Genomic DNA, 56019 nt, shown 5'->3' with positions numbered 1-56019 from the left:
CACGAACCCGGCCGCGCTGAGCTGGCCGACCAGGCGGCGCCCGGAGTAGGGGTTGGCACCGTTGAGTGCGGTCGCGGTCAACGCGCCCACGACCACCGGGTCACCGGGGTGCAGGAGGGTGGTCCCCCAGTCGGTGTCCAGCAACGCCACCCGGCCGCCGGGACGCAGCACCCTGGCCATCTCGGCGACGGCCCGCTCGGGGTCGGAGATGTGCTGGAGCACCCGCTCGCACCACACGAGGTCCATCGAGCCGTCGGGCACCGGCAGCGCGGCCGCCTCGCCGTGGACGAAACGAGCCCGGCTGCCGGCGGACCGCTCCTCGGCGACCGCCCGCAGACTCGGGTTGGGCTCGACGCCGATCGCGACACCGTCCGGGCCGACGGCGGCGGCCAGCGCCCGGGCCTGCGAGCCGGTTCCGGAGCCGACGTCGAGGACTCGCTGACCGGGCCGTACCGCCAGCGCCTCCTCGGCCCAGGCGCGCAGCCGTCGTACACCCGGATTGGCGTCCTGGGAGTCCAGGGCGCCCACCAGCGGTGCGACGCGGTCGGGGTCGATGTGCCGCTTCTGGAAGCCCGTTCCGGGCTGGGTCTGCGCCATGGCGGGCACTCTACTGGCGCACGTGATCGCCGTGGGACGGTCTCACACCGGGCGGAAGTTGGGCGCATAACCATGCGACAGCCGGTTACTCCTCTTGATCGAGGGGCATGCTGGAGCCCACGCGTTCGTCTGCCTGCGCCGCCCGGCTGGCGCAACGGCGTCGGGCACGGTGGGATCGAAGTGGTGCGAAGCAAGCGTTCCAGGGGCTGCGCACGGCGTGACCCGACCCCAGGAGCAGCGGAAAGGGATGGACACCGTGACACGACCCAGGATCCTGGTGGTGGGCGCAGGCTTCGCCGGAGTGGGGTGCGTCCGCCGCCTGGAACGGAAACTCGGCCCCGACGAGGCCGACGTCACCCTGGTGGCGCCCTTCGCCTACCAGCTCTACCTGCCCCTGCTGCCACAGGTCGCCTCGGGCGTGCTGACACCCCAGTCGATCGCCGTCTCGCTGCGCCGGAGCAAGAAGTACCGCACCCGCATCATCCCCGGCGGCGCGATCGGCGTGGACGTGAAGTCCAAGGTGTGCGTCGTCCGCACCATCACCGACCGGCTCGTGAACGAGCGGTACGACTACATCGTGCTGGCCCCGGGCAGCGTCACCCGCACCTTCGACATCCCGGGTCTGACCGAGTACGCCTTCGGCATGAAGACCCTGGCCGAGGCCGCCTACATCCGCGACCACGTCATCTCCCAGCTCGACCTGGCCGACGCCAGTGACGACCCGGTCGAGCGGGCGGCGCGGCTGCAGTTCGTGGTGGTCGGCGGCGGATACGCGGGCACCGAGACCGCGGCCTGTCTGCAGCGGCTCACGCACGCGGCGCTGCAGCGCTACCCGAACCTGGACCCGAAGCTGATCAGGTGGCATCTGATCGACATCGCCCCCAGGCTGATGCCGGAGCTGGGCGACAAACTCGGCCGCAGCGCCCAGGAGATCCTGGCCCGCCGTGGCGTCGACGTCTCCCTCGGGGTGTCGATCGACAAGGCGGGCCCCGAGGAGGTCACCTTCACCGACGGCCGGGTGGTGCCCACCCACACGCTGATCTGGACGGCCGGTGTCGTCGCCAGCCCGCTGATCGCCACCCTGGGCACGGAGACGGTCCGGGGGCGGCTCGCGGTCACCGCCGAGATGACCCTTCCGGGCCACGACGGGGTGTTCGCGCTCGGCGACGCGGCCGCCGTACCGGACGAGGCGAAGGGCGAGGCGGGCGCGGTCTGTCCGCCGACCGCGCAGCACGCCATGCGGCAGGGCAAGGTGGTCGCCGACAACGTCATCGCGACCCTGCGCAACCAGCCGCTCCAGCCGTATGTGCACAAGGACCTCGGGCTCGTGGTGGATCTCGGCGGCAAGGACGCAGTCTCGAAGCCGCTGGGCATCGAACTGCGCGGGCTGCCCGCCCAGGCAGTGGCCCGCGGCTACCACTGGTCGGCGCTGCGCACCAACGTGGCCAAGACCCGGGTCGCGACCAACTGGCTGCTGAACGCGGTGGCAGGCGACGATTTCGTCCGTACCGGCTTCCAGGCCCGCAAGGCCGCCCGGCTCAAGGACTTCGAGTACACGGACTCGTATCTGACACCGGAGCAGGTCCGGGCCCGCATCGAGGGCTCCGGCGAAGCCACGGCCTGACGCAGAGCGCGGCGGAGTGAGAGCGGCGGGACGGTCGGTGTGGGCGGAGGTGCGGGGGCGGCTCGCGGCGGCCGACCCCGGGCTCCTCCGCTTCACCTCCGGCCTGCGTACGGTCACGGCCATCGCGCTCACGCTCGCCGTCCTGGCGGTACTGCGGCTCGACGTGACCCATCTGGTGGCGGGGGCCATCACGGCGATGGCCGCCACCTTCGCGATCCGTGAGAAGAGGCGGTCCCAGCAGGCCGTCACGCTCGCCCTGGGCCTGCTGGTGGCGCTGGCCTCGATGACCCTGGGCACGCTGCTCAACCAGCAGGTCGTGATCGGTGACCTGTTCTTCGTGGCGCTCATCTTCTGCGCGGTCTACGGCCGCCGCTTCGGCGACCGGGGCACGGCGCTGGGGCTGATCGGCTTTCAGATCTACTTCGCCTCGCTGTTCGTGCACGCGACGGTGGCCGCGCTGCCGGGCCTGTACCTCGCGATCGCGGTCGCGTTCGGCTGCGCGGCCCTGGCGCGCTTCGTGCTCGTACGGCAGACACCGGCGGGCGTCCTCGACCGGCTGCGGCAGGCCTTCCGGGTCCGGTTCGCCCAACTGGTGGACGCGCAGATCGAGTTGCTGGACGCCGGGCCGGACGAGCTGGACAAGGCGGTGGAGGAGGTCCGGATCAGGACCGCCCGGCTGCACGAGACGGCGCTGCTGATCCAGGGGCGGCTCGCGGACGGCACCTCCGATGAGGCGGTGGCCCGGCTGGTGCAGCGCCGGATCGCGGAGGCGGAGATCGCCGCCGAGCGGCTCGGGCTGATGCTGCTCACCGCGCGCAGCGCACAGCGGGCGGACACACTCACCCTGCATCTGCCGGGTGCCCACCTGCCCTCGGCGGCCCCGCCGCCGGCCCGGGACGAGGCGCTGGAGCAGCTGCGCCGGGACCTGGAGGCACTGCGGCTGCTGGTGCTGCAGCCGGCCGGCCCGGAGTCGGGGACGGCGCTGGCCCAGGTGCGCAACCGGCTGCTCGGCTACCGCGAGGAGGAGAACCTGCCGCCCGCCCCACCCGCCGTGCAGGACGTCTTCCGGGGGATCGGCGAGGCCGCGCGGGCGGTGCTGGGACTGCGGATCGCGCTGGACGGGCCGCAGGACGAGTCGGACGACACCCCGGCCACCGCCCGGTCCCGTGAGGAACTGCACGCCGAGGACGCGGCCATCGAGGTCGCCGAGAAGGACGAACCGGCGTCCGAGGAGCCGACCGGGCTGCGCCGGCCCACCACGCGCGCGGCGGTGCAGGTGGCGGCCGGCTCGGCGCTGGCCATCGTGGCCGGGGAGTTCCTGTCCCCCCAGCGCTGGTACTGGGCGGTGCTGACCTGCTGGATCGTGTTCATCAACACCGCCTCCACCGGCGAGATCCTGGTGAAGAGCTACCGGCGGCTGCTGGGCACGGTCCTCGGCGTGGTGGCCGGCATGGGGCTGGCGGTGCTGGTCGGGCACCACACCTGGACGGCGTTCGGGCTGGTGCTGCTGTTCGTCTTCGCGATGTACTACTCGGCTCCGCTGTCGTACACCCTGATGTCGTTCTTCGTGACGGCGATGCTGGGCCTGCTGTACACGCTGCTCAACTCCTACAGCCTGGACATTCTGGTACTGCGGGTGGAGGAGACGGCGCTCGGCGCGGTGTGCGGGGTGATCGCGGCCGCGGTGGTGCTGCCGGTGCACACCGACCGCCGTACCGACGAGCTGCTCGTCAAGACGCTGGACCGGCTGGCCGACGTCACCCGGGCCGCCGTGGACCAGTTGAGCGGGGCGCCGCCGGTCGACCTGGTGGAGAAGGCCCGGGACCTGGACCAGGCGCTGGCCGATCTGCGGGCGGCGGTCCAGCCGCTGACGCATCCCATCACCCCGCTGCGGTCCCGCCGGGACGCCGCGCGCCATGTGGTGGCGCTCCTCGAGACGTGCGCCTATCACGCGCGGTCCCTCGCGGCGACGGCTGAGCTGCTGCCCACCCATCCGGCGATCGCGGCGGACCCCCGGCTGCGCGCGGCGGGGCAGCGGATCGTGCACAACATCGAGGCGATCGCCGCCCATATCGACACCCGGCGGCCCCCCGCCGAGATCGAGACCGGCCCCAGCATCGCGGCGATGCTGGAGCCGGGCACCCTGCGCGCCCCGCGCTACGACCGGGTGACCGACCGCGTGCTGCGGCATCTGCAACGCCTCGACGAGGCGGTGGCGGGCCTGGCCCGGCCCCTGAAGGTGCCGGTCCGGCCGCGCACCACCTGACGGCGAGTCACTGACCGAGGGCCTCGTCCCGGACGCGGGCGCAGCTGCGGCTGATGAGGCGGGAGACATGCATCTGGGAGATGCCCAGGCGGTCTGCGATCCGGCTCTGCGTCATGTCCTCGAAGAAGCGCATGTACAGGATGGCGCGCTCCCGCTCGGGCAGCCGGCGCAGCCCCTCCTTGGCCGCCTCCCGGTCGATGACGACGTCATAGGAGCCGTCGGAGCCCCCGAGGGTGTCGGCGAGGCTGTAACCGTCCTCGCCGGCGGAGAGTTCGGCGTCCAGGGACAGGGTGCTGAAGCTCTCCAGGGCCTCCAGGCCCGCGGTGACCTCCTCCTCGGTCAGGCCGGTATGGGCGGCGAGTTCGGTGACGGTGGGTTCGGCGGAGCCGGGATTCTGGGTGAGCTCGCGGCGGGCCACCCGCACCCGGTTGCGCAGTTCCTGCACCCGGCGGGGCACGCGCAGCGCCCACATCCGGTCGCGGAAGTGCCGCTTGACCTCGCCGGTGATGGTGGGCACCGCGTAGCTCTCGAAGGCGCCGCGTGAGGGGTCGTAACGGTCGACGGCCTTGACCAGGCCGAGCGCGGCGACCTGGCGCAGGTCCTCGACGGACTCACCACGGTCACGGAAGCGGCCGGCGATACGGTGGGCCATGGGCAGCCAGGCGGCCACCAGTTCGTCGCGCAGGGCGTCCCGCTCGGGTCCGTCGCCGAGGGCGGCGAGACGGGCGAAGAGGGCCGCCGTGTCGGGGGCGTCGTCGTGAGAACGCCGAGGCGGGGCGTGCGTGGTGTCGTCGGGCGTGGAGGGGCGGCTGTTCGACAAATCGGTGAGCATGCGGAATCGCTCCTGAACTGTGGGTTCCAGGGCGTCACCGGAACGTGGTTCCGGGACTCGACCCGAACTGCGGTGTCAGAGTCGCCGCGGGAGCACCGCCCGGACCGCTCTGCGGGCCCGGGGCAGATATGACTGCTCCCACTGGCGCGCGCCTCCGGTCCGAAGCACGACACTCCGCCTGCCCCTTCGCTTCCGGCGCAAACACCGCCGGGCGAAGTTCGGCCCGCGGCTCAGGTCAGGGAGACGACCGCGGTGATCCGCTTGCCCCCGCGGGGCAGTCCGGCGACCTCCACGTCCCGGGCCAGCCGGCAGACGATGGGCCAGCCCCGGCCGCCGGGCCTTCCGCGGTCGCGCCCGTCCGGGGCCTGCTCGGCCACCGGTACCGCGTCACTGCGGTCGCTGACCGACACGCGCACCGCGCATCCGTCGACGTCCACGTCGAAGCCGGTGATCCCGCCGCCGTGCAGGATCGCGTTGGTGGTGAGTTCCGAGGTGACGAGGAGGGCGTCGTCGAGGGCCTCGGCAGCGCACGGCACAGTCTGTCGGGCGACCGCCCCACGGACCGCTCTGCGGGCGTCGGCCGGTCGAAGCGACGGCCGACGGGAGTCGGCTGGTATCACTACTGAGTCGGTCCGGTGCTTCTCGCGCATCCCATTCGCTCCCTGAGTGGTGGACTCGCTCCCTGAGTGGTGGTCCGGTGGGTCTGACTGGCCCGTCCGCACGGGCCTCTCCTTGTTCGGCTCACCTGTCGGGGCTCGGCCAAACACGTCCGGGGGCAGCGAAGGCTTCCGAAGTGAAACAGGTCACGTAGCCTGTTCCCAGGTACCCGAAGTGGCCCTGGATGGTTTATCGTTCACTCATACGTGGTCCGGGGAGTCGACGTCAGGTCCTCCCGCACCACCGCTGACGGCCCTGGCTGGTCTCCCCCGTCCAGCCAGGGCTTTTTCACGCCCGGACGGCTTCCGGGCGGCGATTCTCAGGTGCTTCGAGGTGCCCGGCGCGGCGGCAGCGGCTGAAATGGGCGTAGGCAAAGCCCCCGTACCGTCGCCGGCGAGGAGCCCCGCGCCATGACCAAAGCCATCAAACTGCTGACCGCCCTCCCGCAGGCGCAGCGCGAGCGCCTCATGGAACTGGCTCAGGAGGTCTCCTTCCCCGAGGACACCCGCATCTTCCAGGCCGGCGGCACCGCGGACCGCTTCTGGGTGATCCGCTCGGGAGCGGTCAACCTGGACCAGGAGGTGACGTCCCACAAGCGGGTCACCGTCGCCAGCCTGGGCGCCGGCGACCTGCTCGGCTGGTCATGGCTGTTCCCGCCGTACACCTGGGACTTCGGGGCGGTGGCCTTCAGCCGGGTGCGGGCCTACGAGTACGACGCCTCGGCCGTGCTCGCGCTGTGCGTGGAGGATCCGCTGCTCGGGCTGTCGCTGGTGCGGACCGTGGCCGAGATCCTCGCCAGCCGACTGGAGGTCACCCGGGGCAAGCTGCTGGAGGCCTACGCGGGACGGCGTCCCGCCTAGGGCCTGTCCGGCGGATCAAGTCGCACGAACTCAGCGGTGACTCATCGACGCTGGTGAGCGGGGTGTGGTGCGTGCAGCCGCAAGGCGGAGGAGGCGTAGACAATCAGCCGCTTCCGCGGCGGGCGACGCGGCGGGGGCACCCCCGGCCGAAGGCTGGGGGACGTCGGCGACCGACGACAACGCCGCTGGGGGCACCCCCTCTGGGGGAGGGCGTGCCACACCCCGTGTCCGCGGCATATCCGCCCCAAGGCCTTCAGATGCGGTAGCGGCGCAGGGCGGGTACGGCGGCGGCCAGGGCCAGCATCACGGCTACGACCAGCAGGCCGCCGCCCGCGACGGCCGCGCGCGGGCCGAAAGCGGACCCCATGGTGCCGTGCAGGACGTCGGCCAGCCGCGGGCCGCCCGCGACCACCACGGTGAACACTCCCTGCATCCGGCCGCGCATCTCGTCGGTCGCGGCGGACAGCAGGATCGCGCCCCGGAAGACCATCGAGACCATGTCGGCCACCCCGGCGGCGGCGAGGAAGGCGACCGCCACCCAGAGATTGCGGCTGAGCCCGAACCCGGCGACGGCGGCTCCCCAGCCGACGACCGCGCCGATCACCATCCAGCCGTGCCGGCGCGCCCGCGAGAACGTGCCGGAGAGGAGCCCGCCGAGCACCGCGCCGACGGGGATCGCCGCGAACAGCAGGCCGAGCGCCAACCCTTCGCCGTAGGACCCGTACGTCTGCGCGGCCAGCTGCGGGAACAGGGCGCGGGGCATGCCGAGGACCATCGCGATGATGTCGGCCAGGAACGACAACAGCAGCATCTTGTGCAGGGAGATGTAGCGGAACCCCGCCGCGATCTCCCGCAGCCCGGCCCGGCGGGTCGTCGCGCCCGCCAGCGGCGGCAGTGCGGGCAGCCGGTACACCGCCCACACCGTCACACACAGCGCCAGTGCGTCGACCAGATACAGCTCGGGCAGACCGATGACGGGAATCAGCGCACCGGCCAGCAGCGGGCCGATCACCTGCCCGGTCTGCATGACCGTCGAGCCGAGGGCGTTGGCCGCGGGCAGCTGTCCCTCGGGGACGAGCCGGGCTATGGAGGCGGTACGGGCCGGGGCGTTCAGCCCCCAGAACGCCTGCTGCACGGCGAGCAGGACCATCAGCGCGGCCACGGACTCCAGACCGGTGACCGCCTGGAGCCAGAACAGCAGCGAGGTCAGGGCGATACCGCAGTTGGTGATCAGCAGCAGCTTGCGGCGGTCCATGGCGTCGGCGACCGCACCGCCCCACAGCGCGAACACGATGAGCGGCAGCAGTCCGGCGAGGCTCGCGGCGCCGACCCAGGCCGAGGACCCGGTGATGTCGTAGATCTGCTTGGGCACGGCCACCGCGGTGAGCTGGCTGCCGACCGATGTGACGATCGTCGAGGTCCACAGCCGGCGATAGCCGGGGATGCCCAGCGGGCGGGTGTCCATCGCCCAGCGGCGCCAGCCCCGCCGGGACGGGACTGCCGTGATGTCGTCGGGGGTCTGTACGCCGGGCTGGGTGCCGCTCTCGCTGGTGTCCACGGAGTTCCTGGTGTCCTGGTCTTCTTGGTGCTCGCTACATCTTTCTGTTGCGGGCCCCACTATCCCAGCAACTTCTGTGACAGCCGAGCCGGTTGTGTCAGGATGCGGCCCCTCCAGGGTTTGGGGCGTCAGGATCCCGCCACCAGCATCAGGCCGAGCCCGATCATGGTCAGGGCCACCATGGCGTCCAGCACCCGCCAGGCCGCCGGCTTGCCGAGGTACCGGCCGAGCAGCCGGGCGCCGAAGCCGAGGGCGGCGAACCAGCACAGGCCGGCCAGCGCGGTGGGTTGACGTGCCGTTGTACTGGCAGCAGTGGAAGCTGGATTCGCCGGCTTTGGGGGCGGTTGCGGAGGCGGTGGCAAGTACGGCGGCGGAGGCGTTGCGCCAGCCGTAGGGAGCCGCAGGCAGTCGCGCGGGTGCGACCGTTGTCAGGCCGTGGTGTGGCAGACGGCCCTCACCCCGGTCGTCGCCCTCGAACTCCTGGCCAGCGGGGCGTGGTCGGGCCCGGGCGTCCCCGGCCCGGAGGCGTTCCCGGCCCGCCCGTTCCTCGACCCGCGGACCGAGTACGGCTCGCCCGGGGCCCGCGCGAGCGGTGACCGCCCGCGATTTCCTGGGACTTGGCCGTTTCGGCCGCGCCCGCTCCGGTGACCCGGTCCGGAGCACACACACGAAACCGCAGAGTCGACTTGGATCGCAGGTGACTTCGATGGACGACTGGCGAGACCACGCCGAGTGCCGCGAGGAGGACCCCGACCTCTTCTTCCCGGTCGGCACCACCGGCCCGTCGCTGCACCAGACACGGCGCGCGAAGGCCGTCTGCGAGCGCTGTCCGGTCCAGGAGCCGTGTCTGAGCTGGGCGATGAAGACCGGGCAGGCCATCGGCATCTGGGGCGGTGCGACCGAGGCGGAGCGCCGGCTGCTGGCCCGGCGCAGGCAGACGGCCGCGCGCCGGTTCAGCTGACGTCGGCCGGTGCCTCGGCCGCCGGCAGTCTCAGGGTGAACTCGGCGCCCCTGCCGGGTTCGCTCGCCGCCTCGACGGTCCCGTCGTGGGCGGCGACCAGGTGACGCACGATCGGCAGACCGAGGCCGCTGCCCCCGGTGCGGCGGCTGCGGGACTTCTCCGCACGCCAGAACCGTTCGAAGACGCGCGCCAGATCGTCGGGGGCGATGCCCTTGCCGCTGTCGGTGACGGTGAGCACGACGTGGTCGCCGTCCGGGCGGGCGGCCAGGGTCACCGTTCCGTCGGCGGGGGTGTGCCGGATCGCGTTGGACACCAGGTTGCCCAGCGCCTGCCGCATCCGCACCGGGTCGGCGTCGAGCCAGACCGTGCCGTCGGCATCGGTCAGCAGGCTGACCCCGGCCCCGTCGGCGGCCACCCGGTGGGCGGCGGCGACCTGCTCGAACAGGTCGGCCGCGCGGACCGGTTCGCGGTGGATACGCAGGGTGCCGGCGTCGGCGGCCGCGAGGTCCTGGAGGTCGTCGATGATCCGCTGGAGGACCAGGGCCTCCTCGTGCAGCGAGGCCAGCAGCGCCCGGTCGGGGGCGACCACGCCGTCCCGGGTGACCTCCAGCCAGCCCCGGATGTTGGTGAGCGGACTGCGCAGTTCGTGGGCGATGTCGCTGACCATCGCCTTGCGCTGCTCCTCAAGGCGTTCCCGCCGCTCGGTGAGGTCGTTGAACGCCTCGGCCAGCAGCCCGGTCTCGTCCCGGGTCCGCACCGGCGCCCGCGCATGCAGCTCGGGCGGCTGCTGGGCGGCGGCGGTGAGCGCGCGCAGCGGTCGTACCAGACGAGTGGCGACGACCGCGGTGACGGCGACCGTGACGGCGAGGACCAGACCGGCCACGCCGACGATCCTGGCCTTGTTGGCCGGGGACATGTCGAAGCGGGGTGCGGTCTGGTCGCCGAGGCCGAGGAAGAGTTCGGCGGCCGGGGCGACATACGGTTCGAGCTGGGTGCGCCGGGCATCGGTGACGCAGTTCTTCGCCGTCTGGTCCGTCTCCCGCTTGACGCCCCTCTTGGTGACGAGGAAGCCGCCGGAGACCGGGGTGCGTCCCGTGGGGTCGTAGGTGAGGGAGAGCGGGCCGCCGAGATCCATGTCCCTGGCCTTGAGGCAGGGGCGGGCCAGGTCCGTCAGCGCGGTGAGGGCCCTGGTCTCGGTGGGGGTCGGGAAGTCGAGCGCGTCGCGCGTCCCACTGGTGGGCGTGGCGAAGACGTTGCCGCACCCGGCCTTGAGGTACAGGACGGCGTCCGTCCCGTCGTCGACCAAGACATGGGGCCGGCCGCTCGGGGTGTGCCGGACAGTGGTCCGGGCGCCGACGCGGTCGAAGCACTCCTGCTCGTTCCTCGCGACCGCGTCCAGCTTCTCGCGCTCGATCGCGGGCAGCCGGAACGGACCGACCGCGCGCGGGTCGATGCCGCTGAGCTGGGCGCCGAACTCGGTGTAGGTGTCGGTGTGCAGGGGGTCCACGGCGGCCGCGGGCCGGGGTGGCAGCGGGCTGTCGTGGGGCGCCGAGTCGGCGATCAGGGTGCGGTCGGCGGTGGTCAGTGCGACCCGGCGGCCGGTCGTCGCGGCCAGCGCCCGGACCGTGTGCTGGACCCCGCTCCAGTCGGCGTGGTCAGCCGCGTACCCGCTGAGCTGGGCGAGGATCTTGTTGTCGGCCGCGAGATCCCGCCCCTGCTCCTGCTCCAGCGCGCTGGTGGTGGTTGTCACCGCGAGCCAGGCGGTGGCGGCCACCGAGCACACGGCGATCAGCACGGAGGCGAACAGCAGCCGGACGAGCAGCCGTTTGCGCCACGGTATGCGGGCCCTCACGGACGCCCGCCGCTCAGCTTGTAGCCGACGCCGAACACGGTCAGCAGCCGCACCGGCCGCCGGGGATCGGCCTCGATCTTCCGGCGCAGGTTCATGACGTGGACGTCGACGGCCCGTTCGGTGGAGGCCCGGTCGAAGCCGCGGGTGCACTGGAGCAGCTGCCGCCGGGTGAACACCCGGTCCGGCTCCCCGGCCATGGCGAGCAGGATCTGGAACTCGGCCGGGGTCACCTCCACCGGCAGCCCGTCGCAGCGCACCTCGTGCCGCTCGGAATCCACGCTGATCCCGGCGGCGATCGCGGCAGGCTCCCCGCGTACCGCGGCGGCCCGCCCGCTCCGCCGCAGAATCGTCCGGATCCGGGCCATCAGCTCACGGGGACTGTACGGCTTGGTCATGTAGTCGTCGGCGCCGAGCTCCAGGCCGAGCAGCACGTCGTCCTCGTCGGACCGGGCCGTGAGCATCAGCACCGGGATCTCGGGATCGCCGCCGCGCAGCACCCGGCACACGCCGAAGCCGTCGATCACCGGGAGCATCAGGTCGAGGACGACCAGGTCCGGCCCGAGCCGGCGCGCCGCGTCCAGCGCGGCCGCCCCGTCGTGGACCACGGTCGCGGTATGGCCCTCGGCCAGCAGGGAGCGCCGGATCAGCTCGGCCTGCATCTCGTCGTCCTCGGCGACCAGCACATGTGCGCACACAGGTTCGGATCCTAAGCGGAGTTCCGGCGGCCCTACTGGGCGAGCCAGTCGGGGTACCCCATGACGACGACCGGATGCCGGTCCGGGTCGAGTGTGCGCAGCAACTCCTTCATATGCGCCTTGGCGACACTGACACAGGCGTGCGTCGGACCGCCGTGGTCGACGTGCAGCCAGATTCCGCCGCCGCGCTGCGCACCGAGGGGGCGGGTCCAGTCGAGGGGCGAAGTGCCCGGCCGGCGGTTGTAGTTGATGGCGATGACGTAGTCGAAGGAGCCTTCCAGCGGCTCGCCCTCGAAGCCGGTGCCGGGCGAGTGGAAGCCGTACGACTGGTGGTACGGCAGCTCGCTCCCGGGGTCGGCGAGCAGACCGCCGGCGTCGGTCAGCCCGTAGACGCCCAGGGGCGAGCGCAGGTCACCGACCACATGGTGGTCGCTCCAGCCGTCCTTGCCGTTGTGCGCGGGCCAACTGGCTCGGGGCTGCCATACGTTGTCGTCGCGCTCGTAGAGGACGACGGTGCAGACGGACGAGTCCTTGCCCCGCCCGCCGGCGACGACGACCTGTTCCGCCCGCTCGGGTATCGCGGCCGTGGTCCTGGGCCCCAGCCCCGGTATCTCTGGGGGCTGCGGGCTGCTGCTCTCGGGTGTGGGGGAAGCCGTCTTCCGCGCCGGCCGGGCGTCGTCCGACCGGCTCGGCGCGGCCTCGGCGTCACCCCCGCAACCGGAGAGCAGGAGGGGGGAGGCGAGGAGGGCGACAGCCGTTCTGCGATGGATCATGAGACCGACTCTGGCCGACGGCTGTGAGGAACTCGTCAGCTTTCAAAGCACGTTGGCCTCAGCCCTCCCGGTGAGGGGCGCGGGCACCCAAACCCCTACGGCTTGCCCTTCTTGTACAGCCACGTCTGGAACAGCGACCCGAGGTCCTTCCCCGACTGCCCCTCAGCCAGCTTCACCAACTGCGCCGTCGTCCCGTGCCCGTTCCGGTGCTCGGCGGCCCAGGACCGCAGAATCCGGAAGAACACCCGGTCCCCCACGGCCTTCCGCAGTTCGTGCAACGCCATCGCACCCCGCTCGTACACAGGCGTGCCGAAGATGTTCGCCCCGCTCCCCGGGTCCCCGGGCGGGTACGCCCACAACCCGTCGCTCGCCGGTTTGGCGTACAGCGCGTCGAAGGTCTGCTGCGCGCTGTCGCCCCCGTGCTGCTCGCTGTAGAGCCACTCGGCGTACGTCGCGAACCCCTCGTTGAGCCAGATGTCCTTCCAGGCGGTGAGGGAGACGGAGTCGCCGAACCACTGGTGGGCGCTCTCGTGCACCAGCGTGCTGAGGCCGGGCGCGGAGTCGTAGACCGGCCGGCTCTGCGTCTCCAGGGCGTATCCGACGTCCGGCGCGTGGTCGACGATCGCCCCGGCCGCGCGGTACGGGTACGGCCCGAACAGCTTGCTCTCCCACTCCAGGACCGACGGCAGTTTCCTCAGCACGGCCGCGGACCCGCCGGCCTCGCGCGGGTCGACCGCGTTGTACACCCTGATCCCGTCCCGGGTGGTGTACTGCTCGACCTTGAACGTGCCGACCGTGGCGGTGGCCAGGTACGCGGCCATCGGCTCGCTCTGCCGCCAGCGGAAGGTGGTGCGGTCGCCGGAGGTGTGCTGCGCGAGGAGGACGCCGTTGGCGACGGCGGTGCGTCCCTTGGGGACGGTGATCGTGAAGTCGTACGACGATTTGTCCTTGGGGTGGCTGTTCGCCGGGAACCACGTCATCGCGCCCTGCGGCTCACCGGCGACGAACGCGCCGTCGTCGGTGCGGATCCAGCCGTCGGCCGAACCGTCGGGGTCGGTGACCGCCTTCGGGGTGCCGTTGTAGGTGACGGCGACCCGGAACTCCCGGCCCTTCGCGAGCGCGTGCGCCGGCGTGACGACGAGTTCCTGACCGTTGCGGCCGACGCGGGCGGTCCGGCCGTCGACCGTCACCCGGGTGACCTTGAGGCCGCTGAGGTCGAGGTCGAAGCGGGTGAGCTTCTGGGTGGCACGGGCGGTGAGGACGGCCTTGCCGTCGAGGTGGCGGGAGGAGGTGTCGTAGCGGAGTGTCAGATCGTAGTGGCCGACGTGGTAGCCGCCGTTGCCGCTGAGCGGGAAGTACGGATCGCCGGCGCCCGCGGCGCCTATCGTGCTCGCCGAGGCCGGTCCGGCGGCCGCGAGCAGGGCCGCCACGGCGACCGGGACGGTGGCGAGGACGGCCTCGCGGCGGAGAACTGCGGTACGTCTGCTTGCACCCTGCACGTGCGCTCCTTCGGGGGTGGCCGATGATCAGTGGCCCACAGACTAGGCGCGCGGGGATCCGCGTTTCCCTCTCATTTGGTCAAGCTGCGCCGCGTCGGCAGCCGGCGGTGCGGGCCCGCCGCATACGCTCGCGGCACTGACACCGAGCCGGGAGGTGCCCGACCGTGAGCGTGCGCGTCCGCAGGATCTACGAATCGCCCGAGCCTGAGGACGGTGTGCGTGTCCTCGTGGACCGGCTGTGGCCGCGCGGGGTGTCGAAGGAGGACGCCCGGGTGGACAAGTGGCCGAAGGAGCTGACGCCGTCGGACGAGCTGCGCCGTTGGTATCACGCGGGCGAGGGGTCGTACGACGAGTTCGCGGACCGTTACGAGGCGGAGCTGGCCGCTCCCGAGGCCGCCGAACTCGTCGACGGCCTGCGGGAATCGGCCCGGAGGGGCCAGGTGACCCTGGTCACCGCGTCCAGGAGCCCGCAGGAGAGCCACGCCGCCGTGCTGGCGCGGTTTCTCACGACCTCGGCCTAAGTTGTCTGCTTCGCCGCCGCGCGCCCTGCCGCCCGGCCCGAGAACAGGCAGCCGCCGAGGAACGTTCCCTCCAGCGCGTTGTAGCCGTGCACACCGCCGCCGCCGAAGCCGGCCACCTCGCCGGCCGCGTAGAGCCCGTCGATCGGCTGCCCGTCGGCGCCGAGGGCTCGGGAGTCCAGGTCGGTCTGGATGCCGCCGAGGGTCTTGCGGGTGAGGACGTGCAGCTTGACGCCGATCAGCGGCCCGGCGGCCGGGTCGAGGATGCGGTGCGGGGCGGCGACCCGGCCGAGGCGGTCGCCGATGTAGCGGCGGGCGTTGTGAATTCCCTGGACCTGGGAGTCCTTGCTGTAGGAGTTGCGGATCTGCAGGTCGCGGACGACGATCTGGCGGCGTACCTCGGCCGCGTCCAGGAGCGCCTTGTCGGTGAGCCCGTTCATCTTCTCGACGAGCTGCTCCAGGGAGTTCGCGGTCACGAAGTCCGCGCCCTTGTCGAGGAAGGCCTGTACCGGGCCGGGCGCGCCCTTGCCGAGCAGCCGGTCGCGCAGCACCGCCCTGCGGTCCTTGGCGGTGATGTCGGGGTTCTGCTCGGAGCCGGAGAGCGCGAACTCCTTCTCGATTATCTTGCGGGTGAGGACGAACCAGGAGTGGTCGTGCCCGGCGAGGTCCTCGGTGGTGCGCAGGTACTTGAGGGTGCTGAGGGTGTCGTAGCCCGGCAGGCAGGGGTCGGGCAGGCGACGGCCGAGGGCGTCCAGCCAGATCGAGGACGGGCCGGGCAGGATGCGGATGCCGTGGCCGGGCCAGATGGAGTTCCAGTTCTGGATGCCTTCGGTGTAGTGCCACATGCGGTCGCGGTTGACCAGGCGTACGCCCGCCTCGGCGCTGATGTCGAGCATGCGGCCGTCCACGTAGGCGGGGACGCCGGTGATCATCTCGGCGGGGGGTGTGCCGAGGCGTTCGGGCCAGTGGCGGCGGACGATGTCGTGGTTGGCGCCGATGCCTCCGCTGGTGACGACGACGGCCTGGGCGGTGAGTTCGAAGTCGCCGGTGCGGTCGCGGTTGGAGGCGACTCCGCGCGGCGAGTCGTCGGGGGCGAGGACCGTGCCGCGTACGCCGCGTACCGCGCCGTCCTCGATGACGAGTTCGTCGACCTGGTGGCGGTGGTGGAAGGTGAGCAGTCCGTCGCGGGAGGCCTGCTTGGCGTACCGGGCGAAGGGTTCGACGACGCCGGTGCCGGTGCCCCAGGCGATATGGAAGCGGGGGACGGAGTTTCCGTGCCCGGTCGCCCGCAGGTCGCCGCGTTCGGCCCAGCCGACGGTCGGCAGCAGGCCGATGCCATGGCTCTGCAGCCAGGACCGTTTCTCCCCCGCCGCGAACTCGACGTAGGCCCGTGCCCAGCGCACCGCCCAGGAGTCCTCGTCGTCCTTGCGGTCGAACTGGGCGCTGCCCTGCCAGTCGTTCCAGGCCAGGTCGAAGGAGTCCTTGATGCCGAGACGGCGCTGCTCGGGCGAGTCGACGAGGAAGAGCCCGCCGAAGGACCAGAACGCCTGGCCGCCGAGGTTGGCGGCGTTCTCCTGGTCGACCAGGGCGACCCGTCGGCCCCTGCTGGTGAGTTCGTGCGCCGCGACCAGGCCGGCGAGGCCCGCTCCGACGACGATGACGTCCGCGTCCATGGCGACCGTTGCCTTTCTCATTCGGATCTCATTCGGATCTCATTCGGAGGATGCGCTTGAGGGTTCGCTTGCCGTGCCGGAGTCGGTCAGCAGCGCGGTGAGCAGTTGCTTGAGCCAGGCGCGGGCCCGGTCGACGTCCTTGTCGAGCAGCAGTTGGGTGGTGACGCCGTCGTACGCGGCGACCACGGCGTGGGCGGCGCCGTCGACGCCGCCGAGCACGTCGGGGATCGGGGCGTGGCCGCGAGCACGGAAGAGCCGGTCGGCGACGGCCTCCCGCAGCCGGGCGCGGTGGTCGAGGAGAACCTCGGCGACGGCCGGGTCCCGGGCGGCGTGCACCAGGAAGTCGGTCTTCACCATCAGCCAGTCCACGTCGAGGAGCAGCACGTCGGCGACCCGGTCCACGGAGGCCGGTACGTCCAGGCCGGGGCCGTCCAGGGCGAGGGCGTCGGCGACCTGCCGGGCGATGAGGTCGGCGCGGTCCCGGTAGAGGGCGAAGAACAGCTCGTCGAGGGTGGCGAAGTTGGAGTAGAAGGCGCCCCGGCTGAACCCGGCGGCCTCGCAGACCTCCTCGATGGAGACCCGTCCGAAGCCCTTGGCGGCGAACACGGTGAACGCGGCGTCGAGCAGCCGGGCACGGGTCTGCACCCGGCGCCGGGTGACCCGCTGCGTCACTCCCCCCACCGCCATGTCCCCACCCCCGGTCGATACGCGAATGTATCGGATACACCAATGCATCGAAAGGCCTCGATGCGAGGTCGCCATGATCAAATGGGAACACGCATTCGATTAAGGAGTACGCTGGCCCCATGGCCACGCACCTCCAGGGCTCCCTCTTCGACCAGACCGACGAACTGCGGCTCGGCTCCCTCGACGGCATCGGGCGGACAGAGCTGGGCTCCGGCGCCTGGATAGACGTGCTGCCCGGCTGGCTGAGCGGCGCCGACGCACTGTTCGAACAGCTGGCGGAGGACGTCCCCTGGCACGCCGAGCGTCGCACGATGTACGACAACGTCGTCGACGTACCACGTCTGCTCGCCTTCTACGGCGCCGACGACCCGGTGCCGCACCCGGTCCTCGCCGAGGCCCGGTGCGCGCTCACCCGGCACTACGCCGACGAGCTGGGCGAGCCGTTCACCACGGCGGGACTCTGCTACTACCGGGACGGCCGTGACAGCGTCGCCTGGCACGGCGACCGGATCGGCCGGGGCGCGCGGCAGGACACCATGGTCGCGATCCTCTCCGTGGGCGCACCCCGTGATCTGATGCTGCGCCCGCTGCGCGGCGGCCCCTCCATGCGGCGCCCGCTCGGGCACGGCGACCTGATCGTGATGGGCGGCTCCTGCCAGCGGACCTGGGAGCACTGCGTACCGAAGACGGCACGCGCCACCGGGCCGCGCATCAGCATCCAGTTCCGGCCGCACGGGGTGCGGTGACCCGGATCCCCGTGGACGGGTGCCCCGCGCCATCTGGTTGGCTGTCTTCCGGTTCGGTCGGCACGCTGCGGGAACGTCGGAGAGATCATGCGCGCAGAGGTACACGAAGTCGCCAAGGGCACCTACCTGGTGCACGGACACCACACCAACTGGGTGATCCTCAAGGACGGTGACGCCGTCACTCTGGTGGACACCGGCTACCCCGGGGACCGGCAGGGACTGCTCGACTCCCTCGCGGAGGTGGGCGGTTCACCGGAGGCGGTCACCGCCGTCCTGATCACCCACGCGCACAACGACCACCTCGGCTCGGCCGAGTATCTGCGTGACACCCATGGCATCCCGGTCTATCTGCACGAGGCCGAAGTACCGCACGCCCGGCGGGAGTTCCTCCAGCAGGTCTCCGTCGGCGCGGTGCTGAAGAACGCCTGGCGGCCGGGTGTGCTGCCCTGGCTGGTGCACGTCCTGCGGGTCGGCGGCACCGAGCAGCACCCGGTCGGCGCGCCCGAGGCGTTCCCGGTCGCCGCCGGGCCGCTCGACCTGCCGGGCCGGCCCGTCCCGGTGCACACCCCCGGCCACACCGACGGGCACACCGTCTACCACCTGCCCGACGCCGGCATCGTGATCTCCGGCGACGCCCTCGTCAGCGGGCACCCGACCTCGCGCGTCACCGGCCCGCAGCTGCTGCCCGACATGTTCCACCACGAGCGCGCCCGCGCGGTGGCCTCACTTGATCTCATCGAGGAACTCGACGCCGACGTGCTGCTGCCCGGACACGGCCCCCTGCACCGGGGATCCGTCAAGGCGGCCGCCCGGCGGGCCCGCGAACGCGCCCTCTAGGGTCGGGCCATGGCATTGCAGATCAGCGCCACCAACCCGGAGCACCCCGCCCTCCTGCTCGAACTGCCATGGGACCTCCCCCTGGAGGAGTGGCCCGCGGACTACCTCGTACCGCTCCCCCGCGGTATCTCCCGGCACGTGGTGCGCTACGCCCGGGCCGGCAGCGAGGTCATCGCGGTCAAGGAGCTCGCGGAGCGCCCTGCGCTGCGCGAGTACGAGCTGCTGCGCGACCTGGACCGCCTCGCCATCCCCGCGGTGGACCCGCTCGCGGTGATCACCGGCCGCACCGACGCGGCGGGCGAGCCGCTGGAGTCGGTGCTGGTCACCCGGCACCTGGGCGGTTCGATGCCGTACCGCTCGATGTTCGAGACGACCATGCGCCCGGCCACCATGCACCGCCTCATGGACGCCCTCGCCGTGCTGCTCGTGCGACTGCACCTGGCCGGGTTCGCGTGGGGCGACTGCTCGCTGTCCAACACGCTGTTCCGGCGGGACGCCGGCGCGTACGCGGCGTACCTGGTGGACGCCGAGACCGGCGACCTGCATCCGCAGCTCAGCAACGGGCAGCGGGATTACGACCTCGATCTGGCCCGGGTCAACATCAGCGGCGAGCTGCTCGATCTTGAGGCGTCGGGGGCGCTGCACCCGTCGCTGGACCCGATCGAGTTCGGGTTCGAGATCTGCACCCGGTACGGCGAGCTGTGGGAGGAGCTGACCCGTACCTCGGTGTATCCGGCGGGCAAGTACCACTTCATCGAGCGCCGGATCCGACGGCTCAACGAGCTCGGTTTCGACGTGGCCGAGATGCAGATCGAGCACTCCTCCAACGGCGACGCCGTCACCTTCGTGCCGAAGGTCGTCGACGCCGGACACCACCAGCGCCAACTGCTCCGGCTGACCGGGCTGGACGCCGAGGAGAACCAGGCACGGCGGCTGCTGAACGACCTGGAGAGCTGGATGGCCACCCAGGACGACTACGCCCCCGGCGACCCGCTCGCCGCCCGGCCCGAGGTGCTGGCGCACCGGTGGGTGCGGGACGTCTTCCGCCCCACCGTGCGGGCCGTGCCACTGGACCTGCGCGGCTCCATGGACCCGGCCGAGATCTACCACGAGCTGCTCGAACACCGCTGGTACCTGTCCGAGCGGGCGCAGCACGACATTGGCCTGGACAAGGCGGTCGAGGACTACATCGAGAACGTACTGCCCAAGGCGCGGGAGACTCTCGAGCCGGTCACCCCGGAGTGAGCGGGCCGCGGCTCTTGCGGCGTGTCACCGGTGGGGCACCACGGCCACCGGGCAGTCGGCGTGGTGCAGCACGCCGTGCGCGACCGAGCCGATGCGCGCGCCGACCGCCGTGCGGTGGGCGCGCCGTCCGACGACCATCAGCTGGGCCCGTCCGGCCACCGACAGCAGCACCTGACCGGCGCTGCCCATCTCCACATGCTCGGCCACCGGCACATCCGGGAACCGCTCCCGCAGCGGCCCTACCGCCTCGGACAGGGCCTTCTTCTCGTAGGGCTCCAGGCCTCCGGTCTCGTCCAGCAGCCTCAGCGAGCCCGGGCTGTAGGCGAAGACCGGCGGCAGGGTCCAGGCCCGGACGACCCGGACCGTCGCGCCACGGGCCGCCGCCGTCTCGAACGCGAACTCCAGCGCGGCCACGCTGTCCTCCTCCCCGCCCTGCTGGCCCACGACCACCTCCCGTCCGGCGGCCTCCGCCGTGGGCCGGTCCCCGGCGCGCACCAAAACGACGGGCCGGATGGCCTCGGCGATCACCTGCTGGCCGACGGAGCCGAGCAGGAACCCGACGACCGGGCCGTGCCCGCGCGAGCCCAGCGCCAGCAGTTCGGCCCCGGCCGCCGCGTCGACCAGCACCTCGACCGGGCCGCCTTCCACGATGTCGATGCTCACCACGAGGTCCGGATACCGCCCGGTGACGGTGCGCACCGACTCGCCCACCCCGTCGGACACCCATCCCTGCTGGGTCTCCCGGTCACCGCCGAGCGCCCCGAGCTCCTCGTACCGCCAGGCGTGCACCACCCGCAGCGGCAGACCGCGGCGCACCGCCTCACGTGCCGCCCAGTCCAGAGCCGCGAGGCTCTCCTCCGTACCGTCGACCCCTGCCGTGATCGGGCGTGTCATGCACCGGCCTCCTCGTCGGTTCCGCGTGTCGCGATCAGTCTCGCGCACTCACGGGTGCCCCCTGTGCACCCACGTACAAGAGCGGAGGCAGGCGATCGAACATACGATGGGCGGGTGCGGTGGCCGCGCTCCTTCCGGAGGGCCAGCCGTACCGAGGAACCAACGGCTCGGGGTGGGAGACGTATGGCACAGGCTGCCGACGCAGCGCGGACCGTCATCATGACCGTGGACGACGACCCGGGAGTCTCCCGTGCCGTCGCCCGGGATCTGCGGCGCCGCTACGGCGCGTCGTACCGGATCGTGCGCGCGGAGTCCGGGGAGTCGGCGCTGGACGCGCTGCGGGAGCTGAAGCTTCGGGGCGACCTTGTGGCGGTGATCCTGGCCGACTACCGGATGCCGCAGATGAACGGCATCGAGTTCCTGGAACAGGCCCTGGACGTGTACCCGGGCGCCCGGCGCGTGCTGCTGACCGCGTACGCGGACACCAACGCGGCTATCGACGCGATCAACGTCGTCGATCTGGACCACTATCTGCTCAAGCCGTGGGATCCGCCCGAGGAGAAGCTGTACCCGGTCCTCGACGACCTGCTGGACGCGTGGCGGAGCAGTGACTACAGGCCGGTGCCGGCCACCAAGGTCGTCGGGCACCGCTGGTCGGCCCGGTCCTCGGACGTGCGGGAGTTCCTCGCCCGCAACCAGGTGCCCTATCGCTGGTACTCGGTCGAGGAGCCGGAGGGACAGCGGCTGCTGGCGGCCGCCGGGGCCGACGGGCAGCGGTTGCCGCTGGTGATCACCCCGGACGGTACGCCCCTGGTCGAACCGGAGGCGCCCGAGCTGGCCGCGCGGGTCGGGCTCGCGACCACGCCCACGGCGGACTTCTACGACCTGGTGGTCATCGGCGGCGGCCCGGCCGGGCTCGGCGCGGCGGTGTACGGGGCGTCGGAGGGGCTGCGGACCGTGCTCGTGGAGCGCGCGGCGACCGGCGGCCAGGCCGGGCAGAGCTCCCGGATCGAGAACTACCTCGGCTTCCCGGACGGGGTGTCGGGGGCTCAGCTCACCGACCGGGCACGGCGGCAGGCCGCCAAGTTCGGCGCGGAGGTCCTGACCGCCCGTGAGGTCACGGCACTTGAGGTCAGTGGGGCCGCGCGGGTGGTGCGGTTCGCGGACGGCTCGGCGATCGCGGCGCACAGTGTGATCCTGGCGACCGGTGTGCAGTACCGGCAGTTGGAGGCCGAGGGCTGCAGCGACCTGACCGGCTGCGGGGTGTTCTACGGCTCCGCGCTGACCGAGGCCAGCTCCTGCCAGGGGCACGACGTGTACATCGTCGGCGGCGCCAACTCGGCGGGCCAGGCGGCCATGTACCTGTCCCGGTTCGCCAAGTCGGTGACGCTGCTGGTGCGCGGCACCGACCTGTCGGCCTCGATGTCGTACTACCTGATCCAGCAGATCAACGAGGCCCCCAACATCTCGGTGCGCAGTCATACGGTGGTCGACTCCGCGCACGGGTCCGACCGGCTGGAGCGGCTGATGCTCCGTCACTCGGTGAGTGGCGAGACCGAGTCGGTCGAGGCGCAGTGGATGTTCGTGTTCATCGGCGCGGCCCCGCTGACCGACTGGCTCGGCGACACCGTGCTGCGCGACGGGCGCGGGTTCATCCTGGCCGGGCCCGATCTGACGGTCGACGGACGGCCGCCGACGGCCTGGGAGCTGGACCGGCCGCCGTACCACCTGGAGACCAGCGTGCCCGGAGTGTTCGTGGCGGGCGACGCGCGTGCCGAGTCCGCCAAGCGTGTCGCCTCCGCCGTCGGAGAAGGAGCCATGGCAGTGATGCTCGTCCACCGTTATCTGGAGCAGTCATGAGCGGGCAGTTGATGCCGTGCAGCCCGAAGGAGGTCGGCGCGCTGTTCCTCTTCGAGAAGCTGGACCCGGAGCAGCTGGGACGGCTGTGCGCCGCGGGCCGGGTGGAGCTGTTCGAGCCCGGACCGGTCTACACCGAGGGTGAGCCGGCCACCTGTTTCTACGTGATGATCGAGGGCACGGTGGTGCTCTCCCGCCGGGTCGCCGGCGACGACATCGAGGTGACCCGGACCTCGCAGGCCGGGGTGTACGCGGGTGCCATGCAGGCGTATCTCGGGGACCGGGTTCGGCAGGCGTACAACAACTCGATGCGGGTGACCGAGCCGACGCGGTTCTTCGTGCTGCCGGCGGACACCTTCGCGGAGATCATGCGCGAGTGGTTCCCGATGGCCGTCCACCTGCTGGAGGGCCTGTTCTTCGGTTCCAAGAGCACCCAGGCGGCGGTCGGGCAGCGCGAACGGCTGCTGGCGCTCGGATCGTTGTCCGCCGGGCTCACCCACGAGCTCAACAACCCGGCGGCGGCGGCCGTGCGGGCCACGTCCACGCTGCGCGAGCGGGTGGCGAAGATGCGGCACAAGCTCGCCGTGATCGCGGGAGGGCCGTTCTCGCGGGAGCAGCTGGCCGGTCTGATCGAGCTCCAGGAGCGCACCGCCGAACGGGTCGCCAAGGCCCCGGCGCTGAGTCCGCTGGAGGCCACCGACCGCGAGGACACGCTCACGGACTGGCTGGACGACCACGGCATCGACTACGGATGGCAGCTCGCGCCGATCTTCGTGCAGGCCGGGCTCGACATCGACTGGCTGGAGCAGGTCGCGGCTGCCGTGGACGAGGAGATCCTCCCGAACGCGGTGGGCTGGCTCAACTACACCATCGAGACCGAGCTGTTGATGAACGAGATCGACGACTCCACCACCCGGATCTCGCATCTCGTCGACGCGGCCAAGCAGTACAGCCAGCTGGACCGGGCGCCGTACCGGGTCGTGGACGTGCACGAACTCCTCGACAGCACACTGCTGATGCTGTCCGCGAAGATCGGGCAGGACATCGAGGTGGTCAAGGAGTACGACCGTACGGTGCCGCCCGTCCCCGCCTATCCCGCGGAGCTCAACCAGGTGTGGACCAACCTCATCGACAACGCGGTCAGCGCGATGAAGGACGGCGACGGCGGCGGGCACGGCACGCTGACCGTGCGGACCGCGCTCGACCACGAGCAGCTGCTGGTCGAGTTCCGGGACACCGGGACCGGGATCGCGCCGGAGATCAAGGACCGGATCTTCGACCCCTTCTTCACGACGAAGCCCGTGGGGCAGGGCACGGGTCTCGGTCTGGACATCTCGTGGCGGATCGTCGTGAACAAGCATCACGGCACCATGCGGGTGGAGTCGGTGCCCGGGGACACCAGGTTCCAGGTGCTGCTTCCCCTGACCGCCGAAGCGCCCGAGGCAGAGGCGCCCGAGCCATCCGAGGAGACGGTATGAGCGGCGACACCGCGATCGACCCGAACGTTCCGCCGAGCGGTGCCGGGTGTGTGGAGTGCGACAACGAGGGGGGCTGGTGGTTCCATCTGCGGCGGTGTACGCAGTGCGGGCACATCGGGTGCTGCGACGACTCGCCCGCGAAGCACGCGACGGCGCACTTTCATGACACGGGGCATCCGATCATTCGTAGTTACGAGCCGGGCGAGGGATGGTTCTGGAACTACGAGTCGGACGAAGTGTTCGCGGCGGGGCCGGAGTTGGCGCCGCCGGTGAGCCATCCCGCGGATCAGTCCGTGCCGGGCCCCGCGGAGCGGGTACCGGAGGACTGGGCCCGGGTGCTGCGGGGTTGAGCGCCTGAGGGGCTGGTGCCGGCTCAGAGATCGTTCAACACTCCTTTGATCGGCCGGGACGACGAACTGACCGGGCTTGCGGGGGTACTGGAGCGTGCCCGGAACGGCGGTGGGCAGGCCGTGCTGGTCGCCGGGGACGCCGGGGTGGGCAAGACGCGGCTTCTGGACGAGGTGGCCGCCCGGGCGGCCGGGGACGGAACGACCGTCGTCACCGGGGCCCGTCCTGTACGTGGCACTGGCCCGGGGCGAGCGGGATGTCGTCGAGCGGGCCCGGGCGCTGCTCGGGGAGCGCTTCGACTGGATGGGCCGGCTCGTCGGCGGCATCGTGTTCACCGACGCGGCCGCACTGCGCGGCGACCCGGAGGAGGCGGTGGCGCGAATGCGGGACTCGGTCACGGCGCTGAGCGACGGGTCGGGGCGGCTGCCGGACGTGACGGTCCGGCTGGCGGCGGTCGCGGACCGGGCGGCCGGACTGCGCGGCACCGGGGGTGAGGACCGCTGGACGGACCTCGCCGGCGAGTTGGTGGAGTCGGCCCGGGGCTCGGCCGTGCGGCACGGCCCGGAGGGGCAGGCCTGGCTGGCGCGCGCGGAGGCCGAGTGGACCCGTGCGGTGTCCGGGCCGGACGCGGCGGCCTGGGAGAAGAAGGTGGCCGCGTTCGCGAACGGCGATGTCTACGAACTGGCTCGCGTCCGACTCGGTTACGCCGAGGCTCTGTCGGCCGACGGCAGGCCGTGCGGAGGCCCGGGAGCAGGCGCAGGCGGCGCGGGAGACGGCCGTGGCCCTGCGTGCCGCGCCCTTGCTGGAGCGGCTGGACACGCTGCTGACCCGGTCCGCGGAGGCCCGGGTGACCCCGCTCTCCGCCCGTGAGCGGGAGGTGCTGCGGCTGCTGGCGCTCGGCCGCAGCAACCGGCAGACGGCGAGGAGCTGTTCATCACGGGCAAGACGGCGAGCGTCCATGTCTCCAACATCCTCGCCAAGCTGGGCGAGCCGTAGGGAGGCGGTGGCGATCGCCTACCGCGAGGGCCTGATCACCCCGGGGCCGACGGCCCAGGGGTGATCGTGCGCGCACCCGGGTTCAGCGGTGGCAGTCGAGGCTGCCGAGGTCGACGGCGTCGGCCATGGCCTGCATTCCCTTGTCGTTGGGGTGGATGTGGTCGCCGCCGTCGAGGAACGGCAGCATCCGCGCCTGGTCGTAGGGGCTGCGCAGGATCCGGTCGAAGTCGGTGACCGCGTCGAACTCCCCACCGGTGCGGATGAACTGGTTGACCTCCTGGCGTACGGCCTCGCCCGCCGGGTCCCACTCCGGCCAGCCCTCGAACGGCCCGACGGTCGAGGCGGCCACGCACTTCCCGGCCGCGTGCGCCCGCCGGACGACCTCGCGGTACCCGGCGATCAGGTCGGCCGCGGTGACCCCGGTGTGGGCCTTGATGTCATTGACCCCCTCGAACAGGAAGACGGTACGGACGCCGGGCTGGCTGAGGACGTCGCGGTCCAGGCGGTTGAGGGCGGCCTGCCCGGCGCCGTCCGCGAGCACCTTGTTGCCGGAGATCCCCTCGTTGGCCACGCCCTTGACCTCGGTGTCCGCCTTCTGGAGCCGGCGGGCGAGATAGTCCGGCCAGCGGCGGTCGAGGTCGCTGGTGGACGCCCAGCCGTCGGTGATGGAGTCGCCGAGCGCCACCACGGCCCCGGTGGCCGCGTTCGACGGCCGTACGGAGACCGCGTCCAGGTACCACCACGAACCGGTGGCCTGCGTCCAGTTGGCGGCGCTCTCCTCGGCGGTGTGGTCGCCCTGGGTGGCGTAGGAGGTCTGCATGGCCATCCAGTGGCCGGTGGCCGGACCCGCCGCGTCCGGGCTGTGCAGGCTGACGACCAGGTCGCTGCCGGCGGGCAGGCTGCCGGGCAGCGGGTCGCTCCACACGGTGGCACCGGCCGGCACGGTGACCGTGCGGGCGCCGCTGAAGGTCAGCCGCTTGTTGCTGCCCGGTTTGAGGGCGGCGCCCTGGCTCTGAAGGCCTGCGTAGACGCTGTCCAGGGTCAGGGGCCGGTCGCCGAAGGCGTTGGACAGGCGTACCCGCAGTCCGCTTCCGGCGGCACTGGTGTGCACGACCAGCCGGTAGCCGCGGTCGGCGGTGCCCTCTCCCATCCGGTCGGCGCTGGCCGCCCAGGTGACCACGTCGTGCCGGGCGGAAGCGGCCGGCGCGGAGACCCCCTGCGCGGGGGGCTGCCCGATGGGTGCCGCCTGGGCGGGCCCGGTCTGGCAGGCGACCGCCGTGAGCACTACGGCGGCGATGCCGAGAACCCGCGCGAACCCGCCGGTCACCGTGCGAAGTCCTTCAGCGTGACGGACGCGCCCGGCGTCAGCGTGACCGTCCGTGACGTCCCGCCGTACGCGACCGTCGTCGTACGGCCGCCCACGCTGCGGATCCGGGCCTCGGTCGGCCTGCCGTCCCGCCAGCTCAGGTCGACGACGAAGCCACCGCGCGCGCCCGCCCCGGTGACCTTGCCGGAGGCGGCCCAGGCGGCGGGGAGGGCGGGCAGGAGTTCCAGGTGGCCGGGGCGGGAGTACAGCAGCATCTCCAGGATCGCGGCCGGGGTGCCGAAGTTGGCCTCGATCTGGAAGATGCCCCGGCCCTTCTCGACCTCGTAGATGTCGAAGAGGTTGGGTGACGTGCCGTTGCTGCCGTTGCTGGACGGGCGGAGGTTCCGGACGACGAGCTGGTAGGCCTTGTCGGCGTCCTTCAGCCGCGCCCAGCACAGCGAGCGCCAGGCGTTGGCCCAGCCGAAGCTGTCCATGCCGCGTGCGGTGAGCAGGGCCGTGGCGCCCTTGACGATGTCGGCGGGCGTGGAGCCGTCGGGGCGGATACGGTCGCCGGGGAAGAGGTTGATCAGCGGCGAGAGGTGGCGGTGGGTGGTCTCGCCGAGGTTGTCCGGGGACATCCACTCCTCCAGCCAGCCGGTCTTAGGGCTCACCACCGGCAGGTAGAGGCGCTCGCGGAGCCCACCGACAGTGTCCGCGTATCCAGCATCCCTCTTCAGCTCGGCCGCCGCAGTGCGGAAGTTGCCGAACAGGGTCCACACCTGTTCCTGGGTGTAGGTGTTGCCCTTGGCGTCCTGCGGTCCGTGCTCGGGCGACCAGTCGCTGTCGTCGATCAGCACCTGCTTCCCGTTGTCCAGGGTGGTGGTGAGCAGGCGCGCCTCCCAGAACTGGCAGGCGCCCTTGAGCAGCGGGTAGATCTTCTCCAGGTGGGAGCGGGAGAGGGTGAACTCGTAGTGCTCCCAGAGGCTGTTGCACAGCCAGGCGTTGCCCGCCGGGTGCCACCACCAGCCGAGTCCGCCGTACGGGTTGGTGGAGAAGGCGACGGTCCAGCCGGCGACCTTCCCGCTCGAGTTGCGGTAGCGGTTGCGGGAGTCCTGGAACAGCCGCTCGGTGAGGTCCGTCCAGGACGGGAGTTGGTCGACGCAGTAGTCGGTGAAGGCGTCGAAGCACTGGGACAGGCCCAGCCGGTCCGACATCCAGTAGTTCATCTGGATGTTGATGTCGGTGTGGTAGTCGCCCATCCAGTCCGGGTCGTTGCCGTCCAGCCAGACGCCCTGGAGACCCATCGGCAGACTGTCACGCGACCCGGCGATCATCAGGTAGCGGCCGAACTGGGCGTAGGACGCCTCGAGTTCCGGGTCGGGGTCGCCGGTGTCGGCGCGGGCCTGGAGGCGCGCCCAGGTGTCGAGGCCGCGCTGGTCGGCCGTGGAGGTGCCGAGCGACAGGTCGAACTGCCCGAACAGCTCCCGGTGGTCGGCCGCGTGGGTGCGCAGCAGCGCGTCCGCCGAGTGCCGGGCGGCAGCCTTGACCTTGGTGCGGGCGAGCGCCCGTGGGTCGAGGGACGGGTCGCGGTAGCCGGCGGCGGCGTCGGGTGCGTAGTCAGTGCCGCCGCTCAGTACGACGGTCAGCTCCCGGCAGTCGGCGAAGTCGATGTGGGAGCCGTTCACGCGGACGCTGCCGCCGCTGCCGTAGGCGTTGACGGCGGCCGCGTACTTCAGCCCGTTGGGGAAGGCCCCGGCGAACGACTCGGCCGTGCCGCCGGTCTCCCCGTGGGTGCCTCCGAGGGTGACGGTTCCGGTGTACCGGCCGCCGCCGTCCTGGCTGAAGTGCAGCACGATCACGTCGTCCGGGCGGCTGGCGAACACCTGCCGCCGGTAGGTCACTCCGGAACGGACGTACGACGCACTCACCACGCCGTTGTCGAGGTCGAGGGTACGGCGGTAGCCGGAGACGGCGCCCAGGTCATGGTCGGGGATCTCGACGGTGAGCCGGGCGAGCAGGGTGAGCGATCCGAAGTCGGCGCGGCCGTAGGGGAACTGACCGTCCGAGTCGAGGGTGTCGTTGAGACCGCCGGTCCACAGGGTGGCGTCGGTGATCAGGAGGAGTTCACGGCCGGAGTCGTTGCTGGCGAGGGCGCCGAGCCGACCGTTGCCCACGGGCAGACCCTGCTCGATCATCGACCCGTCGTCGGCGGGGGCCTGCCACCAGAGTTGGTGACGGGAGGGGGCGAGCGGCTCGGAGGACCGCTGCGGAGCGGCGCTCGCGGTGAAGGAGGGGAGCCCGGCGAGGGCTCCGGTGGCGGCGGCGAGGGCGAGGAAGCTGCGTCTGCTGGGGTGGTTGTCCATGGGGTTCCAATCCGACGTCCGTGAGGGGGGCACGCCCCGCAAGGGGCGCGGGGAACTGCGGACCAGCCCCCACCGGCCCGCAGTTCCCGACCACGCACTTACCGAGGTGAGTTGGGAACGTCGATCCGGTCGACGTCCGGCGCGTACCCCGAAGCGCTGTCGAACGAAACGGTGTTGGCACCAGCCTTGAGCACCACCGGCACGCTCACCGTCGAAACGGTCCCCCAGTCCCCCGTCGACGGGAACTTGTGGCTGGTCCCGCCCCCGGAGTTGGCCGAGATCGTGGCCGACCGCGAGTCACCGCTGACATACGCCACCTTCACCAGATACGTACCGGCCTTGTCGACCACGACGTTGTTGAAGGTCAGCTTGCCGCCGAGGTACAGGTTTCCGACCTTCTTCGCGCCGGAGCACGCATCGCACCCGGCGACGGAGGCGTTGCCGCTCAGAGTGTTGGCGCTCGCCTCGGCCTCATAGCCGGTGGCGGTCAGGGCACTGCCCTTCGGGGTCACGGTGAACAGGCGCGAGCCGTGCGCGGGCAGAGCCTGGGTGATCTTGCTGGTGTACGTACCGAGGTTCTCGTGGTTCCACAGATCCCGCACCGACGCCTTGCCTGTGAAGCCGAGCGCCGTCCAGTCGGCGGTGACGGCCGAAGGCGAGTTCGCGAGGTTGAAGAGGGCGACCGTGTACGTGCCGTCGGCGTTCTTCGCGGCCCAGACCTGCTGCGGGTCGGACGGGGTGACGGGGCGGGCCGGCGGGTTGGCGCTCTGGTCGACGGCGATGACCTCGCGGTTGGTCAGCAGGGAGACGCCGTAGCCGTCGAGCTTGGTGATGTCGTCGCCGGTGAACAGGGGCGACTTGGCGATGGCCCAGAGCGTGGCGTAGCTCTGCCGTTCGGCCTTGGTGAGGCCGTCCATGGCGCCGTTGCCGACGTCCAGGGAGTCGAGGTCGTTCCAGCCGCCGGGGCCCGCCTTGCCGGTCCAGGCCGGGGCGTCGTCCCAGCGGTCGTTGACGGAGTTCTCCCAGCTGACCAGGGTGTTGCAGTAGCACTCGACGTCGGTGTCGATGCGCCAGCCGTTGGTGTACTTCTTCCAGTCGGCGGCGTGCCCGAAGTCCAGGGACCAGGAGGTCTCCAGGTGGATCGGGCGGCCGGTGGCGGTGATCGCCTTGTTCCAGGCGGCCACGTCGGCGACGTTGTTGTACTGGTCGCCGCTCTTGCCGGAGCCGGGGCCGACGCCGTCGAGCTTGAGGAAGTCGTAGCCCCAGCCGGCGATCATCTGGGCCTGGGAGTCTATGTACTTCTGCGCGCACGGCTTGTCGAAGTCGATCTTGTACGCGCTGTCCCAGCCGTTGGTGGTGCGCAGGTCGTCGTAGACGACGTCGGCGGTGGTGCAGCCGTCGGCGTTCCAGACGGGCGTCTTGCCGTCGCCGTAGGCGCCCTTCTCCAGGCCGGCCGGGAGGTAGATGCCTGCCTTGAGGCCCTTGGCGTGGATACGGTCGGCGACGGCCTTCATACCGCTGGGGAAGCGGGCGGAGTCGGCCTTCTGGCGGCCGTATTGGTCGTAGCCGGACTTCCAGTTCCAGTCCATCCACCAGCCGGCGTCGATGTTGATGTACTCGTAGCCGTACGCCTTCAGCTTGCTCGCCATGGCGTCGGTCTGCTTGAGGATGTTCGCCTCGGTGAGGTAGCTGTAGTCGCCCTGGTCGTTCAGCCCGGGGTACTTGGACGACTGCATGCTCCAGCTGGACCAGCCCATGTACGGCTTGGCGGCGATCGGGGCGGGCGTTTCGGCCTGGGCGGCCGGCACGGCGGACGCGAAGGCCGCGGTGAGTGCCAGCACGAGGACGGTTCTCAGCCCGCGCGCGGGCAGGACGGTGTACGAAGGTGACCGCATGGGCCCTCCTGGGTTCGGGGTCTTGGGCGGCTCAGCCCTTGCCCGTTGGGGTGGGAGACGAGGTGATGAAGGACTGGATCGCGGCGGCCGCGGCCCCGCGCGCCCACTCCTCGAACGGGAGGGGGCGGGTCTGTACGTCGCACTGCGCGGCGGAGCCGAAGGCGGCCGCGGTGAACGAGTCGAGGATCTGCTCGGCGAAGAGGTCGTAGGCGGCGAGTCCCTCGCCGGAGATGATCACGCGTTCGGGGCCGAAGAGGTTGGCCACGGTGGCGATGCCCCGCCCGATGGCCTCACCGGCGTGGGCGTACACCTCCCGCGCTCCGGCCACACCTTCGTGAGCAAGCGCCACCGCCTCGGCGGAGTCGGTCACTTGACGACCCGTCACCTCACGCAAGCGGGTGACGATCGCGGCGTCCCCGGCGATCGCCTCCACGCAGCCGCGGTTGCCGCAGTGGCACAGGGGCCCGGCCGGGTCGATGGCCACGTGCCCGATCTCCCCCGCCACCCCGTGCGCGCCGGCCACCAACCGGCCGTGGATCACCAGCCCGCAGCCGATGCCGGCGCCGACGGTGACCACGGCGAAGTCGGAGAGCCCGACCCCGGCGCCGAACCACTGCTCGGCGACGGTCAGGGCACGCACGTCGTTGTCGACCACGACCGGCAACCCCGTGGTCATGGCGGCGACTTCGGCGAGGGCCACGTCCCGCCAGTCGAGGAAGGGCGAGAAGCGCACGATCCCTTCGGCGCGGTCCACGTCGCCGGAGACGGCGATACCGAGGCCGAGGACGGGGGCGCCGAAGTCCTCGGCCTCGGTGCGCAGTTCGTGGGTCAGATCGGCGATGGAGGTCAGGACGGCCTTGGCGGCGCGGTCCGTGACCGGCAGCCGGCGGGCCAGGCGGATCCGGCAGCAAAGGTCGGTGAGGACGGCGATGACCTCGTCGCCGGTCACCTTGACCCCGATGAACAGCGCCCGCCCGCCGTCGACCCGCACCAGGTTGGCGGGGCGCCCGAGGGCGGAGCGGGCCTCGCCGTCGGCGTCCTCCGCCAGATACCCGGCCGCCAGCAACGGCCGGACGGCCTTGGTCACGGCCGCCGCCGACAGGCCGGCCCGGCGGGCCGCCTCCAGCCGGGTGAGGGGGCCGTGGGACAGGACCGTGGTGAAGATCTGCGAGGCGGCCGGCGTGTGGGCCGGGAACGTCTCGGCACGGGAGGTGGAGCGCATGGCCGGGAACTTAGGTGGCTTATTTTCTGCTGTCAATAAAAGAAACAGGAATCACCTGAAGGTTGACTGTGAGGCGGTCGTGGCCTTCAAATGGCGGCTGAGGCGAGGACGTTGACTCGCGTTCCACCGGCGTGATCCGAGTGCCCGGCCCCCTACAGGGCACCCGGATCAGCGGTGTGGCGTGCCCGTCAGCGGCGGGCCTCGCCTACCAGGTGGCGGTCGACGGCCCGGACGGCTCCCGTACGGTCGTCGTCGACGCCCGCACCGGCACGGTGCGCAGCAACACGCCGGACAACGACGAGTTTCTCTCGCCCAAGGTGCTGTAGACCCTCCGCAAGCACAGCGAGACCCTCGACCCGGCCACCGGTACCGGCGCCCACGCCGACGCCTTCGCCGACGCGTCCGGCTCCGCCGCCCGCTACCCGCTACCCGGCGACCGCGCACGGCTCCGCCAAGTCCCTGGCCGAGGCACCGCCGCGGGCGTCCACCACGAGTGCGGCGGTGCCGGCGTCCCCGTCGGCGGCCGAGGCGGCCTTCTGTTCGGCCTGCCGGGCCGTCAGCTTCGCCTCGGTGGTGGCGGGCTCGGCGGTGTGGTCTGCCGCTCGGGTGACGCCGGTGTAAGCCAACCGACGGGAAAGATGGACGACGAGATCACCGCCGAGCACCGGCATGCCCCGGTGAGTGCGGACGAAGCGGACATGGCGCGCTCCCTCGGGGTCGGTCATCACGTCCTGCGCCTGGAGTTCGTCGCCGGCGCCGACACCGGTCGCCGAGGCGTGGGCGTTGGCCGCGGGCCGTGCCGCCGTCACCACCTGCGCGGCCGTCGTGGCGGCGGCCCCGGCCGTCTGCTCCACCCCCGCGGTGGGACCGGCGAAGGCCGTACCGGTCAGGCCCGTGACGGCCGTCGTCACGGCGACGGCGACCGCCACGCTGCGTATGTGCGCGCTACGCACTGATCAGGGTTCCTTACGTTCGAAGACGGCCGGGGTCGTCACCGACCGCCTTGCGGCACCGCGCCGTTGGGCGCCAAGGGACTGGTCGGACCCCGGGCCGCAACCCTTCCGGACGAGTCATGTCCATGTAAAGCACAGTTCGTCGCTTTTCTTGCGTTCCGTGGCAATAATTTGCAAATCCGCGGCGCGTGGTGATCGCAAAGTGACCAACTGTGCGTCGACTGTGGAGATGTGACGGGATGCGAGAGGGTTCCCTGAAGCGAATGTGACCCATCTCGCATCGGGAACAGACAGAGAGGAGCAGGATTCGGATGGTCTCGGCAAAGGTGAGCAGAAGCGCGGTGCTCGGAGCGGTGGCGTTGTCGCTGCTCGCGGTACCGGCCCAGGCGGCGCCCATGAAGGCGGGAGCGGAGCCACCTCCGGCCGCCGCCCTGCCGGCGCCCGACACCGCGGGCATGGCCGCGGTGCTGAGCTCGGTCGTGGCAAAGGGGGCGCCCGGCGCGATGGCCCGGATCGACGACGGCACGAAGGTCTACAAGACGACGCGGGGCGTCGCCGACCGCACCACCAAGCGCGCCATCACCACCAACGACCGCTTCCGCGTCGGCAGTGTCACCAAGACGTTCTCAGCGGTCGTCCTGCTGCAGCTGGTGGACGAGCGCAAGCTCTCCCTGGACACACCGGTCAACCGCTATCTGCCGGGGCTGCTGCCCGACGACCGCATCACCGTGCGGCACGTGCTCAGCCACCGCAGCGGTCTCTATGACTACACCAACGACATGTTCGCCAGCAGCGTGTCGGGCTTCGAGGCGGTACGGAACAAGGTCTTCACCTACCGCCAGCTGTTGAACCTCTCCCTGACGAAGCCGCGCACCAACGCGCCGGGCGCCGCCTACTCGTACTCCAACACCAACTTCGTGGTCGCCGGTCTGCTGATCGAGAAGCTCACCGGGCACAGCGTGAGGACCGAGTTCGAGAACCGCATCTTCAAGCCACTGATGCTGCGCGACACCTTCTATGTGCACCCCGACACGAAGATTCCCGGGCAGCACGCCAACGGCTATCTCACCGCGGACAAGGCGGGCGCCAAGCCGGTCGACGCGACGGACCAGACGGTGTCCTGGGCACAGAGCGCCGGAGCCATCATCTCCACCGCCCACGACCTCGACACCTTCTACTCGGCGGTGGTCCGCGGGAAGCTGACGTCGGCCGCGCGCCTGGCGGAGATGCAGCGCTTCACCCGCGTCAACACCACCACCTCCTACGGCCTGGGGCTGCGCCGCCGCGACCTGTCGTGCGGGATCTCGGTGTACGGCCACACGGGCGCCGTCCAGGGCTACTACACGTACGCCTTCACCACCAAGGACGGCAAGCGCAGCCTGACCGCGCTGGCCAACGCCTCCAACAACTCGGCAGTGCTCAACACGCTTGCGGGCGCGCTCGAGCCGGCGTTCTGCGGCAAGCGCGCGGCGACGCGCAGCGCCGGGGTGCCGCTCGAGCGTGAGGACATCGCACCGGCCGCGCCACGAGAGCAGTAGCCGCAGCGCCTCGCCTCGCCGCTGGACCAGTGGTACCTTTCTCCGCCGCACAAGCAGCAACCGCAGCACTCGCAGCACCTCGCCTCGCCGAGGGAACCTCGCGCCCGGGCCGGTCGTTCTACCGGCAACTCCCCCACCGGGCGCGATGTTCGGCCCCTGACCTCGCAGAGGCGGCGCGATGAGCGAGCTGGTCCCCGGGGGCAACCTGCCCCTTCCGGACGGCGCGCTGACCCTGCGGGTGCCCGGTCCCTTCGACGTCTCCGCGCTGATCACCGACGAGAGCGGCAAGGTCGGCGGCGACACCGACTTCGTCTTCTACAACCAGCCGGACGCACCCGGCGTCCGGCTGCGCGGCGACACGCTGACCGTCGAGCCCGCCCTGCTGCGGACCGGCGCCCGGCGCGTCACCCTCACGGTGACCCCCGCCGAGCCGGGCACCCCGCTCGGCCGGCTGCCCGCCTCCACGCTGCACGTCACCGACCGCCTCGGCCGGACGGTGGCCCGCTTCGCCCCGCCACGCCCGCAGACGGAGACCCTCCTGCTGCTCGCCGAGATGTACCGCCGGGGCACCGGCTGGAAGCTGCGCGCGGTCGGGCAGGGCTACGCGGACGGACTGGCGGGGCTGGCCCGGGACTTCGGGGTCGATGTCGTCGAGGAGCGGCAACCGGCCCCGGGGTCGCGCGCCACGATCCCCGCACAGCGCACGGCGACCGCGCCGCCCCGGCCCTCGGCGGCGGCGCTCCCGGACGCGGACGGCCTGCTTGGCCTGGTCAACTCCGCCCGCGCCCGGGCCGGCCGCCCACCCGTGGCCCCGGACGCCCGGCTGGCCTCCGCCGCCCTCGCCCACGCCACCGCGATGGCCGACGCCGGCCGCCTCGCCACCGAGAGCCACGACGGCATCTCGCTCCACCAGCGGATCAGCCACACCGGATTCGCGTATGTCACGGTCGGCGAGCACCTTGTCTCCGGCCCACGCACCCCGGCCGAGTTCGTCGACTACTGCCTGCGCACCGAGGGCGCCCGGCGCACCCTGCTCGACCCGGCCTTCACCCACGCCGGTCTTGCCCACGTCCCTGGCCCGAGGGACAGCGACACCTACTGGACCGCGCTGTGGGCAAGACCCCTCACCCCGGCCGAACTGACCCGCAGCCGCGCCGAGGTCGTCGACCTCACCAACCGGGAGCGCGCCCGGGCCGGGCTGCGGCCGCTCGCGGTGGATCCGCAGCTGGCCACGGCCGCGCAGGCGTACAGCACGGACATGGCGACCCGCGACTTCTATTCGCACACCTCCCCCGAGGGCACCCAGCCCTGGGACCGGGCCGCCGCCGCGGGTTCCCGGCGGCGCACCATCGGCGAGAACATCGCGTGCGGCCAGCGCTCGGCCGCCGAGGTGGTGGAGGGCTGGATGAACAGCCCCGGCCACCGGGCCAACATCCTCAAACCGGACTTCACCCACATCGGCATCGGCTTCGCGGGCGGCGGCCGGGCGGGCACGTACTGGACCCAGCTGTTCGGTGCCTGAACCGATACGTTCCGTGATCTTGGCGGAACGGGTCCGTCCGGGACACCATGCCCGGCATGAAGGGTGATCTCTTTTCCAGTCAGCACATGGTGGCGCCGGCCGTCGAGCCCGGCATGACGATCGAGAACGCGAAGTGCGTCAGGTACGCCGTGAGCGGCGAGATGTTCGCGCGCCAGGGCGCGATGATCGCGCACCGCGGCAATCTGAGGTTCGAGCGCAAGGGCCAGGGCGTGGGCGGGATGCTCAAACGCGCGGTCACCGGCGAGGGCCTGCCCCTGATGTCCGTGCAGGGCCAGGGCGAGGCCTGGTTCGCGCACGAGGCACAGAACTGTTTCATCGTCGAGGTCGAGCCGGGCGACCAGTTCACGGTCAACGGCCGCAACGTCCTCTGCTTCGACGCCTCGCTGTCGTACGAGATCAAGACCGTGAAGGGGTCCGGCATCGCCGGTGGCGGTCTGTTCAACAGCGTGTTCACCGGACACGGCAGGCTGGGGCTGATCTGCGACGGCAACCCGCTGGTCATCCCGGTCTCGCCGCAGGCGCCGGTGTACGTCGACACGGACGCCGTGGTGGGCTGGACCGCACACCTGCAGACCTCGCTGCACCGCTCGCAGTCCATCGGCTCGATGCTGCGCGGCGGTTCGGGTGAAGCGGTCCAGCTGACGCTCCAGGGCGAGGGATACGTCGTGGTGCGTCCGAGCGAGGTGACCCCGCAGAAGGCACAGCAGCACTGACACCCCGCGCGGTGATCCACACCACGCAGGCAACCCCGGCGGCCGTGCCGCCGTCCTGATGTACGACAGCGAGGCCCTGGCCCCTGTGGCCAGGGCAGAATTCCGGTGCACAGTACACATCACATCGCAGCGCCGAAAGGGTGCACCGCCTTGATCCGCATCTCGGACATCGAAGCCGCCGCACAGCTCATCGCAGGACACGTCGTACGGACCCCCACCGTGCCCAGCCCTGGCCTGTCCGAACTGCTCGGCGCCCCGGTCATCACGAAGCTCGAACTCCTCCAGCGCACCGGCTCGTTCAAGGCGCGTGGCGCCACGGCGAAGCTGCTGTCGCTGAGCGAGGCCGAGCGGGCGGCGGGTGTGGTGACCGTCAGCGGCGGCAATCACGGCATCGCCCTCGCGGTGATGGCGGCGGCCCTCCATGTGAAGGCGACGGTGGTGATGCCCCGTACGGCGCCCGCCCGATCGATCGAGCTGGTCGAGGCGGCCAGGGCCTCGGTGCGGCTGACCGACGGCATGGGAACGGCGTTTGAGCTGGTGACACGGCTGCGGGACGAGGGGCTCACCCTGGTCCACCCGTTCGACGACCCGATCGTGATCGCTGGACAGGGCACAGTGGGCCTGGAGTTGGCCGAGGACGCGGACGACGTCACCGACGTGATCGTCAGTATCGGCGGCGGGGGCCTGATCGCCGGTGTTGCGGCGGCTCTGCGCGCCCGGCGCCCGGGCGTGCGGGTGTGGGGGGTGGAGACGGAGGGTGCGCAGGCCATGTCCGAGGCGCTCAAGGAGGACGGGCCGCTGCCGGTCGCGGTGTCCTCGATCGTGACGACGCTGAGCGCGCCGTCCGTGTCCCGGCTGACGTACGACCATGCGTCGGCGCTGGTGGAGGAGGTTCTGGTGGTGCCGGACCGGGAGGCCGTGCGGGGCAGTCTGGAGTTCGCCGAGTACGCCAAGGTGTGGACAGAGCCGGCCGCCGGATGTCTGCTGCCCGCGGCCCGACAGGTGCTGGAGCGGGTGGACGGGGCGCGGATCGGGCTCGTGGTGTGCGGGGGGAATGTGACACACCGGGAAATCGCCGAGTGGACCGAGCGCTTCGGGCTGGGCTGACCAGCGGACCGCAGCCGGGCTTTTACCGTCGGTTACCGCAGATGGGGCCCGGTCATAGGCCGTTGTCCTCAAGTCCCAGGTGGGTGCGGCCGATTGAATAAAAGGCAAGAACCGTGCCGGAGTTGCAGATTCTTTGAACAAACCGGGGCGTGTCCCGCGTACCACTGCTCAAGACGAGGCAGGGGTTTCAGCGAGGGATGACGATGGTCAAGGCACATGTCTCCGCACAACAGTTGGTCGCCGGAAGGTACCGGCTCCTTGAGGTCGCCGACCGCGAGCCGAACCGCATCAGCTGGTACGCGGTGGACGTGCGGGCCGAGCGACCGCGCCTGGTGACCCAGACCGTGCTCCCCGGCACCTCCACCGAGGACGTCGTACGGAGAACCACCTCCCGCATCCTGCGCGCCTCCGAGGTCATGGGCGCGCTGCGGCCCGGCCGGGTCGCCATGGTGATCGACGCCTTCGAGGAGGCGGGCACGCTGTGGACGGTCACGGAGCTGATCGACGGCACGCCGCTCAGTGAACTCCTCGCCCAGCAGGCCACGTTCGACTTCGTGCGGGCCGCCCGGATCGGCCTGGAGGTGCTCGACGTGCTGGAGGCCGCGCACGGCGAGGGCCATACGCACGGGGAACTCAGCCCAGGTCAGGTCTTCGTCCGTGACAAGGGGCCGGCCGTGGTCACCGGGTTCGGCCTGGCGGGCGCGACCCTGGCCCCCCGGGTCACCGCACCGTCGTACGCCTCGCCGGAGCAGGCCAGGGACGAGCGCATCGGCCCGGCCGCCGACCTGTGGGCCCTCGGCGCGATCCTCTACGCGATGCTCGAGGGCCGGCCGCCGTTCCGCGACCGCGGCCGGGCCGACGCCACCCTGAAGGGCGTGGACCGGCTGCCGCTGCGCACTCCGCTGCGGGCCGGTCCGCTGACCCAGGTCGTACAGGGGCTGCTGCGCAAGGACTCCCGGGAACGCCTGGGCCGGCCGGCGGTCCGTCAGGCACTATCACGTGTCCTGGACGAGGACCCCGACGCGATCGGACACCCCGCCCCCGCAACCCGGCTGCGCGGCGCCTATGTGGCGGCCCGGGCCTCGGGGTGGAGGAGGACCACCATGATCGGGGGGACCGCGCTGGCCGTGGTGACCGTGTCGGTCGCGGTGCTCGCCGCCACCCTGGGGCTGCCGGGCAGCGGCTCCTCGGCCGGCCCGGCGCCGGCCGTCTCCGCGACGGCCGCCGAGCCGGGCAACCGCACGGACGGCAACGCGCCCACGGCCTCCCCCTCCCCTTCCTCCCCTTCCTCCCCTTCCTCGAAGACGTCGCCCACCGAGTGGCCCTCCCCGTCGGCCACGGCCGGCACCCTCCCCGCGGGGTACCACCGCTACACCGCCCCGGAGGGTTTCTCCGTGGCACTCCCGAAGGACTGGAAGCGCATCGACACCTCGCGGGTCGACGACCTCGCCTACCGCGTCACCTTCGGCCCGGGCGGCGACGACCCGCGCACCCTGACCGTCACCCACAGCACCCAGGCGGGCCCGGACCCGGTCGCGGTCTGGCAGGACGACGTGGAGCCGCAGCTGGAGCGGCTTGACGGTTACCGGCAGATCGGCGAGATCAAGGCGACCACCTACCAGGGGCACAAGGCGGCGGACCTGGAGTGGCTGTCGGGCACGGGCGCCGGCCAGGTGCACACCTTCGGCCGCGGCTTCCTGCTCGGAGGCGGCCGCAGCTTCTCGCTGCGCATCACGACACCGCCTGCCACCTGGGACGACGCCACGAACACGCTGGCGCTGAAGACGTTCCTGGCCACGTTCCGAGGGTCGGCGAGCTGAGCAGTTTCCCTCGTACCCACGGGGGGACTCGGAGCGTATGGTGCAAATCGGATACACAATGATGACCGAGCAAGCCGGCCCGCGTGACCTCGTGGACCATTTGGTGCGGGCCGAGGAGGCGGGCTTCGACTTCTCGGTGACCTCGGACCACTACTTCCCGTGGCTGCGCTCGCAGGGTCACTCCCCGTACGCGTGGAGTGTGCTCGGCGCCGCCGCCCAGGCCACCACGCGGATTCCGCTGATGACCTATGTGACCTGCCCGACGTTCCGCTACCATCCCGCGGTCGTGGCCCAGAAGGCGGCGACCATGCAACTGCTGTCCGGGGGCCGCTTCCGGCTCGGCCTCGGCTCGGGAGAGAATCTCAACGAGCACGTGGTGGGCGGCGGTTGGCCCTCGGTGGACGTGCGGCACGAGATGCTCGAGGAGGCGGTGGAGATCATCAGGGCGCTGTTCGCGGGCGGCCATGTCAACCATCGCGGCCCGCACTACGACGTGGAGTCGGCCCGTCTGTGGGACCTGCCGGACGAGCCGCCACCGATCGGCATCGCGGTCTCCGGCGAACAGTCCTGCAAGCTCGCCGGGCACCTCGCCGACCTGGCCATCGCCACCGAGCCCAAGGCTAACCTGCTGGAGGCCTTCGACCGGCACGGTGGGTCGGGCAAGCCCCGGGTCGGCCAGCTGCCGGTGTGCTGGGACCCCGACCGCAACACGGCGGTTAAGCGCGCGCACGCCCAGTTCCGCTGGTTCGGCGGCGGCTGGAAGGTGAACTCCGAGCTGCCGCACCCGGACTCCTTCGAGTCCGCGACCCAGTTCGTCACCCAGGACGACGTGGCCGCCTCCATCCCGTGCGGGGACGACCCGGACGACTTCGTCGAGGCCGTACGACCGTACGCCGAGGCCGGGTTCGGGGAGATCGCCCTGGTGCAGGTCGGCGGCGAGTCACAGCCGGACTTCCTGGAGTGGTCCAGCAAGACACTGCTGCCGGCACTGCGCGACGCGCTCGGCTGATCTTCGACCGCGCGGCAAACCCTGGCCAATGGGTCGATATAGGCTGCCCGTCGGTACGTATGCAGTCCGGCAGCCTTCAGGAGCGTCCTCCGTGACCCTAGCGATCGACTCGTCCGAGACGTCCAGCACGTCCCCGGCTCCCCTGTCCGACCTCGTGGCACGGGACGCCCGGGAGTTCGGCGCCTATGTGCGCACCGGAGGCTGGACGTTCGGGCTGATGGTGGCCCGTAGCGTACGGCCCGGAGGCCAGGGCGCGGACGAGACGCCGAAGGTGTCGGCAAAGGAGTTCGCCGAGCTGGCCGGCTGTTCCGCGGAGCGGGTGATGCGCTACTACAAGGCTTGGGACAGGGCCGCCGACGACGGTCTCGTCCCGCACTTCGAGGCCCTCGCCCCGGGGCAGGAGGCCGAACTCCCGGACTCGGAGGTGTGGCTGAGCTACTACGTCTCCCGCAACAGCGCCACCTCCGAGCGGGGCACCGCCATCACCGAGGCCGCCGAGGCCGAGGGCATCCGGCCCACCAAGGCCCTCGAAGTCGCCGAGAACCCGACCGCGTTGCGGGCCGCGATCCTCGCCGACCCCTCCACCGCCCGCGCGGCCCGCTCGGCACTCCTCGACCGCATCAAGGAGGATCCGGAGCTGCAGACGGTGCTCGCCCGTGACGTGGTCCGCACCGCCGACCTGAAGAAGGCCGTCGCCACCGAGAGCCGCTCGGCCGACCGCATCGGATACGTCCGCCAGATCGCCGACTCCGGCCAGTTCAAGACGCCTGCCGGGCAGACCGTCGAAGCGCCCGTCGAACTGCGCCAGGAGGCCGAGCGCCATCTGTCGCTTCTCGACGAGCTGGACGAGGACGAGGACACCGGCGAGTGGGCGACCGAGGCCTACGACGCCCTGAAGAACCTGGTCGTCGAGACGGTCGAGGCGGACCCGGAACTCCGCGTCCAGGAGAAGCGCACCAAGTTCTACAACAGCCTGCAGAAGGCGACCAAGGCGTTCGAGGAGCTGACCTTCGACGACGCCCAGGACTTCTACGAGGACGACATGGTCCAGCGCCTGGAGGAACTCCAGCAGGCCATCGGCTCGTGCCTGGCCGCCCTGCGCGGCAATTCCTCCCCGGATTGAGCGTTTTTCGTGTGAGGGGGGTACTAGAGGGCACCAAGACGATCGTTCCCGGAGGTCTCTCGCGTGAGCCCCATCGTGCACAGGACCCTGGTGGTACAGCTCCGCGCGGACGGGACGGCCCGCTGCCCGGTCCTAGCCCATCTGTCGTACGACGCCGCAGACCCGTTCGCCGTCACCGCGGTGTTCACCCTGGACGGCCGGGTGCTCGCCAGGTGGCGGCTGGACCGCGAGATGCTGAACGACGGCCTGAGGGAGCCGGTCGGGATCGGGGACGTGCGGCTGCGTCCGGTCCGGCAGGGACGCTGGAGGGAAGTGCGCATGGATTTCCTCGGCGATCCCCTGCCCGGCGGCGGCCGGCATCACGCGGTGGTGTTCGCCTGGGCCCCCGCGCTGGCCTCGTTCCTGAGCGACGCGTACCTGGCCGTGCCGCCCGGGCGGGAAGAGATCCGCGTGGACGACGTCCTGGCGGAGATCCTCGCCACCGGCTGAGTAACCGCGTGGCCGGCTGAGTAGCCGTACTCATGTCCGCGCCCGAGCGCCGCGGCCACGATGGGGCTCCCATGACAAGGAGTCCGCCATGACCGCCGTGCACCCGGCGCCCCGTTCCGCGGCGTGTGCCACGCCGGGTTCCGCCCGTCCTGCTCGCCGGGGCGGTGGTGGCCGGCATGGCCGTGTCGGCGTGGGGCGCCAGGGACCGGACGACCTGGTTCCTGGAGACGGTGTGGGTGCTGGTCGGTCTGCCGCTGGTCGTGCTGACCTGGCGGCGCTTCCCGCTGACGGGGCTGCTGGCCGGGCTCCTCGCGGCGCACGCCCTGGTGCTCGCCGTCGGCGGCCACTACACCTACGCCGAGGTGCCGGTGGGCGACTGGGTGCGCGACACCTTCGGCCTGGACCGCAACCCGTACGACCGCTTCGGCCACCTCATGCAGGGTTTTGTACCGGCGATCCTGGTCCGCGAACTGCTCAGCCGTACCTCACCGTTGCGCGGCAGCCGCTGGCTGGCCCCGCTGACGGTCTGCGCCTGCCTCGCGTTCAGCGCCTTCTTCGAGCTGCTGGAGTGGCTGGCGGCCGAGATCGGCGGGCACGGCGCGGACGCGTTCCTCGCCACCCAGGGCGATGTGTGGGACACCCAGTGGGACATGTGCTGCGCGCTGGTGGGGGCGACGGTGTCGGTGCTGCTGCTCAGCCGCCCGCACGATCGGCAGTTGCGGGCGCTGGAGGCGGCTCAGCGGGTGGTGTGACGGCGCCGGGCCCACAGCGGCAGGGCGTACCAGCACACCAGGTACCAGAGGACGATGACCCCGACCACCCACGTCACATGGCTGCCGCCGGTGGCCACCCGGAGGATCAGCACCAGGGCGGAGGTCATGGTGGCCAGCAGCAGGAACAGGCCGATCTGGGTCAGCCCGGACGCCAGCCGCACCGCCTGCGGCTTCACCTTGCGGCCGGCGACCAGCCGGTGCAGGGACACCGGGCCGATGAGGGCGCCCGTGGCCGAGGCACCCAGGAAGACGGTCACGATGTAGATCGTCTTGTCCACGTCGGGCAGCTCGGCGTACTTCTGCTGGAAGACCACGGTGAGCAGGAAGCCGAAGAGGATCTGCACACCGGTCTGGGCTACGCGCACCTCCTGGATGAGTTCGTTCCACATCCGGTCGGCGCGCTCCTCCTCCGTCTCGTCGCGTCCTCTGCGCGTCTCCTGGTCTGCCATGGACTCCGTGTAACCGTCGCACCCGTTGTTCAAACGGCCCGGGCCGGCAGCGGCATTGTGGTGGCGGTCCCGGCCCGGCGGGTGCTACCAGCGGCTCTCGACCTGGTCCTTGATGCGGCGGTCGTAGAGCTCGCGGATGGCGGTGACCGTCTCCGCGGGCAGTTCCGGGAGCTGGGCGGCGGCCGCGTTGGCGCGGGCCTGCTCGGCGTTGCGTGCGCCCGGGATCACCGTGGTCACACCCGGCTGTTCGATGATCCAGCGCAGGGCGAGCTGAGCCGGGGTGTAACCCTCGGGGACGAGAGCGGCGAACTCGGCGGCGGCCTCGACGCCCGTCGCGTAGTCGACCCCGGAGAAGGTCTCGCCCTGGTCGAAGGCCTCGCCGTGCCGGTTGAAGGTGCGGTGGTCGTCGGCCGCGAAGACGGTGTCCTTGGTGTACTTGCCGGACAGCAGACCGGAGGCGAGCGGCACGCGCGCGATGATGCCGACGCCGGCCTCCCGGGCGGCCGGGAGGACTTCGCGCAGCGGCTTCATGCGGAACGGGTTGAGGATGATCTGCACGCTTGCCACGCCCGGGCGGGCGATCGCGGTGAGCGCCTCCGCGCAGGTCTCGACGCTGACGCCGTAGGCCGCGATGCGCTCTTCCTCGACCAGGGTGTCGAGGGCGTCGAACACCTCGTCGGAGGAGTAGACCGGGGTCGGCGGGCAGTGCAGTTGCACCAGGTCCAGACGGTCCACGCCGAGATTGCGGCGGGATCGGTCGTTCCACGTGCGGAAGTTGTCCAGGACGTAGTTCTCCGGGATCTGGTCGACCCGGCGGCCCATCTTGGTGGCCACCAGCACATGCAGGTCCGGCCTGCCGCGCAGGAAGCCGGCGATGGTCTCCTCGCTGCGCCCGTCGCCGTACACGTCGGCGGTGTCGAAGAAGGTCACCCCCGACTCGGCCGCACCCTCCAGAACGGCCAGGGCCTCCTTGTCGTCCACATCGCCCCAGTCGGCGCCGAGCTGCCAGGTGCCGAGGCCGACGACCGATGCCCGCTGTCCCGACCTGTCGATTACGCGTTCGTCCATGGCGCCAGTCTGTCACCCGCCGCCGACAACGGTGTCAGGGGTCTCTTCGACCTCGCCCACCTGTGAATCCTTCACTCACACGGGTGATTGTGTTCGACATAAATCGGGTGGGCGTCAACCCGGCCCTAGCGTGTCGGCGTGACCGATCGTTCAGCGAACAACTGCCCTGCCCCGCACGGCTGGAGCCGTCGGGGTTTCCTGCGGTCCGCCGCCGCGCTGGCCGCCGTACCGGTCCTGCTGGCGGCGGATCCGGCCGTGGCCGCGGCCGAGCTGCCCGGCTTCCCGGCGGATGTCGCGCTGTACCGCTCGGCGTACCGCAACTGGGTCGGCGAGATCACCGCGGACGGGCTGTGGGCCTGCGCCCCGGCCGACGCGGACGAGGTGCTCACGGTCGTCGACTGGGCCTGGCGCAACGGCTGGCGGGTTCGCGCGCGTGGCTCCTCGCACGGCTGGTCGCCGCTGACCGTCACGGAGGGGACGGCCGCCGGCGACAAGGTGCTGCTCGTCGACACCGGGACGCCCCTCACGGGGCTCTCCCTGGACTCCGGGTCGCAGGTGCGGGCCGGGACCGGCGTCACCCTGGAGGCGCTGCTCACCTTCCTGGAGGGCCACGGTCTCGGGCTCACGGCCACGCCCGCGCCCGGCGATCTGACGCTCGGCGGCGCGCTGGCGATCGACGCGCACGGCACCGCCGTACCGGCCGACGGCGAGGAGCGGCTGCCGGGGCACACCTACGGCTCGCTGAGCAATCTGGTGCTGTCGCTGACGGCGGTGGTGTGGGACGAGGACACGGGGGCGTATGTCCTGCGGACATTCCGGCGCGCCGAGGCGGACTGCGCGGCCCTGCTGACGCATCTGGGCCGCGCGTTCGTGACCGAGGTCGTGCTGCGGGTGGGGGCCGACAGCAACCTGCGGTGCGTGAGCCGGACCGACATCCCGGCCGGCGAACTGTTCGCCGCGCCCGGTTCCGGCGGGCGGACCGTGGACGGTTTCCTGACGCGGTCCGGACGCGTCGAGGCGATCTGGTTCGCGTTCACCGAGCACCCCTGGCTGAAGGAGTGGAGCGTCGCCCCGCGCAAGCCGCTCTCCTCGCGGCATGTCACCTCGCCGTACAACTACCCCTTCTCCGACAACATGCCGACGGTGGTCGCCGACCTCGTGGGGCGGATGGTGTCCGACGCCGCCTGGTATCTGGCGCCGGTGCTGGGCAACGCGCAACTGGACGTGGCGGCAATCGGGTTGGTGGCGACGGCGTCCTCGGACATCTGGGGGGCGTCGAAGAACACGCTGCTGTACATCAGGCCGACCACGCTGCGGATCAACGCCAACGGGTACGCGGTGCTGACCCGGCGGGCCGAAGTGCAGCGCGTGGTGCACGAGTTCACCTCGTTCTACCGGGAACGGCTCACCGCGTACGCCGCGTCGGGGCGGTTCCCCGTCAACGGGTCGGTGGAGATCCGGGTGACCGGGTTGGACGAGCCGGCGGATGCCGAACTCGCCAACGCCCAGGTCCCGTCGCTCTCCGCCCTGCGGCCGAAGAGCGGGGCGGACACGGCTGTGTGGCTGGATGTGCTGACACTGCCAGGGACGCCGTATGCGGAGGCGTTCTTGCGGGAGTTGGAGCGGTTCCTGTTCGAGCGGTACGAGGGGACTCGTGTCGAGTGGTCCAAGGGGTGGGCGTACACCGAGTCCGCCGTGTGGAGCGACGAGGAAGTTCTCGGTACGGCTGTTCCGCGGTCCTTTGACAACGCGGTGTGGGACGCGGCGGTCGGGACGCTCGATCGCCTCGACCCGCACCGTGTTTTCAGCAACGGGTTCTTGGATCGGCTCCTTGTGCGCCGTTGACTTCTAGTGCCGCGGCAGGCACTAGAAGTAGTGGCCCTCTTCCAAGTCCGCGATCAGGCCCGGCTGCTCCGGCTCCCAGCCCAGAAGCTTCCTGGTCCGTTCGCTCGACGTCGCGTTGTCGATGGCCGCCACCGCACCCAGCCAGCCGAAGTGGGCTTCCGCCTCCGCCTGCGGGATGCTCTTCAGGGGGACGTCGAGGCCCTTGCCGATCGCCGCGGCGATGTCCTTGAACGGGACTCCCTGGTCGGCCGCTCCATGCAGGCCCGCACCCGCCGGGGCGGACTCCAGGGCCAGGCGGTACAGGTGGGCCGCGTCCAGGCGGTGGACGGCCGGCCAGCGGTTGGTGCCCTCGCCGACGTACGCGGAGACGCCCGTCCGGCGGGCGATGTCGATCAGTTGCGGCACGAAGCCCTGGTCGCCACGGCCGTGCACCGTGGGGGCCAGCCGGACCACCGAGCTGCGTACGCCACGCTCGGCCAGTGCGAGGGCGGCGAGGTCGCAGGCGCCGCGGGGGATGCCCGGTGCCGGAGTGTCCTCCTCCGTCGCCACCCCGTCGGCAGCGACGAGCATCATGGTTCCCGAGGTGACGACGAAGGGCCGGTCCGAGCCATCCAGGGCGGCGCCGATCGCCTCGATGACGCGCAGGTCGGTCTCCACGGCGCGCGTCATGTCCGGGAAGTCGTCGTGGTTGAAGGCCAGATGCATCACACCGTCGGTCCCGGCCGCAGCGCGTGCGAGGTCCTCGGGGTCGTCGAGGCTGCCGCGGTGCACATCCGCGCCCGCCGCTTTCAGTGCCTCGGCCGACTTGTCCGAACGGGAGAGGGCGATGACCTGGTGCCCGGCGCCGAGAAGTCCGGAGACTGCCGCGGAGCCGATGAAGCCGCTGCCGCCGGTGACGAATACCCGCATGGTTGGGTGCTCCTTGGATGAAAAGGGGTTGTGCCTCCATCGTTCGGCCGGCGGGCGGTGCGCGTCCAAGGCCTGTTTCTCATGGCGCGATGCGTTCTGGGCATCAGGGCAGGTCATCGTGGCTCACGGCTTACCCTGGGGGCATGGCCGACATGGATTCCGCCGCCGATCTCGATCTGCGGGTGGTCCGGTACTTCACCGTGGTCGCCGAGCAGCGGCACTTCGGGCGGGCCGCCGAGGCCCTGCGCATCACCCAGCCGTCGCTGAGCCGGCAGGTCCAGCGCCTGGAGAGGCTGCTGGGGGCGCGGCTCTTCGACCGGACCCCGCAGGGGGCCCGGCTCACCGAGGCCGGCGAGGTGTTCCTGCCGCGCGCCGAGGCGTTGTTGCGGGCCGCCGCCCAGGCCGCTTCCGCCACCCGGGCCGCCGCCGAGCCCAACCGGGTCACCGTCGGGTACATCAACGGAGTCTTCGTCACCCCGGCCGTGCGTGATCTGCGCCGCCGCTTCCCCGACGCTGCGGTGCAGACCCTGCACCTCGACTGGAACGAGTCGCGCGAGGCCCTGCTGACGGGGCAGGTGGACGTGGTGGTGACCCGGTTGCCGCTGCGCACCGACGAGTTGCGGGTGACGGTCCTCTACGACGAGCCGCGTGTCCTGGTCGTGCCGCTGGACCACCGGCTCGCCGGGAAGGAGTCGGTCACGCTCGACGACATCGCCGATGAACCGCTGCCCCGGGGGCGGGATCCGCTCTGGAACGCGTTCTGGCGTGTCGATCCCCGACCGGACGGCAGCCCGGCACCCGGCGGTCCGCTGATCGGCGCGGTGGAGGACAAATTCGAACATGTCGCTGCCGGGCAGGCCGTGGCGATCGTGCCTTGGGTGCCCGGCGTGGCCATCCGCCCCGACCTCACCACCATCCCGCTGCGCGGTGTCGAACCGAGCCATGTGGTGCTCGCGACCCGCGCCGGGGACGACACCCGGCTGCTGGCCGCCTTCCGCAGGTCCGCCGAGGCGCTCCTGACGGCGCCTGAGCCCGGTCAGGGCGTCAACTGGGACTGGACGACGGGACCGTAGCGGTCGGCGATGTCGTCGATCGCGGAGTCGCGCAGCCGTGGGCCGCGGGCGATGCCGTACATCACGCCCAGGCCGATGAGCTGGGCGACGGCGAGTTCGGCGCGCAGGCCGGCGTCGGGACCGGTGAGCCGGGCGGCGACGCGGTCGACCACCTGGGCGCGGAAGTTGGCGCGCAGCACGTCTCCGTGGTCGCCGTGCAGGGGTGCGAAGACGATCCGCAGCAACGGGTCGGCACCCCGGTCGCGCTGCCCCTCCAGGACATGCCGGACCATGTGCCGGCCGAGGTCGTCAAGGGGTGCGTCCAGCAGGGCGGCCGCGTCGGTGTCGAAGGACATCACGCGCGCGAACAGGCCGTCCTTGTTGCCGAAGTACTTGAGGATCAGCGGCGCGCTGACTCCGGCACGTTCGGCGACGTCCTTGAGGGTGATGTCGGCGTGCGCGTGCCGGGCGAGGAGGTGGCGGGCGGCCTTGAGGATGGCGGCCTTGGTGGCCTCCGCGTCCCGGCGGACGGGCGCGGGGCTGGTGCCTGGTCGGGTGCTCACAGCACTCATGCTCCCTCCAGCGCGTCGTCGCGGGCGCTCTGGGTCCGGCTCCGGGCACGCGGGGCGTCGTCCGTGACCTTGTCGCCGGGGATCGACAGGGCCGCCGTGCCGGCCGCGAGCGCGATGACGCCGGCCATCGCGAACGCCAGCAGGTAGCCGTGCAGCGTGGGGACCTGGGCGCCGCCGACAAGGCTGGTGTGATGCGTGAGGACGGCGGCCACGGCGGCACTGGAGGTGGCCTGGCCGATGGTGCGCATGAGGACGTTGACGCCGTTGGCGGAGGCGGTCTGGCTCGCCGGGACGGCCCGCAGGATCAGCGTGGGCAGCGCGGAGTAGGCGAGGGTGGTGCCGGTGGCGACGACGGTGGCGCCCAGGATGATCAGCCAGAGGTCGCGGCTGTCGGCGATGCGCACCAGGTATCCGCAGGCGATGACCGCGGCGCCGAGGGCGAGGGTGATGCGCGGGCCACGGGTGGCCGAGATCCGGGCGGAGAGCGGCGAGAACAGCAGCATGGTCACGCCACCGGGGAGCAGGCAGAGGCCGGTGGCGACGATGGACAGGCCGAGGCCGTATCCGGTGGCCTTCGGCGCCTGCACCAGCTGGGCGGTGACCAGGGAGTTGGCGTAGAAGGCGAACCCGGTGAGCAGGGCGGCGACATGGGAGAGGCCGACCCGGGGCCGGGACACCAGACGCAGATCGACCAGCGGCTGCTCGGTCCGCAGTTGCTGCCACCACCACAGGGCCAGTACGAGGACGGCGGCGGCGAACAGTCCGAGGACGCGCGGGCTGCCCCAGCCCCACTGGCCGCCCTGGGAGACGCCGAGCAGCAGACAGGTCAGCCCGACGGCCAGCCCGAGTGCGCCGAGCACGTCGAACCGGCCGGGTTCGCCCACCGGTGACTCCCGGACCGCCCACCACACGGCCGCCACGCCCAGCGCCCCCAGGAAGCTGGTCAGCCAGAACATGGTGTGCCAGTCGTAGTACTGCACCACCAGGGCGGCCAGCGGCAGGCCCAGTGCGGCGCCGATGCCGACGGTGGAGCTCATCAGCGCCACCGCCGATCCGCGCCGCTCGGGCGGCAGTTCGTCGCGCAGGATGCTGATCGACAGCGGTACGACGGAGGCGGCGGCACCCTGCATGGCGCGGGCGGCGATGAGCACGGTGATGTCGGACGACAGGGCGCACATCACGGAGCCCACGGTCATCAGGGCGAGCGCCCCGGTGAGCACCCGGCGCTTGCCGTACATGTCACCGGCCCGGCCGAGCACCGGGGTGAGGACGGCCCCGGCGAGCAGGGTCGCGGTGACCGTCCAGGAGACGGTGCCGGCCGAGGCGTGGGTGAGCCGGGGCAGGTCCGGCAGCAGGGGGACCACCACCGTCTGCATGACGGCCATCAGGATCCCGCCGAACGCCAGGACCGGGATGGTCAGCCGCTGCCGCAGCCGGGGCGGTGCGGCGGACGAGCCCGAGGGGCCGGCGGTCGGGGCGGGCTGATCCATCGACGCTCCTGCGGACGGCACAGATATGGAGGTGAATGCGAATTCACCCTATCGGGTGAATGACCTTTCACCAACTCATGCCGTCGTCAGGTGACGCTTACGACCGGGAGTGCAGGGCGCGCGCCGCCCGTGGCCCGAGCCACCGCTTGAACTGGCGCAGCACCTCAAGCCGGCCGGCCGCCTTGTCGATGCCGTAGTAGATCTGCGGCGGTACGTACGGCAGCAGGGGCGAGTGGCGCTGGCCGAGCAGGGCGAACATGCGGTGCGGGGGCAGGTCGATGTAGCGGGGCAGGTTCTGGTACCACTGCGCGCTGAGGCGGGCGGTGCTCTGGGCGGAGAGCAGTTCGGCCTTGCGCTGCCGCTCGTAGGCGGCGAGGGCCTGCGGTACGGCGCCGTGCTCGCGCAGGGCGTCGGCCAGGCACATCGCGTCCTCCAGGGCGAGGGTTGTGCCGGCGCCGATGGAGTAGTGGGTGGTGTGGGCGGCGTCGCCGAGCAGGACGAGGTTGCCGTGGTGCCAGGTGCGGTTGGTGAGGGTACGGAAGGTGGGCCAGGCGGCCGCCGAGGAGCCGGCGATCAGCGGATGGCCATCGAGGATGCCGGCGAACAGCTTCTCCAGCAGGGCCAGTTGGTCGGCCTCGTTCAGCGTGTCGAGGCCGAGGCCGGTGAGGGTGTCGGGGGCGCACTCGATGACGCAGGTGCTGTGCCCGGCGTCGTAGGGGTAGCCGTAGCACCAGACCCAGCCGTGCTCGGTCTCGGCGAAGGCGAAGGTGAAGGAGTCGAAGACCTTGGTCGTGCCGAGCCAGACGTAGTGGTTGCGGCCCTCGGTGACCTCGGCGCCGAAGTCGTCGGCGTGCCGGGTGCGCAGGGCGCTGTGGATGCCGTCGGCGGCGACCGCCAGGTCCGCCCCGGGGAGGTTGTCGGGCGTGATCTCGTTCTCGAACGCCAGCCGCACCCCCAGGGACCGGGCGCGTTCGGCGAGAATCTCCAGGAGGCGGTGGCGGCCGATGCCGTGGCCCGCGTCGCCGGGCTGCCGGGTGATCCGGTCGCGGACATGGGCGACGCCCTCGTTCCAGCGCACCGAACTCTCCTCGACGGCGCGTGCCGACTCGGGGTCGTGCGCGTGGAGCCGGTCCATCAGGGCACGCCAGTGGTGACTCCCCAGCCGCAGGTCGAGCCCTCGGGGTTGCGTTCGTGGACGGCGATGCCATGGGCTGGGTTTTGCCGCTTGAGCAGGATCGCCAGATACAGGCCGGCGGGGCCGCCTCCGACGCAGACGACTTTCACACATACCCCCGGCATTCACCGAACGTGGTCAATTGGCACCGCAGGGTAGCAGCGGGCGTAAGGCCTGGCCGGGTCTTCGAATCGCGCCAGATCGACGGAGTGAGCCACGACACCCGGACAGCGGACCAACGCGAAAGATCGGTGGAAACACCGTTGCCCGGGCAAGGAATTCCCCGTTCCGGGACCGGCGGCCCCTCGCCACAGCAAGATCACCTTCGTTGAAGCTTGTATGACATGCGGTCAATTGTCCTGATCGCGGGCAACCTGATCCGGGCGATTTCTCCCGCTCGGAAACCGGCGGATAGGCATACGGAGTCATCACCCGCACCCACCACAGGAGCATCCGTATGCCCGAACTCACCCGCCGTCGCGCGCTCACGGCGGCCGCTGCCCTCGCCGCCGCGGCCGGCGTCCAGACCCTGGTCGCGCCCGGCGCCTCGGCCGCCGCCCACCCGCGGGAGGGATCCCTCGAACCCTTCGACGAGGTCTACAAGGGCCGCCGGATACAGGGCCGGCCGTCCGGCATGCGCGGCATGGGCGGTCACCACCCCGGACACGGCGCCGGATACGCGGTGTTCGTGGACGGGGTGGAGCTGCATGTGATGCGGAACGCGGACGGCAGCTGGATCAGCGTGGTCAGCCACTACGACCCGGTGCGCACCCCGCGCGCCGCCGCCAGAGCGGCGGTCGACGAGCTGCAGGGCGCCGCACTGCTGCCGTTCCCCGCCAACTGACCACCGCCGCAAGGACTTCCGGAGCCGAGGAGCACATGACCGTACGCAAGAACCAGGCCAGTCTGTCCGCCGACGAGAAGCGGCGGTTCGTCGCCGCCGTCATCGAGCTGAAGCGCGACGGGCGTTACGACGAGTTCGTGCGCACGCACAACGCCTTCATCATGTCCGACACCGACGACTCGGAGCGCACGGGCCATCGTTCGCCGTCGTTCCTGCCCTGGCACCGCAGATTCCTGCTCGACTTCGAGCAGGCCCTGCAGTCGGTGGACTCCTCGGTGGCACTCCCCTACTGGGACTGGAGCGCCGACCGCACGGTGCGCGCCCCGCTGTGGGCGCCGGACTTCCTCGGCGGTACCGGCCGCGGCTCCGACGGGCGAGTGGTGGACGGTCCGTTCGCCGCGTCGAGCGGGAACTGGCCGGTCAACGTCCGTGTGGACGGCCGTACTTATCTGCGCAGGTCGCTCGGGACGGGGGTGCGCGAGCTGCCGACCCGGGCCGAGGTCGACTCGGTGCTGGCCATTCCGACGTACGACATGGCGCCCTGGAACAGCGCCTCGTACGGCTTCCGGAACCATCTGGAGGGCTGGCGCGGGGTCAATCTGCACAACCGGGTCCATGTCTGGGTCGGCGGCCAGATGGCCACCGGGGTCTCCCCCAACGACCCGGTGTTCTGGCTTCACCACGCCTTCATCGACAAGCTGTGGACCGAGTGGCAGCGCCGGCACCCGCAGGCAGCCTATGCGCCGGGCGGCGGGACGCCGGACGTCGTCGACCTGGACGAGACGATCAAACCGTGGAACGACGTGCGGCCGGCGGACCTGCTCGACCACACGCGGTTCTACACCTTCGACGTCTGATCAGGCGTCCGCCGCACGGCACTCCGGGTGACCCCAGCCCTGCGCGTTCTTCGCGATGGGCTCGCCGGCCGCGTAGGAGCGGCCGCACAGGCAGCGGCCGGGGAACTTGGCCTTGATGGTGCGCGGCGAGGAGCTCCCGCCGGAGGTCTTGCGGGGTGCCGCCTTGCGGCGCGGGGCCGCGGCGGAGGCGGCGGGCGTCGGCGACGGCGGCGGTTCGGGGGACGCGAGGCCGCTGCCCGCGGCCTCCTGGACCGTCGCCGCCTGGCTGGCCGCGCGGTCGGCGAAGTCGTTCAGCGGGTCGCCGCCGACCTGGTGGGCGGGGACGTACCGGAAGTCCACCGTGCGGCCGTCGAGGAGTTCGTCGATGCGCACGACCAGGTCCTGGTTGGCGACCGGCTTGCCCGCCGAGGTCTTCCAGCCGTTGCGCTTCCAGCCGGGCAGCCAGGTGGTGACCGCCTTCATCGCGTACTGCGAGTCCATCCGGACCTCAAGCGGCACGTCCGGGTCGGTGGCCGTCAACAGCCGTTCCAACGCGGTCAGTTCGGCCACGTTGTTGGTGGCCTTGCCGAGCGGCCCGGCCTCCCAGCGGGCCGGAGTCGCCGCGTCGTCGGACACCACCCAGGCCCAGCCCGCCGGTCCCGGGTTTCCCTTAGAAGCCCCGTCGCACGCGGCCACCAGTCGTTCACGCATGTGCCCGATCATGCCACGGCCGGGCCTGGAGTCCGGCCGTGGCCCTGCGTCCGTGCTGGTCAGACGTCCTTGACCTGGGGCGGCTCGCCCTCGGTGGTGGTGATGTCGATCACCGAGAAGTTGGCGCCCTGCGGGTCGGTGAGCGCCGCGAACCTGCCGAAGGGGCTGCTCATCGGACCGAAGCGCAGCACAGCACCGAGCTTGGTGGCCCTGGCGACGGCCTCGTCGCAGTTGTCGACGGTGAAGTAGACATTGACGTACGAGGGCACCTCGGGCGGGAAGTCGTCGGTCATCCGCATCCGGCCGAGGACGGTGTTCCCGCCCACGTCGAACATCCGGAAGTCGACGTTGTCGTCCTCGATCTGCTTGGCCGTATAGGGGAAGACGGCGGTGAGGAAGGAGTCGGTCTTCTCGGGCTCGCGGGTGAAGAACTCCGCCCAGCAGTAGGCGCCGGGTACGGCCGTGGCCTCGAAGCCCTCGTGGACGCCGGCCTGCCAGACGCCGAACACCGCGCCGCTGGGCTCACGCGCCAGGCACATCGTGCCGAACTCACCGACCTGCATCGGCTCCATCAGCACCTCACCGCCGTTCTCCCGGATCCTCTCGGCGGTGGCCGCCGCGTCCGGCGAGGCGAGGTACAGACACCACTGCGACTGCCCCTCCTGGCCGGGCATGGGCGGTACGACGGCGGCGACGGCCTTGCCGTCCGCGTAGGCCTGGGTGTAGTTGCCGTACTCCGACGTCGACTCGCCGAACGTCCAGCCCAGGACCTCGCCGTAGAAGTGCTTCGCCCCCTCCAGGTCGCTGAACATCGCGTCGGCCCAGCAGGGTGTTCCTTCAGGTTGTACCGCCATGGCCGCGGCCCTTCCGATCGCATGGATCCTCCCGGTTCCTCACGCTAGCCACCCGGTGGTCCGCCCGCGCGCCGAACGCCGGACTCCGGCGGAGACTGGGGAAGGTGAGCCGGCGGTCCTCGGCGGAGGGGGCAACATGACGGACACGATGCGGGCGTGGTCGGTGGAGCGGCCCGGACCGGTCGAGGCGGATCCGCTGCGGCTCGTCGGGCGTCCGGTGCCGGTGCCCCGAGCCGACGAGCTCCTGGTCCGGGTGCGCGCCTGCGGGGTGTGCCGGACCGATCTGCATGTCACGGAGGGTGACCTGCCGGTGCACCGGCCCGGGGTGACGCCGGGGCACGAGGTGGTCGGCGTGGTCGCGGGCATGGGCACCGAGGTGGCGGACTTCGCGGTCGGCGACCGGGTGGGGGTGGCCTGGCTGCGGCGCACGGACGGGACGTGCGCCTACTGCCGGCGGGGCGCCGAGAACCTGTGCCCGCACTCGGAGTACACCGGCTGGGACGCGGACGGCGGCTACGCCGAGTACACGACCGTGCCTGCGGATTTCGCCTACCGGCTGCCCGGCGCCCTCGACGACGTGGCGCTCGCGCCGCTGCTGTGCGCCGGGATCATCGGCTTCCGCGCGCTGCGCCGGGCATCGCTCCCGCCGGGAGGCCGGCTCGGCCTGTACGGCTTCGGGGGCAGCGCCCATCTCTGCGCGCAGGTGGCGCTCGCGGAGGGCGCGACCGTGCATGTGCTGACCCGGGGTGCCGAGGCCCGGCGGCTGGCCCGGGAACTGGGCGCGGCCTCGGCACGGGACACCTCCGAGCCGCCGCCCGAGCCGCTGGACAGCGCCGTCCTGTTCGCCCCGGTCGGCGATCTGGTGCCGGTCGCACTGCGCGCCCTGGACCGGGGCGGGGTGCTGGCGG

Annotated in this window: 48 protein-coding genes and 6 pseudogenes (2 of these 54 running past the window's edge); 29 read left to right on the top strand and 25 right to left on the bottom strand. The window is 71.5% G+C overall.

Annotation, left to right across the window (positions count from 1 at the left end; translation table 11 throughout):
* Positions 1-597, bottom strand: the 5' portion of a protein-coding gene (locus ABZ396_RS15265; RefSeq protein WP_358923607.1) for a methyltransferase domain-containing protein. The gene continues 213 nt to the left of window position 1, outside the view; only the first 597 of its 810 coding nucleotides appear in the window; its start codon is at positions 595-597; its stop codon lies beyond the left edge, outside the window.
* A 247-nt stretch (positions 598-844) separates the two neighbouring features.
* On the opposite strand from ABZ396_RS15265, the gene ABZ396_RS15260 reads away from it, so the two are divergent.
* Complete coding sequence (locus tag ABZ396_RS15260; RefSeq protein WP_358923608.1) at positions 845-2221, top strand: NAD(P)/FAD-dependent oxidoreductase; 1377 nt, start codon at positions 845-847, stop codon at positions 2219-2221.
* A 16-nt stretch (positions 2222-2237) separates the two neighbouring features.
* Entirely contained in the window at positions 2238-4487 is a 2250-nt protein-coding gene (locus ABZ396_RS15255) for an FUSC family protein (RefSeq protein ID WP_358923609.1), read from the top strand.
* Positions 4488-4494: 7 nt separating this feature from the next.
* Here ABZ396_RS15255 and ABZ396_RS15250 read toward each other — a convergent pair whose 3' ends face one another.
* Both ABZ396_RS15250 and ABZ396_RS15245 read right to left on the bottom strand, forming a co-directional pair.
* Positions 4495-5319, bottom strand: a complete 825-nt coding sequence (locus ABZ396_RS15250; RefSeq protein ID WP_358923610.1) for an RNA polymerase sigma factor SigF — start codon at positions 5317-5319, stop codon at positions 4495-4497.
* A 230-nt stretch (positions 5320-5549) separates the two neighbouring features.
* Entirely contained in the window at positions 5550-5969 is a 420-nt protein-coding gene (locus ABZ396_RS15245) for an ATP-binding protein (RefSeq protein ID WP_358923612.1), read from the bottom strand.
* A 417-nt stretch (positions 5970-6386) separates the two neighbouring features.
* Here ABZ396_RS15245 and ABZ396_RS15240 point away from each other — a divergent pair, with 417 nt between their 5' ends.
* Complete coding sequence (locus ABZ396_RS15240) at positions 6387-6836, top strand: cyclic nucleotide-binding domain-containing protein (RefSeq protein ID WP_358923614.1); 450 nt, start codon at positions 6387-6389, stop codon at positions 6834-6836.
* A gap of 253 nt (positions 6837-7089) precedes the next feature.
* On the opposite strand, the gene ABZ396_RS15235 is transcribed toward ABZ396_RS15240, so the two are convergent.
* Together ABZ396_RS15235 and ABZ396_RS15230 are read right to left on the bottom strand one after the other, a co-directional pair.
* On the bottom strand, positions 7090-8343 hold the full coding sequence (locus ABZ396_RS15235) for an MFS transporter (protein WP_358923685.1): 1254 nt from the start codon (positions 8341-8343) through the stop codon (positions 7090-7092).
* Positions 8344-8522: 179 nt separating this feature from the next.
* Positions 8523-8675: pseudogene (locus ABZ396_RS15230) on the bottom strand (LysE family transporter); the annotation flags it as partial.
* Between ABZ396_RS15230 and ABZ396_RS15225 the strand changes: the two are divergent.
* The 3 genes and pseudogenes from ABZ396_RS15225 to ABZ396_RS15215 all read left to right on the top strand — a co-directional run.
* Positions 8669-8788: pseudogene (locus tag ABZ396_RS15225) on the top strand (ArgP/LysG family DNA-binding transcriptional regulator); the annotation flags it as partial. The pseudogenes ABZ396_RS15230 and ABZ396_RS15225 sit on opposite strands and share 7 nt — an antisense overlap.
* 35 nt (positions 8789-8823) lie before the next feature.
* Positions 8824-9042: pseudogene (locus ABZ396_RS15220) on the top strand (hypothetical protein); the annotation flags it as partial.
* A gap of 58 nt (positions 9043-9100) precedes the next feature.
* Positions 9101-9355 (top strand): WhiB family transcriptional regulator, encoded by a 255-nt coding sequence (locus tag ABZ396_RS15215; protein WP_358923616.1) that lies wholly within the window; start codon positions 9101-9103, stop codon positions 9353-9355.
* Here the strand turns inward: ABZ396_RS15215 and ABZ396_RS15210 are convergent.
* The 4 genes from ABZ396_RS15210 to ABZ396_RS15195 form a co-directional block, all read right to left on the bottom strand.
* On the bottom strand, positions 9348-11207 hold the full coding sequence (locus ABZ396_RS15210; RefSeq protein ID WP_358923618.1) for a HAMP domain-containing sensor histidine kinase: 1860 nt from the start codon (positions 11205-11207) through the stop codon (positions 9348-9350). The genes ABZ396_RS15215 and ABZ396_RS15210 overlap by 8 nt on opposite strands.
* Positions 11204-11902, bottom strand: coding sequence for a response regulator transcription factor (locus ABZ396_RS15205; RefSeq protein ID WP_358923620.1), 699 nt, complete (start codon positions 11900-11902; stop codon positions 11204-11206). Before ABZ396_RS15205 ends, ABZ396_RS15210 begins: the two co-directional genes overlap by 4 nt.
* Positions 11903-11934: 32 nt before the next feature.
* Complete coding sequence (locus ABZ396_RS15200) at positions 11935-12675, bottom strand: L,D-transpeptidase family protein (protein ID WP_358923622.1); 741 nt, start codon at positions 12673-12675, stop codon at positions 11935-11937.
* Between the two features lie 95 nt (positions 12676-12770).
* Positions 12771-14174 carry a M1 family metallopeptidase gene (locus ABZ396_RS15195; RefSeq protein ID WP_358923624.1) on the bottom strand — a complete coding sequence of 468 codons (1404 nt, stop codon included), beginning with the start codon at positions 14172-14174 and terminating at the stop codon, positions 12771-12773.
* Between the two features lie 164 nt (positions 14175-14338).
* On the opposite strand from ABZ396_RS15195, the gene ABZ396_RS15190 reads away from it, so the two are divergent.
* Positions 14339-14695: a DUF488 family protein gene (locus ABZ396_RS15190; protein WP_358923626.1), complete on the top strand. Its 357-nt coding sequence runs from the start codon at positions 14339-14341 to the stop codon at positions 14693-14695.
* Here the strand turns inward: ABZ396_RS15190 and ABZ396_RS15185 are convergent.
* Positions 14692-16365, bottom strand: coding sequence for an FAD-binding dehydrogenase (locus tag ABZ396_RS15185; RefSeq protein ID WP_358923687.1), 1674 nt, complete (start codon positions 16363-16365; stop codon positions 14692-14694). The genes ABZ396_RS15190 and ABZ396_RS15185 overlap by 4 nt on opposite strands.
* A 39-nt stretch (positions 16366-16404) precedes the next feature.
* Positions 16405-17052, bottom strand: a complete 648-nt coding sequence (locus ABZ396_RS15180) for a TetR/AcrR family transcriptional regulator (protein WP_358923627.1) — start codon at positions 17050-17052, stop codon at positions 16405-16407.
* A 119-nt stretch (positions 17053-17171) separates the two neighbouring features.
* Here ABZ396_RS15180 and ABZ396_RS15175 point away from each other — a divergent pair, with 119 nt between their 5' ends.
* The 3 genes from ABZ396_RS15175 to ABZ396_RS15165 all read left to right on the top strand — a co-directional run bounded on the left by ABZ396_RS15175 (position 17172) and on the right by ABZ396_RS15165 (position 19880).
* Positions 17172-17798 (top strand): alpha-ketoglutarate-dependent dioxygenase AlkB, encoded by a 627-nt coding sequence (locus tag ABZ396_RS15175; protein ID WP_358923629.1) that lies wholly within the window; start codon positions 17172-17174, stop codon positions 17796-17798.
* Between the two features lie 87 nt (positions 17799-17885).
* Positions 17886-18635, top strand: a complete 750-nt coding sequence (locus tag ABZ396_RS15170) for an MBL fold metallo-hydrolase (RefSeq protein ID WP_358923631.1) — start codon at positions 17886-17888, stop codon at positions 18633-18635.
* A 9-nt stretch (positions 18636-18644) separates the two neighbouring features.
* A complete protein-coding gene (locus ABZ396_RS15165; protein WP_358923633.1) occupies positions 18645-19880 on the top strand; it encodes a DUF4032 domain-containing protein in 1236 nt (411 codons plus the stop codon).
* Between the two features lie 24 nt (positions 19881-19904).
* Here the strand turns inward: ABZ396_RS15165 and ABZ396_RS15160 are convergent, their stop codons facing one another.
* Positions 19905-20774: a universal stress protein gene (locus ABZ396_RS15160; RefSeq protein ID WP_358923635.1), complete on the bottom strand. Its 870-nt coding sequence runs from the start codon at positions 20772-20774 to the stop codon at positions 19905-19907.
* Positions 20775-20957: 183 nt separating this feature from the next.
* Here ABZ396_RS15160 and ABZ396_RS15155 point away from each other — a divergent pair, with 183 nt between their 5' ends.
* From ABZ396_RS15155 to ABZ396_RS15140, 4 genes and pseudogenes are all read left to right on the top strand, one after another.
* Entirely contained in the window at positions 20958-22634 is a 1677-nt protein-coding gene (locus ABZ396_RS15155; protein WP_358923637.1) for an FAD-dependent oxidoreductase, read from the top strand.
* The gene (locus ABZ396_RS15150) at positions 22631-24109 is read left to right on the top strand and encodes an ATP-binding protein (RefSeq protein ID WP_358923639.1); all 1479 of its coding nucleotides are present in this window, start codon (positions 22631-22633) and stop codon (positions 24107-24109) included. The genes ABZ396_RS15155 and ABZ396_RS15150 overlap by 4 nt, the downstream gene beginning before the upstream one ends.
* Complete coding sequence (locus tag ABZ396_RS15145; RefSeq protein WP_358923641.1) at positions 24106-24459, top strand: UBP-type zinc finger domain-containing protein; 354 nt, start codon at positions 24106-24108, stop codon at positions 24457-24459. Before ABZ396_RS15150 ends, ABZ396_RS15145 begins: the two co-directional genes overlap by 4 nt.
* Positions 24460-24543: 84 nt before the next feature.
* Positions 24544-25517 (top strand): annotated as a pseudogene (locus tag ABZ396_RS15140) (LuxR C-terminal-related transcriptional regulator); the annotation flags it as partial.
* Positions 25518-25535: 18 nt separating this feature from the next.
* On the opposite strand, the gene ABZ396_RS15135 reads toward ABZ396_RS15140, so the two are convergent.
* The 4 genes from ABZ396_RS15135 to ABZ396_RS15120 all read right to left on the bottom strand — a co-directional run bounded on the left by ABZ396_RS15135 (position 25536) and on the right by ABZ396_RS15120 (position 32239).
* On the bottom strand, positions 25536-26780 hold the full coding sequence (locus tag ABZ396_RS15135) for an SGNH/GDSL hydrolase family protein (RefSeq protein ID WP_358923643.1): 1245 nt from the start codon (positions 26778-26780) through the stop codon (positions 25536-25538).
* The gene (locus ABZ396_RS15130) at positions 26777-29122 is read right to left on the bottom strand and encodes a glycoside hydrolase N-terminal domain-containing protein (RefSeq protein WP_358923645.1); all 2346 of its coding nucleotides are present in this window, start codon (positions 29120-29122) and stop codon (positions 26777-26779) included. Before ABZ396_RS15130 ends, ABZ396_RS15135 begins: the two co-directional genes overlap by 4 nt.
* A gap of 98 nt (positions 29123-29220) precedes the next feature.
* Positions 29221-31017: a carbohydrate-binding protein gene (locus ABZ396_RS15125; protein ID WP_358923647.1), complete on the bottom strand. Its 1797-nt coding sequence runs from the start codon at positions 31015-31017 to the stop codon at positions 29221-29223.
* A 31-nt stretch (positions 31018-31048) separates the two neighbouring features.
* A complete protein-coding gene (locus ABZ396_RS15120; RefSeq protein ID WP_358923648.1) occupies positions 31049-32239 on the bottom strand; it encodes an ROK family transcriptional regulator in 1191 nt (396 codons plus the stop codon).
* Positions 32240-32370: 131 nt separating this feature from the next.
* Here ABZ396_RS15120 and ABZ396_RS15115 point away from each other — a divergent pair, with 131 nt between their 5' ends.
* A complete protein-coding gene (locus tag ABZ396_RS15115; RefSeq protein WP_358923650.1) occupies positions 32371-32565 on the top strand; it encodes a hypothetical protein in 195 nt (64 codons plus the stop codon).
* Between the two features lie 135 nt (positions 32566-32700).
* On the opposite strand, the pseudogene ABZ396_RS15110 reads toward ABZ396_RS15115, so the two are convergent.
* Positions 32701-33192 (bottom strand): annotated as a pseudogene (locus tag ABZ396_RS15110) (flagellar biosynthesis protein FlgM); the annotation flags it as partial.
* A gap of 311 nt (positions 33193-33503) precedes the next feature.
* Here ABZ396_RS15110 and ABZ396_RS15105 point away from each other — a divergent pair.
* The 9 genes from ABZ396_RS15105 to ABZ396_RS15065 all read left to right on the top strand — a co-directional run bounded on the left by ABZ396_RS15105 (position 33504) and on the right by ABZ396_RS15065 (position 43286).
* Positions 33504-34730: a serine hydrolase domain-containing protein gene (locus ABZ396_RS15105; RefSeq protein WP_358923652.1), complete on the top strand. Its 1227-nt coding sequence runs from the start codon at positions 33504-33506 to the stop codon at positions 34728-34730.
* A 178-nt stretch (positions 34731-34908) separates the two neighbouring features.
* Positions 34909-36252 carry a CAP domain-containing protein gene (locus tag ABZ396_RS15100; RefSeq protein WP_358923654.1) on the top strand — a complete coding sequence of 448 codons (1344 nt, stop codon included), beginning with the start codon at positions 34909-34911 and terminating at the stop codon, positions 36250-36252.
* Positions 36253-36308: 56 nt separating this feature from the next.
* Positions 36309-36986 carry an AIM24 family protein gene (locus ABZ396_RS15095; RefSeq protein WP_358923656.1) on the top strand — a complete coding sequence of 226 codons (678 nt, stop codon included), beginning with the start codon at positions 36309-36311 and terminating at the stop codon, positions 36984-36986.
* 150 nt (positions 36987-37136) lie between these two features.
* Positions 37137-38093: a threonine/serine dehydratase gene (locus ABZ396_RS15090; protein WP_358923658.1), complete on the top strand. Its 957-nt coding sequence runs from the start codon at positions 37137-37139 to the stop codon at positions 38091-38093.
* Between the two features lie 197 nt (positions 38094-38290).
* On the top strand, positions 38291-39913 hold the full coding sequence (locus tag ABZ396_RS15085) for a serine/threonine-protein kinase (protein ID WP_358923660.1): 1623 nt from the start codon (positions 38291-38293) through the stop codon (positions 39911-39913).
* Positions 39914-39950: 37 nt separating this feature from the next.
* Complete coding sequence (locus ABZ396_RS15080) at positions 39951-40922, top strand: LLM class F420-dependent oxidoreductase (protein WP_358923662.1); 972 nt, start codon at positions 39951-39953, stop codon at positions 40920-40922.
* Between the two features lie 91 nt (positions 40923-41013).
* Positions 41014-42045, top strand: a complete 1032-nt coding sequence (locus ABZ396_RS15075; RefSeq protein WP_358923663.1) for a hypothetical protein — start codon at positions 41014-41016, stop codon at positions 42043-42045.
* Positions 42046-42108: 63 nt separating this feature from the next.
* Positions 42109-42534 carry an SsgA family sporulation/cell division regulator gene (locus ABZ396_RS15070; protein ID WP_358923665.1) on the top strand — a complete coding sequence of 142 codons (426 nt, stop codon included), beginning with the start codon at positions 42109-42111 and terminating at the stop codon, positions 42532-42534.
* Positions 42535-42710: 176 nt separating this feature from the next.
* Positions 42711-43286 (top strand): DUF2238 domain-containing protein, encoded by a 576-nt coding sequence (locus ABZ396_RS15065; RefSeq protein ID WP_358923688.1) that lies wholly within the window; start codon positions 42711-42713, stop codon positions 43284-43286.
* On the opposite strand, the gene ABZ396_RS15060 is transcribed toward ABZ396_RS15065, so the two are convergent.
* The gene (locus tag ABZ396_RS15060; protein WP_358923667.1) at positions 43271-43756 is read right to left on the bottom strand and encodes a DUF6328 family protein; all 486 of its coding nucleotides are present in this window, start codon (positions 43754-43756) and stop codon (positions 43271-43273) included. The genes ABZ396_RS15065 and ABZ396_RS15060 overlap by 16 nt on opposite strands.
* A gap of 84 nt (positions 43757-43840) precedes the next feature.
* Entirely contained in the window at positions 43841-44824 is a 984-nt protein-coding gene (locus ABZ396_RS15055; RefSeq protein WP_358923669.1) for an aldo/keto reductase, read from the bottom strand.
* Positions 44825-44962: 138 nt separating this feature from the next.
* Here ABZ396_RS15055 and ABZ396_RS15050 point away from each other — a divergent pair, with 138 nt between their 5' ends.
* Positions 44963-46669 carry a cholesterol oxidase substrate-binding domain-containing protein gene (locus tag ABZ396_RS15050; protein WP_358923671.1) on the top strand — a complete coding sequence of 569 codons (1707 nt, stop codon included), beginning with the start codon at positions 44963-44965 and terminating at the stop codon, positions 46667-46669.
* Positions 46670-46690: 21 nt separating this feature from the next.
* Here the strand turns inward: ABZ396_RS15050 and ABZ396_RS15045 are convergent, their stop codons facing one another.
* The gene (locus ABZ396_RS15045; protein ID WP_358923673.1) at positions 46691-47578 is read right to left on the bottom strand and encodes an SDR family oxidoreductase; all 888 of its coding nucleotides are present in this window, start codon (positions 47576-47578) and stop codon (positions 46691-46693) included.
* Between the two features lie 143 nt (positions 47579-47721).
* Between ABZ396_RS15045 and ABZ396_RS15040 the strand changes: the two genes are divergently transcribed.
* On the top strand, positions 47722-48651 hold the full coding sequence (locus tag ABZ396_RS15040; RefSeq protein WP_358923675.1) for a LysR family transcriptional regulator: 930 nt from the start codon (positions 47722-47724) through the stop codon (positions 48649-48651).
* Here the strand turns inward: ABZ396_RS15040 and ABZ396_RS15035 are convergent.
* From ABZ396_RS15035 to ABZ396_RS15025, 3 genes and pseudogenes are all read right to left on the bottom strand, one after another.
* The gene (locus ABZ396_RS15035) at positions 48615-49202 is read right to left on the bottom strand and encodes a TetR family transcriptional regulator (protein ID WP_358923677.1); all 588 of its coding nucleotides are present in this window, start codon (positions 49200-49202) and stop codon (positions 48615-48617) included. The two genes, ABZ396_RS15040 and ABZ396_RS15035, sit on opposite strands and share 37 nt — an antisense overlap.
* Entirely contained in the window at positions 49199-50692 is a 1494-nt protein-coding gene (locus tag ABZ396_RS15030; RefSeq protein ID WP_358923679.1) for an MFS transporter, read from the bottom strand. Before ABZ396_RS15030 ends, ABZ396_RS15035 begins: the two co-directional genes overlap by 4 nt.
* A gap of 97 nt (positions 50693-50789) precedes the next feature.
* Positions 50790-51991 (bottom strand): annotated as a pseudogene (locus ABZ396_RS15025) (FAD-dependent monooxygenase).
* A gap of 332 nt (positions 51992-52323) precedes the next feature.
* On the opposite strand from ABZ396_RS15025, the gene ABZ396_RS15020 reads away from it, so the two are divergent.
* Positions 52324-52710: a tyrosinase cofactor gene (locus tag ABZ396_RS15020; protein ID WP_358923681.1), complete on the top strand. Its 387-nt coding sequence runs from the start codon at positions 52324-52326 to the stop codon at positions 52708-52710.
* Positions 52711-52745: 35 nt separating this feature from the next.
* Positions 52746-53567, top strand: coding sequence for a tyrosinase family protein (locus ABZ396_RS15015; protein WP_358923683.1), 822 nt, complete (start codon positions 52746-52748; stop codon positions 53565-53567).
* Here ABZ396_RS15015 and ABZ396_RS15010 read toward each other — a convergent pair whose 3' ends face one another.
* Complete coding sequence (locus ABZ396_RS15010; protein WP_359184707.1) at positions 53568-54269, bottom strand: ribonuclease H; 702 nt, start codon at positions 54267-54269, stop codon at positions 53568-53570.
* A gap of 47 nt (positions 54270-54316) precedes the next feature.
* Positions 54317-55111: a VOC family protein gene (locus ABZ396_RS15005; RefSeq protein WP_358926602.1), complete on the bottom strand. Its 795-nt coding sequence runs from the start codon at positions 55109-55111 to the stop codon at positions 54317-54319.
* 148 nt (positions 55112-55259) lie between these two features.
* Here ABZ396_RS15005 and ABZ396_RS15000 point away from each other — a divergent pair, with 148 nt between their 5' ends.
* Positions 55260-56019: the 5' portion of a zinc-binding alcohol dehydrogenase family protein gene (locus ABZ396_RS15000; protein ID WP_358926622.1), read on the top strand. It continues 248 nt past the right edge of the window; the window shows 760 of its 1008 coding nt (coding positions 1-760); it begins with the start codon at positions 55260-55262; its stop codon lies off the right edge, out of view.

The sequence above is a fragment of the Streptomyces sp. NPDC005866 genome (genome assembly GCF_040629895.1).
Classification (GTDB): Bacteria; Actinomycetota; Actinomycetes; order Streptomycetales; family Streptomycetaceae; genus Streptomyces.
This window is presented reverse-complemented; position numbering and strand designations above follow the sequence as displayed.

What these genes read in the sequence shown, in the direction of transcription:
- ABZ396_RS15030 (WP_358923679.1), bottom strand. Translation starts at nt 50,692, where the DNA reads ATGGATCAGCCCGCCCCGACCGCCGGCCCCTCGGGCTCGTCCGCCGCA.
- ABZ396_RS15020 (WP_358923681.1), top strand. Translation starts at nt 52,324, where the DNA reads ATGCCCGAACTCACCCGCCGTCGCGCGCTCACGGCGGCCGCTGCCCTC.
- ABZ396_RS15200 (WP_358923622.1), bottom strand. Translation starts at nt 12,675, where the DNA reads ATGATCCATCGCAGAACGGCTGTCGCCCTCCTCGCCTCCCCCCTCCTG.
- ABZ396_RS15165 (WP_358923633.1), top strand. Translation starts at nt 18,645, where the DNA reads ATGGCATTGCAGATCAGCGCCACCAACCCGGAGCACCCCGCCCTCCTG.
- ABZ396_RS15125 (WP_358923647.1), bottom strand. Translation starts at nt 31,017, where the DNA reads ATGCGGTCACCTTCGTACACCGTCCTGCCCGCGCGCGGGCTGAGAACC.
- ABZ396_RS15160 (WP_358923635.1), bottom strand. Translation starts at nt 20,774, where the DNA reads ATGACACGCCCGATCACGGCAGGGGTCGACGGTACGGAGGAGAGCCTC.
- ABZ396_RS15045 (WP_358923673.1), bottom strand. Translation starts at nt 47,578, where the DNA reads ATGCGGGTATTCGTCACCGGCGGCAGCGGCTTCATCGGCTCCGCGGCA.
- ABZ396_RS15060 (WP_358923667.1), bottom strand. Translation starts at nt 43,756, where the DNA reads ATGGCAGACCAGGAGACGCGCAGAGGACGCGACGAGACGGAGGAGGAG.
- ABZ396_RS15005 (WP_358926602.1), bottom strand. Translation starts at nt 55,111, where the DNA reads ATGGCGGTACAACCTGAAGGAACACCCTGCTGGGCCGACGCGATGTTC.
- ABZ396_RS15065 (WP_358923688.1), top strand. Translation starts at nt 42,711, where the DNA reads ATGGCCGTGTCGGCGTGGGGCGCCAGGGACCGGACGACCTGGTTCCTG.
- ABZ396_RS15250 (WP_358923610.1), bottom strand. Translation starts at nt 5,319, where the DNA reads ATGCTCACCGATTTGTCGAACAGCCGCCCCTCCACGCCCGACGACACC.
- ABZ396_RS15015 (WP_358923683.1), top strand. Translation starts at nt 52,746, where the DNA reads ATGACCGTACGCAAGAACCAGGCCAGTCTGTCCGCCGACGAGAAGCGG.
- ABZ396_RS15010 (WP_359184707.1), bottom strand. Translation starts at nt 54,269, where the DNA reads ATGATCGGGCACATGCGTGAACGACTGGTGGCCGCGTGCGACGGGGCT.
- ABZ396_RS15215 (WP_358923616.1), top strand. Translation starts at nt 9,101, where the DNA reads ATGGACGACTGGCGAGACCACGCCGAGTGCCGCGAGGAGGACCCCGAC.
- ABZ396_RS15130 (WP_358923645.1), bottom strand. Translation starts at nt 29,122, where the DNA reads ATGGACAACCACCCCAGCAGACGCAGCTTCCTCGCCCTCGCCGCCGCC.
- ABZ396_RS15035 (WP_358923677.1), bottom strand. Translation starts at nt 49,202, where the DNA reads ATGAGTGCTGTGAGCACCCGACCAGGCACCAGCCCCGCGCCCGTCCGC.
- ABZ396_RS15085 (WP_358923660.1), top strand. Translation starts at nt 38,291, where the DNA reads ATGACGATGGTCAAGGCACATGTCTCCGCACAACAGTTGGTCGCCGGA.
- ABZ396_RS15245 (WP_358923612.1), bottom strand. Translation starts at nt 5,969, where the DNA reads ATGCGCGAGAAGCACCGGACCGACTCAGTAGTGATACCAGCCGACTCC.
- ABZ396_RS15175 (WP_358923629.1), top strand. Translation starts at nt 17,172, where the DNA reads ATGGCCACGCACCTCCAGGGCTCCCTCTTCGACCAGACCGACGAACTG.
- ABZ396_RS15170 (WP_358923631.1), top strand. Translation starts at nt 17,886, where the DNA reads ATGCGCGCAGAGGTACACGAAGTCGCCAAGGGCACCTACCTGGTGCAC.
- ABZ396_RS15240 (WP_358923614.1), top strand. Translation starts at nt 6,387, where the DNA reads ATGACCAAAGCCATCAAACTGCTGACCGCCCTCCCGCAGGCGCAGCGC.
- ABZ396_RS15155 (WP_358923637.1), top strand. Translation starts at nt 20,958, where the DNA reads ATGGCACAGGCTGCCGACGCAGCGCGGACCGTCATCATGACCGTGGAC.
- ABZ396_RS15145 (WP_358923641.1), top strand. Translation starts at nt 24,106, where the DNA reads ATGAGCGGCGACACCGCGATCGACCCGAACGTTCCGCCGAGCGGTGCC.
- ABZ396_RS15055 (WP_358923669.1), bottom strand. Translation starts at nt 44,824, where the DNA reads ATGGACGAACGCGTAATCGACAGGTCGGGACAGCGGGCATCGGTCGTC.
- ABZ396_RS15180 (WP_358923627.1), bottom strand. Translation starts at nt 17,052, where the DNA reads ATGGCGGTGGGGGGAGTGACGCAGCGGGTCACCCGGCGCCGGGTGCAG.
- ABZ396_RS15040 (WP_358923675.1), top strand. Translation starts at nt 47,722, where the DNA reads ATGGCCGACATGGATTCCGCCGCCGATCTCGATCTGCGGGTGGTCCGG.
- ABZ396_RS15105 (WP_358923652.1), top strand. Translation starts at nt 33,504, where the DNA reads ATGGTCTCGGCAAAGGTGAGCAGAAGCGCGGTGCTCGGAGCGGTGGCG.
- ABZ396_RS15080 (WP_358923662.1), top strand. Translation starts at nt 39,951, where the DNA reads ATGGTGCAAATCGGATACACAATGATGACCGAGCAAGCCGGCCCGCGT.
- ABZ396_RS15185 (WP_358923687.1), bottom strand. Translation starts at nt 16,365, where the DNA reads ATGGACGCGGACGTCATCGTCGTCGGAGCGGGCCTCGCCGGCCTGGTC.
- ABZ396_RS15095 (WP_358923656.1), top strand. Translation starts at nt 36,309, where the DNA reads ATGAAGGGTGATCTCTTTTCCAGTCAGCACATGGTGGCGCCGGCCGTC.
- ABZ396_RS15150 (WP_358923639.1), top strand. Translation starts at nt 22,631, where the DNA reads ATGAGCGGGCAGTTGATGCCGTGCAGCCCGAAGGAGGTCGGCGCGCTG.
- ABZ396_RS15120 (WP_358923648.1), bottom strand. Translation starts at nt 32,239, where the DNA reads ATGCGCTCCACCTCCCGTGCCGAGACGTTCCCGGCCCACACGCCGGCC.
- ABZ396_RS15260 (WP_358923608.1), top strand. Translation starts at nt 845, where the DNA reads ATGGACACCGTGACACGACCCAGGATCCTGGTGGTGGGCGCAGGCTTC.
- ABZ396_RS15100 (WP_358923654.1), top strand. Translation starts at nt 34,909, where the DNA reads ATGAGCGAGCTGGTCCCCGGGGGCAACCTGCCCCTTCCGGACGGCGCG.